At 73.7% G+C, this 57,407-nt stretch carries 47 protein-coding genes and 2 tRNA genes (2 of these 49 running past the window's edge); 24 read left to right on the top strand and 25 right to left on the bottom strand.

Annotation, left to right across the window (positions count from 1 at the left end; genetic code table 11):
* Both AC2TEW_RS16225 and AC2TEW_RS16220 read right to left on the bottom strand, forming a co-directional pair.
* Positions 1-443, bottom strand: the 5' portion of a protein-coding gene (locus AC2TEW_RS16225) for a GNAT family N-acetyltransferase (RefSeq protein ID WP_484624045.1). The gene continues 838 nt to the left of window position 1, outside the view; the window shows 443 of its 1,281 coding nt (coding positions 1-443); the start codon lies at positions 441-443; the stop codon falls past the left edge of the window.
* Between the two features lie 100 nt (positions 444-543).
* The gene (locus AC2TEW_RS16220; RefSeq protein ID WP_484624044.1) at positions 544-945 is read right to left on the bottom strand and encodes a nuclear transport factor 2 family protein; all 402 of its coding nucleotides are present in this window, start codon (positions 943-945) and stop codon (positions 544-546) included.
* 113 nt (positions 946-1,058) lie between these two features.
* On the opposite strand from AC2TEW_RS16220, the gene AC2TEW_RS16215 reads away from it, so the two are divergent.
* From AC2TEW_RS16215 to AC2TEW_RS16205, 3 genes are all read left to right on the top strand, one after another.
* Complete coding sequence (locus tag AC2TEW_RS16215) at positions 1,059-1,631, top strand: TetR-like C-terminal domain-containing protein (RefSeq protein WP_484624043.1); 573 nt, start codon at positions 1,059-1,061, stop codon at positions 1,629-1,631.
* Between the two features lie 156 nt (positions 1,632-1,787).
* A tRNA-OTHER gene (locus AC2TEW_RS16210) sits at positions 1,788-1,884 on the top strand.
* 163 nt (positions 1,885-2,047) lie between these two features.
* Positions 2,048-2,695 carry a dihydrofolate reductase family protein gene (locus tag AC2TEW_RS16205; RefSeq protein ID WP_484624042.1) on the top strand — a complete coding sequence of 216 codons (648 nt, stop codon included), beginning with the start codon at positions 2,048-2,050 and terminating at the stop codon, positions 2,693-2,695.
* A gap of 140 nt (positions 2,696-2,835) precedes the next feature.
* Here the strand turns inward: AC2TEW_RS16205 and AC2TEW_RS16200 are convergent, their stop codons facing one another.
* Positions 2,836-7,110 (bottom strand): LamG-like jellyroll fold domain-containing protein, encoded by a 4,275-nt coding sequence (locus AC2TEW_RS16200; RefSeq protein ID WP_484624041.1) that lies wholly within the window; start codon positions 7,108-7,110, stop codon positions 2,836-2,838.
* Positions 7,111-7,479: 369 nt separating this feature from the next.
* Between AC2TEW_RS16200 and AC2TEW_RS16195 the strand changes: the two genes are divergently transcribed.
* From AC2TEW_RS16195 to AC2TEW_RS16175, 5 genes are all read left to right on the top strand, one after another.
* Positions 7,480-14,724 carry an RHS repeat domain-containing protein gene (locus AC2TEW_RS16195; RefSeq protein ID WP_484624040.1) on the top strand — a complete coding sequence of 2,415 codons (7,245 nt, stop codon included), beginning with the start codon at positions 7,480-7,482 and terminating at the stop codon, positions 14,722-14,724.
* 116 nt (positions 14,725-14,840) lie between these two features.
* On the top strand, positions 14,841-15,194 hold the full coding sequence (locus tag AC2TEW_RS16190; protein WP_484624039.1) for a hypothetical protein: 354 nt from the start codon (positions 14,841-14,843) through the stop codon (positions 15,192-15,194).
* Positions 15,195-15,267: 73 nt separating this feature from the next.
* Positions 15,268-15,909 (top strand): nucleotidyltransferase domain-containing protein, encoded by a 642-nt coding sequence (locus tag AC2TEW_RS16185; RefSeq protein ID WP_484624038.1) that lies wholly within the window; start codon positions 15,268-15,270, stop codon positions 15,907-15,909.
* Positions 15,910-16,037: 128 nt separating this feature from the next.
* A complete protein-coding gene (locus AC2TEW_RS16180; protein ID WP_484624037.1) occupies positions 16,038-16,895 on the top strand; it encodes an alpha/beta fold hydrolase in 858 nt (285 codons plus the stop codon).
* A gap of 330 nt (positions 16,896-17,225) precedes the next feature.
* A complete protein-coding gene (locus tag AC2TEW_RS16175; protein ID WP_484624116.1) occupies positions 17,226-18,014 on the top strand; it encodes a VOC family protein in 789 nt (262 codons plus the stop codon).
* Between the two features lie 97 nt (positions 18,015-18,111).
* Here the strand turns inward: AC2TEW_RS16175 and AC2TEW_RS16170 are convergent, their stop codons facing one another.
* Complete coding sequence (locus tag AC2TEW_RS16170; RefSeq protein WP_484624036.1) at positions 18,112-18,453, bottom strand: VOC family protein; 342 nt, start codon at positions 18,451-18,453, stop codon at positions 18,112-18,114.
* 223 nt (positions 18,454-18,676) lie between these two features.
* Positions 18,677-20,140 carry an alpha/beta fold hydrolase gene (locus AC2TEW_RS16165; RefSeq protein ID WP_484624035.1) on the bottom strand — a complete coding sequence of 488 codons (1,464 nt, stop codon included), beginning with the start codon at positions 20,138-20,140 and terminating at the stop codon, positions 18,677-18,679.
* A 372-nt stretch (positions 20,141-20,512) separates the two neighbouring features.
* On the opposite strand from AC2TEW_RS16165, the gene AC2TEW_RS16160 reads away from it, so the two are divergent.
* Together AC2TEW_RS16160 and AC2TEW_RS16155 are read left to right on the top strand one after the other, a co-directional pair.
* Positions 20,513-21,229, top strand: a complete 717-nt coding sequence (locus AC2TEW_RS16160; protein ID WP_484624034.1) for a hypothetical protein — start codon at positions 20,513-20,515, stop codon at positions 21,227-21,229.
* A 2-nt stretch (positions 21,230-21,231) separates the two neighbouring features.
* A complete protein-coding gene (locus AC2TEW_RS16155; RefSeq protein WP_484624033.1) occupies positions 21,232-23,562 on the top strand; it encodes a M48 family metalloprotease in 2,331 nt (776 codons plus the stop codon).
* Between the two features lie 101 nt (positions 23,563-23,663).
* On the opposite strand, the gene AC2TEW_RS16150 is transcribed toward AC2TEW_RS16155, so the two are convergent.
* Positions 23,664-23,897, bottom strand: a complete 234-nt coding sequence (locus AC2TEW_RS16150) for a hypothetical protein (protein ID WP_484624032.1) — start codon at positions 23,895-23,897, stop codon at positions 23,664-23,666.
* A complete protein-coding gene (locus AC2TEW_RS16145; RefSeq protein ID WP_484624031.1) occupies positions 23,894-24,046 on the bottom strand; it encodes a hypothetical protein in 153 nt (50 codons plus the stop codon). Before AC2TEW_RS16145 ends, AC2TEW_RS16150 begins: the two co-directional genes overlap by 4 nt.
* Before the next feature lie 365 nt (positions 24,047-24,411).
* On the opposite strand from AC2TEW_RS16145, the gene AC2TEW_RS16140 reads away from it, so the two are divergent.
* Entirely contained in the window at positions 24,412-25,053 is a 642-nt protein-coding gene (locus AC2TEW_RS16140; protein ID WP_484624030.1) for a hypothetical protein, read from the top strand.
* 72 nt (positions 25,054-25,125) lie between these two features.
* Here the strand turns inward: AC2TEW_RS16140 and AC2TEW_RS16135 are convergent, their stop codons facing one another.
* A complete protein-coding gene (locus AC2TEW_RS16135) occupies positions 25,126-26,352 on the bottom strand; it encodes a serine hydrolase domain-containing protein (RefSeq protein ID WP_484624029.1) in 1,227 nt (408 codons plus the stop codon).
* A gap of 254 nt (positions 26,353-26,606) precedes the next feature.
* On the opposite strand from AC2TEW_RS16135, the gene AC2TEW_RS16130 reads away from it, so the two are divergent.
* Positions 26,607-27,998 (top strand): DUF1254 domain-containing protein, encoded by a 1,392-nt coding sequence (locus tag AC2TEW_RS16130; protein WP_484624028.1) that lies wholly within the window; start codon positions 26,607-26,609, stop codon positions 27,996-27,998.
* A gap of 84 nt (positions 27,999-28,082) precedes the next feature.
* Here AC2TEW_RS16130 and AC2TEW_RS16125 read toward each other — a convergent pair whose 3' ends face one another.
* Positions 28,083-28,622, bottom strand: a complete 540-nt coding sequence (locus AC2TEW_RS16125) for a hypothetical protein (protein ID WP_484624027.1) — start codon at positions 28,620-28,622, stop codon at positions 28,083-28,085.
* A gap of 214 nt (positions 28,623-28,836) precedes the next feature.
* Between AC2TEW_RS16125 and AC2TEW_RS16120 the strand changes: the two genes are divergently transcribed.
* Positions 28,837-30,042: a hypothetical protein gene (locus tag AC2TEW_RS16120; RefSeq protein WP_484624026.1), complete on the top strand. Its 1,206-nt coding sequence runs from the start codon at positions 28,837-28,839 to the stop codon at positions 30,040-30,042.
* A gap of 352 nt (positions 30,043-30,394) precedes the next feature.
* Positions 30,395-32,485, top strand: coding sequence for a WD40 repeat domain-containing protein (locus tag AC2TEW_RS16115; RefSeq protein WP_484624025.1), 2,091 nt, complete (start codon positions 30,395-30,397; stop codon positions 32,483-32,485).
* 164 nt (positions 32,486-32,649) lie between these two features.
* On the opposite strand, the gene AC2TEW_RS16110 is transcribed toward AC2TEW_RS16115, so the two are convergent.
* Together AC2TEW_RS16110 and AC2TEW_RS16105 are read right to left on the bottom strand one after the other, a co-directional pair.
* Positions 32,650-33,042 carry a hypothetical protein gene (locus AC2TEW_RS16110; protein WP_484624024.1) on the bottom strand — a complete coding sequence of 131 codons (393 nt, stop codon included), beginning with the start codon at positions 33,040-33,042 and terminating at the stop codon, positions 32,650-32,652.
* Between the two features lie 279 nt (positions 33,043-33,321).
* On the bottom strand, positions 33,322-33,783 hold the full coding sequence (locus AC2TEW_RS16105) for a MarR family winged helix-turn-helix transcriptional regulator (protein ID WP_484624023.1): 462 nt from the start codon (positions 33,781-33,783) through the stop codon (positions 33,322-33,324).
* 179 nt (positions 33,784-33,962) lie between these two features.
* On the opposite strand from AC2TEW_RS16105, the gene AC2TEW_RS16100 reads away from it, so the two are divergent.
* From AC2TEW_RS16100 to AC2TEW_RS16090, 3 genes are all read left to right on the top strand, one after another.
* Entirely contained in the window at positions 33,963-34,931 is a 969-nt protein-coding gene (locus tag AC2TEW_RS16100) for an alpha/beta hydrolase (RefSeq protein WP_484624022.1), read from the top strand.
* Positions 34,932-35,033: 102 nt separating this feature from the next.
* Complete coding sequence (locus tag AC2TEW_RS16095) at positions 35,034-35,846, top strand: DUF4253 domain-containing protein (RefSeq protein WP_484624021.1); 813 nt, start codon at positions 35,034-35,036, stop codon at positions 35,844-35,846.
* Positions 35,847-35,958: 112 nt separating this feature from the next.
* Complete coding sequence (locus tag AC2TEW_RS16090) at positions 35,959-37,020, top strand: hypothetical protein (RefSeq protein WP_484624020.1); 1,062 nt, start codon at positions 35,959-35,961, stop codon at positions 37,018-37,020.
* 63 nt (positions 37,021-37,083) lie between these two features.
* Here the strand turns inward: AC2TEW_RS16090 and AC2TEW_RS16085 are convergent, their stop codons facing one another.
* Together AC2TEW_RS16085 and AC2TEW_RS16080 are read right to left on the bottom strand one after the other, a co-directional pair.
* Positions 37,084-39,300 carry a tetratricopeptide repeat protein gene (locus tag AC2TEW_RS16085; protein WP_484624019.1) on the bottom strand — a complete coding sequence of 739 codons (2,217 nt, stop codon included), beginning with the start codon at positions 39,298-39,300 and terminating at the stop codon, positions 37,084-37,086.
* Between the two features lie 159 nt (positions 39,301-39,459).
* On the bottom strand, positions 39,460-40,176 hold the full coding sequence (locus AC2TEW_RS16080; protein WP_484624018.1) for a DUF6193 family natural product biosynthesis protein: 717 nt from the start codon (positions 40,174-40,176) through the stop codon (positions 39,460-39,462).
* A gap of 195 nt (positions 40,177-40,371) precedes the next feature.
* On the opposite strand from AC2TEW_RS16080, the gene AC2TEW_RS16075 reads away from it, so the two are divergent.
* Positions 40,372-40,466 (top strand) — tRNA-Cys (locus tag AC2TEW_RS16075).
* A gap of 46 nt (positions 40,467-40,512) precedes the next feature.
* Here AC2TEW_RS16075 and AC2TEW_RS16070 read toward each other — a convergent pair.
* The gene (locus AC2TEW_RS16070) at positions 40,513-41,808 is read right to left on the bottom strand and encodes an NHL repeat-containing protein (RefSeq protein WP_484624017.1); all 1,296 of its coding nucleotides are present in this window, start codon (positions 41,806-41,808) and stop codon (positions 40,513-40,515) included.
* Between the two features lie 509 nt (positions 41,809-42,317).
* Here AC2TEW_RS16070 and AC2TEW_RS16065 point away from each other — a divergent pair.
* The 5 genes from AC2TEW_RS16065 (at position 42,318) to AC2TEW_RS16045 (ending at position 45,895) form a co-directional block, all read left to right on the top strand.
* On the top strand, positions 42,318-42,998 hold the full coding sequence (locus tag AC2TEW_RS16065) for an alpha/beta fold hydrolase (RefSeq protein WP_484624016.1): 681 nt from the start codon (positions 42,318-42,320) through the stop codon (positions 42,996-42,998).
* 404 nt (positions 42,999-43,402) lie between these two features.
* Entirely contained in the window at positions 43,403-43,936 is a 534-nt protein-coding gene (locus AC2TEW_RS16060; RefSeq protein ID WP_484624015.1) for a hypothetical protein, read from the top strand.
* 257 nt (positions 43,937-44,193) lie between these two features.
* Positions 44,194-44,739 carry an SMI1/KNR4 family protein gene (locus AC2TEW_RS16055; protein ID WP_484624014.1) on the top strand — a complete coding sequence of 182 codons (546 nt, stop codon included), beginning with the start codon at positions 44,194-44,196 and terminating at the stop codon, positions 44,737-44,739.
* 32 nt (positions 44,740-44,771) lie between these two features.
* Positions 44,772-45,233: a contact-dependent growth inhibition system immunity protein gene (locus tag AC2TEW_RS16050; RefSeq protein WP_484624013.1), complete on the top strand. Its 462-nt coding sequence runs from the start codon at positions 44,772-44,774 to the stop codon at positions 45,231-45,233.
* A complete protein-coding gene (locus tag AC2TEW_RS16045; RefSeq protein WP_484624012.1) occupies positions 45,221-45,895 on the top strand; it encodes a hypothetical protein in 675 nt (224 codons plus the stop codon). Before AC2TEW_RS16050 ends, AC2TEW_RS16045 begins: the two co-directional genes overlap by 13 nt.
* Positions 45,896-45,949: 54 nt before the next feature.
* Here AC2TEW_RS16045 and AC2TEW_RS16040 read toward each other — a convergent pair whose 3' ends face one another.
* From AC2TEW_RS16040 to AC2TEW_RS16020, 5 genes are all read right to left on the bottom strand, one after another.
* Positions 45,950-47,674 carry an FAD-dependent oxidoreductase gene (locus tag AC2TEW_RS16040; protein WP_484624011.1) on the bottom strand — a complete coding sequence of 575 codons (1,725 nt, stop codon included), beginning with the start codon at positions 47,672-47,674 and terminating at the stop codon, positions 45,950-45,952.
* Positions 47,675-47,843: 169 nt separating this feature from the next.
* Positions 47,844-48,281, bottom strand: coding sequence for an acyl-CoA thioesterase (locus AC2TEW_RS16035; protein WP_484624010.1), 438 nt, complete (start codon positions 48,279-48,281; stop codon positions 47,844-47,846).
* 189 nt (positions 48,282-48,470) lie between these two features.
* Complete coding sequence (locus tag AC2TEW_RS16030; RefSeq protein ID WP_484624009.1) at positions 48,471-48,893, bottom strand: hypothetical protein; 423 nt, start codon at positions 48,891-48,893, stop codon at positions 48,471-48,473.
* A gap of 292 nt (positions 48,894-49,185) precedes the next feature.
* Positions 49,186-49,548, bottom strand: a complete 363-nt coding sequence (locus AC2TEW_RS16025) for an Imm51 family immunity protein (RefSeq protein WP_484624008.1) — start codon at positions 49,546-49,548, stop codon at positions 49,186-49,188.
* A 294-nt stretch (positions 49,549-49,842) separates the two neighbouring features.
* On the bottom strand, positions 49,843-50,541 hold the full coding sequence (locus tag AC2TEW_RS16020; RefSeq protein WP_484624007.1) for a DUF4386 domain-containing protein: 699 nt from the start codon (positions 50,539-50,541) through the stop codon (positions 49,843-49,845).
* A gap of 158 nt (positions 50,542-50,699) precedes the next feature.
* Between AC2TEW_RS16020 and AC2TEW_RS16015 the strand changes: the two genes are divergently transcribed.
* The gene (locus tag AC2TEW_RS16015) at positions 50,700-51,365 is read left to right on the top strand and encodes a TetR/AcrR family transcriptional regulator C-terminal domain-containing protein (protein ID WP_484624006.1); all 666 of its coding nucleotides are present in this window, start codon (positions 50,700-50,702) and stop codon (positions 51,363-51,365) included.
* A gap of 61 nt (positions 51,366-51,426) precedes the next feature.
* On the opposite strand, the gene AC2TEW_RS16010 is transcribed toward AC2TEW_RS16015, so the two are convergent.
* The 6 genes from AC2TEW_RS16010 to AC2TEW_RS15985 form a co-directional block, all read right to left on the bottom strand.
* Positions 51,427-52,038, bottom strand: coding sequence for a DUF6058 family natural product biosynthesis protein (locus tag AC2TEW_RS16010; protein WP_484624005.1), 612 nt, complete (start codon positions 52,036-52,038; stop codon positions 51,427-51,429).
* 104 nt (positions 52,039-52,142) lie between these two features.
* Positions 52,143-53,195, bottom strand: a complete 1,053-nt coding sequence (locus AC2TEW_RS16005) for an SDR family oxidoreductase (RefSeq protein ID WP_484624004.1) — start codon at positions 53,193-53,195, stop codon at positions 52,143-52,145.
* Positions 53,196-53,200: 5 nt separating this feature from the next.
* Positions 53,201-54,505 (bottom strand): beta-ketoacyl-[acyl-carrier-protein] synthase family protein, encoded by a 1,305-nt coding sequence (locus tag AC2TEW_RS16000; RefSeq protein ID WP_484624003.1) that lies wholly within the window; start codon positions 54,503-54,505, stop codon positions 53,201-53,203.
* A complete protein-coding gene (locus AC2TEW_RS15995; protein WP_484624002.1) occupies positions 54,502-56,154 on the bottom strand; it encodes an aminotransferase class III-fold pyridoxal phosphate-dependent enzyme in 1,653 nt (550 codons plus the stop codon). Before AC2TEW_RS15995 ends, AC2TEW_RS16000 begins: the two co-directional genes overlap by 4 nt.
* Positions 56,151-56,684 (bottom strand): type II toxin-antitoxin system RatA family toxin, encoded by a 534-nt coding sequence (locus AC2TEW_RS15990; protein WP_484624001.1) that lies wholly within the window; start codon positions 56,682-56,684, stop codon positions 56,151-56,153. The genes AC2TEW_RS15995 and AC2TEW_RS15990 overlap by 4 nt, the downstream gene beginning before the upstream one ends.
* Positions 56,671-57,407 carry the 3' portion of a GNAT family N-acetyltransferase gene (locus AC2TEW_RS15985; RefSeq protein WP_484624000.1) on the bottom strand. 430 nt of this gene lie beyond the right edge of the window, so only the last 737 of its 1,167 coding nucleotides appear in the window; the start codon falls outside the window, past its right edge; it ends in the stop codon at positions 56,671-56,673. Before AC2TEW_RS15985 ends, AC2TEW_RS15990 begins: the two co-directional genes overlap by 14 nt.

Raw genomic sequence — 57,407 nt, 5'->3', positions numbered from 1 at the left:
CCCGCCATCCGCGTCGCCGGGCCGAAGCCGAAGCGGCCGTAGATCGGGTACTCGGCGGCGATGAGTACGGCGGCCACGCTGCCGCGCTCACGGGCGGCGGCCAGGTCGCCGTTGACCATCCGGTTGAGCAGTCCGCGCCGTCGGTGGGTGGTGGCCACGCTCACCCCGGTGATCCCGTGCACCGGTACGGCGGCCCCGCCCGGGACGGTCAGCTCCAGGTCGTAGCTGCGGTAGGTGCCGACGAAGGCCCCGCCCGCCGTATGGTCCACCGCCGCCAGCCAGCGGCCGGGGACGAACTGTCTGTGGCGCACCTCGGTGCCGTCGCCCTCGTGCGGGCTGAGGAAACCGCGCATCAGGGCGCGGTCCCAGGTGGTGATCTCGTGCTCGCCGATGGGGCGGATCTCGATGTCGGATGAAGTCGGAACTGGGGGCGTGTCGATCATCCGGTCACGGTACGACGGTGCGTCAGTTTCGGGCACCTGTTTTATTCGGCGTGATCGGCCGGACAGTTCCCGGCCCGGCCGTCGCGCAGTCGGGCCGGGTTCAGACGAAGAAGGCGTTCATGCCGGGGACGTCGGACAGATAGGTCTCGATCCCGGCGATCCGGCCGTCGCGCAGGCGGCAGACGGTGGACAGGTACTCGTCGAGGGCCGCGTCCGGGCGCCGGGCGGTGTTGTGCAGCGACAGGGCCATGTTCTCGCGGCTGACCAGGACGTGCAGCAGCTCGAAGCTGAGGCCGTAGGAGGCGATCTTCTGCGCTCGTTCGACCACGGCGTCCGGGCCGGTGACGGTGCCGCTGATGGTGTTGTCGCCGGGCAGGGTCCAGGTGACGTCGTCGTGGAGCAGGGCGCGGATGGCCGGCCAGTCGCCGCTGCTGAGTGCGGCGTGGAAGCGGCGGCCGAGGTCCTGGGCGGTGGCGGTGCTGTCGGCGCTGGTGGTGGTCATGGCGGTGCCTCCGGGAGGTGGGGCGACGGATGCTTAAAGCAATGAGAGTTGCTTTAGGTGACGCTAGTCCCGCCTCCCGCTAAAAGCAACCCGGTCTGCGTTAGTCTGAGGGGGTGAACTCCGAAGCCCCCGCCAAACGCCCCGGCGGCCGCAGCGCCCGCGTCCAGGCGGCGGTCCACCGGGCCGTCACCGAACTCGTCGGCGAGTGCGACCCCGCCCAGCTGACGATTCCCGCGGTGGCCGAGCGCGCGGGGGTCAACCCCACCACCGTCTACCGCCGTTGGGGCACGCTGCAGGCCCTGCTCGCCGACCTCGCCGCCCAGCACGAGCCTGCTGCCCCGCCCGCCTCCAGCGGCGACCTGCGCACCGACCTGGCGGACTACGCCGTCCGGACGCTGGCCGACCTGACCCGCCCCGGCGGCATCGCGTTCTTCCGGGCGGAGGTCTCCCCGGACGTCGACGAGCGCCGCGACGGACTGCGCGAGTGCCTGCGCCGCTGCACCGCCGGGCTCGACCTGGTCCTCGACGCCGCCCGCGAGCGGGGCGAGACGCCGCCCCCGCTGGAGCGGCTGCTCGACCGCATCGTCGCCCCGCTCTACTTCCGGGTGGTGTTCTCCGTGCCGGGCACCGACGAGGACTACGCCCGCGCGCTGGTGGCCGACCTGTACGGCGACGCGCCCCGCTGATCGCCCGCGCCGCCCGGCTCCGCATGTGCCGCACCTCCCACCCGGCGCCGGGGAACGGCCGAGGTCAGGTGGCCGTCAGCGCCCGGTCAGCACAGTCCGGCACAGTCGTCCTCGTGAACGGCACCCGGAGAGCGAGGCCGGGGCCGGGCGCAGCTGGGAGAGGTGCCCGGAGTGGTTGATCGGGGACCAGGGCCTTCGGGCCCGGATCGGGTGCCTGCGGGCGCCCACGCAGGTTCGAATCCTGCCCTCTCCGCCCGATGCGAGGACAGTCTCCACAGCGGGGCCTCCGAGCGGCCGGACACGCGCTCGCGGCCGCCGCCGTGACAACCGTCCCTGACCCGACGTCACCCCTATGATGGCCGGGCCGGGCCGGTGCGCAGGCCGCCGGCGGCCGTTGAGCAGCAGGAGGTCGCGTCGTGTCGCGTGTCCGGGTCCACAACTTCTCCGTCTCCCTCGACGGCTACGGCACCGGTGAGGGGCAGAGCCTGGACACGCCGTTCGGGCACGCCGGCGGACGGCTGACCGAGTGGTTCTTCGGGACCCGGACCTTCCGCGCGATGCAGGGCAAGGACGGCGGCGCGACCGGCGCCGACGACGCCCTGGCCCGGACCTGGGGCGACGGGATCGGCGCGGAGATCATGGGCCGGAACAAGTTCGGCCCGCAGCGCGGCCCGTGGGACGACCACGAGTGGACCGGCTGGTGGGGCCCGAACCCGCCGTTCCACACCCCGGTGTTCGTGCTGACCCACCACCCGCGGCCCTCGGTCGAGATGGAGGGCGGCACGACCTTCCACTTCCTCGATGCCACGCCCCAGGAGGCGCTGCGCCAGGCACGCGAGGCGGCGGGCGGCCTGGACGTGCGGATCGGCGGCGGACCGTCGACGGTCCGCCAGTTCCTCGCTGCGGACCTGATCGACCACCTGCACCTGGTCGTCGTGCCGATCGTGCTGGGCCGCGGCGAACGGCTCTGGGACGACGGCCTCGAAGGACTCGAGGACCGCTTCGAGGTGGAGTCCGTGACCACGCCCAGCGGGGTCACCCACCTCACCTTCACCAGGCCGTAGCGCCCGCGGCCGACGGCCGCGCGCGGCCCGCCCCCGTCCGGCCCGCGCCCGCGGCAGGCGGTGTGCACGCAGACGCGGACGGCCCGCCCCCTCCCGGCCGGGAGGGAACGGGCCTGCCGCGTCAGGCCGGGCCGGGCCGCTCAGGTGAGCTGGGTCGGCACCGGGCGGTCCTTGTCGATCGAGCTCACCCCGCCCGGGGTGAGCGCCTCGGCGAAGAGCTGCACGTCGGCCACCTTGCCGGCGGTGTACTCGCCGTAGGCACCCTGGTAGAGACGCCGGCCGAGCTGCACCGGGCCGGTGGCGTTCCACACCGTGCCGGTGTAGTCGGCGGTGGCGGCCGTGTTGTCGTCGACGTACAGCCGCAGCTCCTGGGCGTCCGCGTCGAAGACGCCCACCAGGTGGTACCAGGTGTTGGTCTTCGGGGCGAGCGGACCGGTGGTGGGGCCGTAGGCGCTGGAGAACTTCCCGGCGGTGTCGTCCGCGTGGGCGTGCCCGAACGCGAAGGCGTGCGCCCCGCTGGAGTAGTACAGCTGCAGGCCGTTGGCGCTGGTGCCGGACTGCGAGACGAAGGTGGAGTTGCTGGTCAGACTGGTCAGGTTGACCCAGGCCGAGACGGTGTAGTTGCGGCTGGTGTCCAGCGCCGGGCCGGCGGTGGCGGCGTAGCCGGTGGAGCCGTTGAGGGTGAGCGCGCCGCCCCGCTGGGCGTCGGCCGCGACGGTGGCGCCGCCGTTGAGGGTCAGGGCGCCGGTCGGGCGGACGCTGTCGTCGGGGGAGTCCAGCTTCCACCAGGCGGTCGGCCGGTGGACGTGGCCGATCGCGACGGGGGCGGCGAACTGGGCGAGGCCGCCGGCCGCCGCCGCGCCCGGGTACTCGACCAGCCGGCCGGAGCCGCTGCCCGCGTACAGCGCCGGGAAGCCGGTGCCCTGGACGTCGCCGGGCGAGGCCACGGTCGGGTAGTCCCTGCCGCCGATGCCGACCGGCAGGACCGCCTGGGCGGCGGCCAGCACGTTGCCGCTGGTGGCGGCCCACTTCTGGTCGGCGATGTTCAGGCAGTCGTAGATGATGACCTGGGTCCTCGGGTTGCGGTTGCTCGCCGGGTCGGCCAGGCACCGGCCGGACTGCGGGTTCTTCAGGGTGCCCGGGTAGGGGCCGGGGACCCACTGCTGGGCCGCGGAGTTGTTGCACTGGTACAGCTGCACCAGGGAGTTGTTCTCGGTGGCGCCCTTCGCCACGTCCAGGCACTTGCCGAGCACGTGCACGGTGTTGTCCGTGCCGCGGGTGAAGGTCTGGGCGTCGGTGCCGTTGCAGGTGTACATCTGCGCCGCGGTGCCGTTGACGGTCCGGCCGCCGGCGATGTCCAGGCAGAGGTTCTTGTTGGCGGTGTCCAGGACGCCGGAGACCAGCGGCGCGTCGGTGGGGGCCGTGATCCGGGTGGTGGGGACGCCGCCGGCGAAGGTCAGCGGGAAGCTGCTGATGGCGCCGGTGGCGTCGTTGCGGGCCCACAGGGTCGGCACGCCGTTGACGGTGCCGGGGGCGAGCAGGGTGATGCCGGACCAGTCGCCGGTGCCGATCCGCACCCCGGCGCCGAGGTTGCAGCCGGCCTGGAACGTGCCGGGGAAGTACCAGAGTTCGCCCTTGTCGACGGTGACCAGGTCGGGGGCGCCGTCGGCGGAACCCGCGAGCTTTCCGGGGGCGAGGATCTGGGTGACGTTGTTCCAGGTGCCGTCCGAGCCCTTGGCCGGGCAGGCGGCGGAGTCGCGGATCGGCACCACGTTCTGGGTGAGCGTGAAGTGCCCGGTGGCGCCGCCGGGGGTGATGGCGTCGTTCGGGTAGAGGTACAGCTCGTGGCTGGCCTTGTTGTACGCGAACAGGTCGTCGACGTTGGTGCCGGTGGCCGTGCCGCGGTGCGCGACCAGGTAGTTGTTCCAGCCGGTGCCGTCCGGGCTCTGCGCCTTGGCGGACACCGTGGCGGGCGGGGCGGCCGGGTCGGCGTTGCCGCGTACCAGCACCAGGTCGCCGCCGGTGGTCGGGGCGATCAGGTCGGGGACCGCGTCGCCGTCCAGGTCGCCGGCGGTCACCTTGGCGTTCGGGTTCCACGGCGCGAAGAAGCTGTACTGGCCGACCGTGCCCTGGGTGTTGCCGGCGTTGTCGACGGCCCGGACGAACAGCGTGTGGGCGCCCCACTGGGCGGCACTGAGCACGACCGGGATGTCGGCGGTGGCGTTGCCGCCGGTGCCGGCCACGGCGTCGACCTTGAGGGCGCCGCTCGCGGGGATGTTGGCGTCGAGGGAGTACTCGAAGCGGTCGATGCCGCTGCTGACGCAGGCGCCGCGGGTGCAGCCGGTCGGCGTCGGGTCGTTGGCGCTGACGGCGATACTGACCCCGGTGTCACCGGCGTGGCCGGTGGGCGCCCGGTCGCCGCCGAGTGGCGGGAAGACCGGCGAGTCGGTGAAGGCCGGCAGGCTCGGCGCGCTGAGGTCGATCTTGAAGTAGCAGTTCGGGGACCAGCCGCTGAGCAGGGTGTTGTCGTCGGCCCGGACGTGCCAGCCGTACTGGTGGCCGTCCGCGACCTTGAAACCGATGTTGACGCGGGCGGTGCCGCCGTCGCTGACCCAGCCGCTGACGGGCGCGCCCTTGGAGGTGGAGTCGCCGTCGGCGTTGGCGGTCTTGGTGTCCCAGATCTCGTACTTGGCGCGCAGGTTGACGCCGGACATGTCGGTGGCGAGGTGGGCGTTGAGGCTGATGTCGGAGGCGTCGCCGGCCAGTCCGGATTCGCCGATCCAGCCGGGCTCCGCACCGTCGCACCCGTTGCTCGCCGGGGCGCGGGTCGCCGGAGTGGTACCCAGCTTGTCCGGCACCTCGGGCGCGATGTCGAACACCGTGGTCAGGTACGGGTTGTTGGCGAAGCGGATGAAGTCGTTGTTACCGGAGGACTTGCTCTCGTTGCCGAACAGGCCGAAGGTCCAGCTGTCGTCCTTGCCGGCCAACTTCTTGATCTGCCCGGTGACGTCCCAGTTGGCGTCGTGGTTGCCGCAGTGCTGGGACGGGTTGGAGCTCTTGACCTGCTGCGTTCCGCCGATGTAGCCGTCGCCGGTCACCGAGGGCTGGTGGTTCCAGCTGGTGGAGCCGCTGATCGCGCCGACGGTCGCCAGCTTGACGCCGGTCTCGTTGTCGCAGTCGAAGGAGGCGCCGTAGGTCGAGGTGAGGTGCACCACCGACTTGGAGATCACCATGGACTTGGTGAGGTTGCCGATGTCGAGCGCGAAGTAGGCCCGGTTCAGGCCCAGGCACTCCTGCCAGCGCTGGTAGCCGACGCCCTCGCCGTTGTCCTGGGCGTCGTCGTACGGGCTCTGGCTCGCGCAGCCCTCCTTGACGGTGACGAAGTGGCTCTTCTTGCTGGTGATCGGGCTGGTGTACGGGTCGATGTACAGCGGCCAGACGGTGCCCGGGCCGGTCAGCAGCCCGGCGTCCGGGACCAGCGTCAGGGCGTCCGGGCCGCCGGTCACCGTGAGCGGCTTGACCTGGGCGCCGGTGCCGGGCTGCTCGGCGGTGGAGGCGGTGACGGGCTGCCCGGCGCCGTCGGCGGGGGCAGCCGCGGCGGCCCGTGGCGCCGCCTTGGCCGCCGCCTTGGCGGGAGCCGCGGCGGCGGGGGCGGCACCCGAGGAGTCCCACATCAGCGGGGTGGGGGAGCGGAACACGGCGGTGCCGTCGGCGGTGGTGGCGGCCACCCGGCCGTCCGGGTCCACGCCGAGCGTCAGGCCGTCGCTGGTCGAGGTGGCCAGCCGCAGCGAGGCGAGCGCCGGGTTGGCGGCGGCCTGCGCGTCACGGACGATCAGCACCTCGTGGAACCCGCCCTGGTCGGTGCTGGTGACCTTCAGGTCGACCCCCGGCAGCACCCCGTCGTAGCGGGCCGTGCTGCCGCTGACCTGCGGTGCGGGCAGCGCGAACGGCAGGGTGTAGGAGAGCCGGTGGCCCTCGGCGTCGGTCAGGATGGCCAGCGGGCCGCTGCCGCCGCCGGACAGGGCCAGGCCGGAGGGCGCGGCCTTCGGCGAGAGGGTGCCGTCCGGGTTGCGGCCCAGCGTCGCGTCCACCGGGGACCAGGCGCCGTCCCGGCGGACCCGGGCGGGCAGCAGGCTGCTGGTCACGGTGAAGGTGCCGTCGGCGTTGGCGACCGTCAGGTCGGTCCCGGTGGTCAGCGCGTCGACGGTGACCGGTTGCCCGGAGCGGACCGCCTCGGCCTTGGCGGCCGCCAGCGGCGGGACGGCGGCGGCCGGGTCCGCGCCGGGCGCCGGCCCGTCGTCGGCCAGGGCCGGGCCGGCGCCGCTCAGCAGCAGTGCGGCGACGGCCGCCGACACCGCCAGCCGGCGGGCCGGTGAGTGCGCCGGATGACTCCGGGCACGGGTGTGCTCCCCCATGGAGTTCGTCCTTTCAAGGACAGGATGCGGCGGCCCGGGTCACGCCTGTGTTTCTGATCACAGACGGTTCGTCCACCCGCCCGCCGGATGTCGGAATTGCGGCACTTCTGTCCGGCTCCGTCCGGTTGGTGGACGTAGCACCGGTACTGCTGTGACGGATGGGGCCAGAGTGACCGCTGGGGAAGGGTATTGCTGGGACCCCACCCTGGCAATACGGTTCCGTCCGGGTTCCGATGCCGTGTCAGCTGACGAACCCTCAGTACGTCACCAATTTCCGTATCATGGGGGAATTTGCGCATGCGCGCAGAATCACGCGGATTCCGCATACGCGCCAGGGCCCGGCAACGGGCCTGGCTGAACAGAGGAGCGGTGACGGTCGCGACCGTCACCGCCCTCGCCCTGTCGGCACCCTTCGCGGTCGCCGAGTCGGTGGTCGGCGGCTACCGCTACACCGACAAGACCTGGGCGGCCGACCCGCTGCCCGCACCGCCCAAGGTGCCCGGCCACCCGACGGACAGCCCCGCGGGCAACGCCCCGCAGTCCGTCCCGCCCGCCGGGGCCCGCGAGCTGACGCCGCACGAGGTGCGCGGCGCCCGGTGGCCGGCGGGGGCCGGCGCCACCGTCGACCTGGCCGCCGCCACCCCGGTGCGCAGCCTCGCCGCGCCCGCCGGCCAGGTGAAGGCCGGCGCCCTGCCGGTCTCGGTCTCCCCGGCCGCCTCCTCCGCCGTCGGCGCCCGCGCCCGCGCGCTGGTCAGCCCGCTCGCCCCGCTGTCCCCGGTCTCCTCCGTCCAGGTCAGCCTGGCCGGCCGCGAGCAGGCCAAGGGCGCCGGCGTCGACGGCCTGCTGGTCGGCCTGGCCCGCGCCGACCACGGCACCGGCACCGGCGACGTCTCGGTCTCCCTCGACTACGCCGCCATCGACCAGGCGTACGGCGGCGGTTGGGCCTCCAGGCTGCACCTGGTGGCGATGCCGTCCTGCGCGCTCACCACCCCGCAGCTCGCCGCCTGCCGCACCCGGACCCCGCTCGAGTCGGTCAACGACCCGGTCGGCCGCAGGCTCAGCGCCGCCGTCACCCTGCCCGCCCCGGCGGGCACCAGGGCGGCCAACCCGTTCGCCGCCCCCGCCGCCCGCGCCGCGGCGGCCTCCGCCGGGATGGCGGTCGCCGCGGTGGCCGGCAGCAGCGGCTCGCAGGGCGACTTCGGCGCCACCTCGCTGTCCGCCTCGGGCGCCTGGTCCGCCTCGGCCTCGGGCGCCTTCACCTACCAGTACCCGATCACCCTGCCGCCCTCGCTCGGCGGCGCCGCCCCGACCGTCAGCCTCGCCTACGACTCCCAGTCGGTGGACGGCGAGACCTCGGCCCGCAACTCGCAGTCCTCCTGGATCGGTGACGGCTGGTCGTACAACCCCGGCTTCATCGAGCGCTCCTACAAGAGCTGCAAGGACCAGGGGATCAAGGACTCCGGCGACGAGTGCTGGGCCGGCTGGAACGCCACCCTCCAACTCGGCACCCACAACGGCGTCCTGCTGCGCGACGACAACGGCGCCTACCACCTGCAGAGCGACGACGGCACCAGGATCGAGCGGCTGACCGGCGCTTCGAACGGGTTGTGGGAGGGCGAGTACTTCAAGGTCACCACGACCGACGGCACCGCCTACTACCTCGGCCTCAACCACGCGCCCGGCACCACCGCCGACGACGCCACCGACAGCGCCTGGGGCGTGCCGCTCTACCACCCCAAGTCGGGCGACCCGTGCCACAGTTCGGACAAGGGCGACGACTCGCAGTGCGACAAGCCGGTCGGCTACCGGTTCAACCTGGACTTCGTCGTCGACGCGCACGGCAACGTGCAGCGCTACGACTGGGCGACCGAGTCCAACTACTACAACATGGGCTACGGCCAGGTCGCCGAGGACGACAAGGGCGGCACCCTCACCAAGTACACCCGCGGCGGCCGGCTGACCCGGATCTCCTACGGCTACCAGCTCGCCGACGCGCGGGCCGGCCGTGAACCCGCCGCGAAGGTCGAGTTCCGCACCGCCCAGCGCTGCACCACCTCGGACAGCGTCTGCAAGGACGGCAACCTCTCCTCGGACACCGCCGCCAGCTGGCCCGACACCCCGTACGACCTGCACTGCGAGTCGGACTGGAAGAACAAGGTCGGCGACGACGACAAGACCGACGGCGTCTGTCTGATCAGCGGCCCCACCTTCTGGTCCACCTACCGGCTCAAGGGCATCGACAGCAAGGTCCGCACCGCCTCCGGCTGGCAGGACGTCGACAGCTACGACCTGACCCAGGTCTTCTCGGACGCCGGCGGCACCTACGACCCGGTCACCGGCAAGACCCAGGACCCGAAGAGCACCGGCTCGCTGCAGTCCGTGATGTGGCTCTCCAAGCTCACCCACACCGGCAAGGACACCTCGGCCGGCGGCAGCGGGCCGATCACCCTCGACCCGGTCACCTTCGCCGGGATCGAGATGGACAACCGGGTCGACGGGCTCACCCCGGCCGCCCCGCCGCTGTACCACCCGCGGATCTCCAGCGTGCAGACCGAGACCGGTGAATCCGTCGCGGTCACCTACCGCGCACCGGAGTGCTCCCGCGAGAAGAAGAAGATGCCCGCCTCGGCGGACAGCAACACGATGGCCTGCTACCCGGTCTTCTGGAACACCCCGGGCGGCGTCGAGCCGATCGAGGACTGGTTCCACAAGACCCTGGTCTCCCAGGTCACCGACAGCGACCGCACCAAGGCCGGCTCGCCCGCCAAGGTCACCAACTACACCTACGCCGACGGCGCCGCCTGGCACCGCGACGACTCCGACCTCACCGACGACAAGCACCGCACCTGGAACGACTTCCGGGGCTTCCGCACCGTCACCACCACCACCGGCGCCGCACCCGACCCGGTCACCCAGAGCACCGTCTCCTACCTCCAGGGCATGGACGGCGACCGCAAGGCCGACGGGACCACCCGCAGCGTCACGGTCCGCACCGTACTGAACGAGGAGATCACCGACAGCCCCTGGCTGGCCGGCACCCCGTACCAGACGCTCGGGTACACCCAGGCCGGCGGCAGCGTCGTCAGCCGCACCCTCACCGACCCGCCGGCCTCCACGGTCACCGCGAGCGCCGGCCGCAAGGCCTGGACCTCCGAGGACCCGAAGCCGGACAAGCTGTCCGAACTGCCGGACCTGACCTCGCGCCGGATCACCTCGACCTCCTCGCGCACCCAGGGCCTGCTCGCCGACGGCACCTGGCGCACCGGCCGCTCCGGCACCACCTTCGACTCCACCGGCCGGATCTGGAAGCAGGACGAGCAACCCGACCTGGCCGACCCCAAGCAGCAGACCTGCACCACCACCACCTACGCCGACGCCCCGGCGGACAACCCGATGATGCTGGTCTCCCCGAAGGAGACGATCAGCGTCGCGGGCCCGTGCACCACCGCGCCCGGCAAGGACACCACCCTCTCCCACAAGCGGATCTTCTACGACGGCGACGGCTCGGTCGACCACCCCGGCAGCTACGGCGTGCTCGGCCAGAACGGCAGCTCGCTCGGCCTGGTCACCGCCACCCAGGCGGCCACCGGCTACGACGCCCAGGGCCGGCCGCAGTTCCAGACCCTCGGCGGGATGTCCTACGACCGGTACGGGCGGGTCACCGCCAGCACCGACGCCGCCGGACAGACCACCACCACCGGGTACCAGCCCGAGACCGGCCTGCTGCCCACCACGCTGTCCACCACCAACCCGCTCCAGTGGAAGGCCACCAGCACCGTCTCGCCCGGCCGGGCGTCCGTGCTGCACTCGGTGGACGCCAACAACCAGGTGACCGACGCGGCGTACGACGCGCTCGGCCGCCGGGAGAAGGTCTGGTCCCCGGGCCGCGACAAGGCCACCCAGACCCCCGACCGCACCTACTCCTACGACGTGCACGGCGCCGGCGACAACCCGACACCGTCCTCCGTCACCACCCGGAGCCTGCGCGAGGACGGCTCCTACAGCACCTCCGTCACCCTCTACGACGGCACCCTGCAACCCCGCCAGACCCAGTCCACCCCCGCCGACAACTCGGCCGGCCGGCTGGTCTCCTCCACCTTCTACGACTCGCACGGCTGGACCGTCTCCAGCATCGCCACCTACGCCGACACCGAGCACGCGCCCGGCACCACCATGTGGGCCGAGACCAACCGGACCGGCCCGTCGGTGACCCGCACCGCCTACGACGGCCAGGGCCGCCCGGTCACCACCAGCCTGGCCTCGTTCGCCAGCACGCTGTGGCAGAGCGCCGTCGCCTACCAGGGCGTCGACCGGGTCGACACCACCCCGGCGCAGGGCGGCAAGGCCACCACCACCTACACCGACGCCCAGGGCCGCACCACCGCCAGCGTCGTCCGCGACACCACCCCCGACCGCCAGCTCGGCGCAGGCACCCGGCTGGCCGCCGGCACCTCGGTGGTCTCCGCGGGCGTCCGGCTCAGCATGCAGCCCGACGGCAACCTGGTGCTGACCGCGCTCGTCGGCGACAAGGCCCTGTGGTCCGCCGGCACCGGCGGCCACCCCGGCGCCTACGCCACCGTCCAGACCGACGGCAACCTCGCCGTCCTCGACCCGACCGGGAAGACCACCCTGTGGTCCACCGGCACCGGCAGCCACCCCGGCGGCTACCTCAAGGTCCAGGCCGACGACGACCTCGCGCTCTACGACGCCGCCAACACCCGCCTGTGGTCCGCCGGCACCACGAACACCGCGCCCGCCGCGGACATCACCACCCGCTTCGGCTACACCGCCCGCGGACAGATCTCCACCGTCAAGGACAACGCCGGCAACACCTGGTCCTACGGCTACGACCTGCAAGGCCGGATGACCTCGCAGACCGACCCCGCGGCCGGCGCCTCCAGCGCCGGGTACGACCCGCTCGGCCGGCTCACCAGCACCACCGACGCCCGCAAGCAGACCCTGTCGTTCAGCTACGACGCGCTGGGCCGGCGCATCGCCGAGTACGCGGGCACCGACACCGGCGACCAGACCAAGCTGCTGGCCGAGTGGAGCTACGACAAGCTCGGCAAGGGCCTGCCGGTCGCCTCCACCCGCTACGTCGGCGGCAAGAGCGGCGCCGCCTACGTCCAGCGCGTCGACGGCTACAACGCCGTCGGCCAGGCGACCTCCGTCACCACCGTGATCCCCGCCGCCGAAGGCGCCCTGGCCGGCACCTACACCGCCAAGGCCGCCTACACCGAGAACGTCGGCCTGCTGGCCTCGACCTCGTACGGCACCGACGGCGGACTGCCCGCCGAGACGGTCGGCTACGGCTACAACCTCGAAGGCGGCCTGGTCAGCATGGGCTCGCCCAGCCGGCCCTACGTCGCCACCGTCAACTACAGCCCGCTCGGCGAGGTCCTGCAGACCACCCTCGGCACACCGAGCAAGCAGCTGCGCACCGCGCAGACCTACGACCAGGCGACCGGCCGACCGGCCACCAACCGCGTCACCCTGCAGACCAACACCGCCAACCCGATCTCCGCCACCACCTTCGGCTACGACCAGGCCGGCAACGTCACCGCCGTCACCGACGTCCAGTCCAGCGGCGGCACCGACCGCACCACCGACACCCAGTGCTACGGCTACGACGCGCAGCGCCGGCTGACCACCGCCTGGACCGACACCAAGGGCATCACCACCGCCACCGCTGGCCAGCTGGCCCGCTGCACCACGGCCCGGCCCACGCCGGCCACCGTCGGCGGCCCGGCCCCGTACTGGCTGGACTGGCAGTTCGACCAGCTCGGCGACCGCACCCGCCAGGTCGGCCACGACGTGACCGGCAACGCGGCCAAGGACGTCGCGCAGTCCCTCGCCTACCCGGGCTCCGGGACCACCCCGGCCAAGCGGCCCAACGCGGTCTCGACGGTCACCACCACCGGCCCGGCCGGCACCACGGTGCTCACCCCCGGCTACGACGAGGCCGGCAACACCCGGACCCGGACCACCACCGGCGCCCGCACCGGCAGCCAGGCCATCGACTACGACGAGGAGGGCCGCACCGGCGCCGTCACCACCGACGGCAAGAAGACCGGCTACCTGTACGACGCCGACGGCGGACTGCTGATCCAGCGCGCCCCCGGCGGCAACACGCTCTACCTGTTCTCCGGCAACGAGCAGCTCAGCCTCGACGCCACCGGAAAGACCGTCACCGCGCTGCGCTACTACCGCGCACCCGACGGCACGGTCACCGTCCGCTCCAGCGGCGGCGCCATCAGCTACCAGCCGACCACCCCGCAGGGCACCGCCCAGCTCCAGGTCGACGGCGCCACGCTCGGCATCACCCGGCGCTCCTTCGACCCGTACGGCAACCCGCGGGGCACCGCACCGGGCGCCTGGGCCGACAACCACGGCTTCCTGGGCAAGCCCGCCGACACCGTCACCGGGTTCACCCTGCTCGGGGCGCGGCACTACGACCCGGTCACCGGCCGGTTCCTGTCGGTCGACCCGGTCCTGGAGAGCGGCGACCCCAACCAGCTCGGCGGGTACGGCTACGCGGCCGGCAACCCGGCCTCGGGCAGCGACCCGACCGGACTGTGGTGGGGCTCCGGCTGGGGCGGCGCCATCGGCGGCTTCTTCACCGGCGTCGGCGACTCCATCGTCGGCGACCCGTACCAGTGGGGCGTCAACTTCCTGTCCGACGGCTGGAACTCCTTCGCCGACATCGTCAACGGCGACAACGCGGCGTTCAACAGCATGACGGGGTACGAGAACGAGACCCCGTTCCGGCTGGGCCACACCGGGTACGTCGACGACCACCCGCTCGCCGAGCTGTTCGGCGTCGACTCCAGCTCGACCTCGTACGTCGCCGGGCAGTGGACCGGCATCGTCGGCTCGTTCGCGATCGACGGCTACGGCGCGGTCAAGGCGATCAGCAGCGGCGTCAAGGCCGTCAAGGCGGTCAAGGCGGCCGTCGAGGGCGGCGAGGACGCGGTCAGCGCCGTCAAGCGGCTGCTCTCCGGCGACCTGCCCACCACCACGCCCGCCGACCCGGCGCCGACCACCCCCAAGGGCGACACCCCGTCCACGCCCAAGTCCGGCACCGGAAAGGGCGGCAAGGAACCGGGCGGCAGCGGCAACAAGAGCGGCAGCGGCAAGACCGCCGAGGAGCCCAAGCCGGCCCCCGACGCCGCCGACTCCGGCACCAGCGGCAACGCCTACCGGCGCGGCCCCAAGGGCAAGCCGAACGAGTACGAGTCCGGGCCCGCGGTCAGCCTCGGCCGGCTCAAGCAGACCCTGGCCAGGGCCGGGCACGGCGACACCTGGGACCGGTACGACGTGGTCCACCAGGAACGGATCATCGACGGGGACACCGGCGAGTTCAACTACGGCAACAGCCCGCACTACATCCGGGCGAACTCGACCATGACCGACGTGCCGCACCGCGGCCGCAACGGCCTGCCGATCATCGAGCTCTCCAACAAGGGCCTGCGCAACATCAAGGAGGCCGTGGTCACCTTCTTCCACGAGGTGCACCACCAGGAGGGCATGCGGATCCACGGCGACAAGGGCAGCGAGGAGGACGCGGAGGACTTCGGCCAGATGATGTGGCGGAGGATCTCCGGCGAGAATTGACGCACGCCGGGCCGGCCGCGGCGGGGGAGACCTCCGCCGCGGCCGGCCCGGCCGCTTCCCGCCCGCACCGGCTCTCCTGCACCCTGCACCCCTGCACCCCGAAAGGCCGTCAGCCCATGGCACGCCGATACGACGACAACGACCGCGAAGCCCTGCGCGCCCAGCTGGACCGTCCGGTGACGGAGCGCACCTGCCCGCTCTGCGGCCACCTCGGCCTGCGCTCCTACCACCGCGAGAAGCTCGGCCGCACCACCCCATCGATGATCAACTACCTCTGGTGCAGCGCCTGCCACGGCTACTCCTCCTCCTTCACCGCCGCCGAACGCCGCACCGTCGACCGCGACCCGCTCCAGGACGCGTACGGCGACCGGGTGCCCGAGCTGATGCGCGACCCGGAAGGCCTGCTCGTCATCCTCGACGGCTACTGGGAGGACGGCCGCCTGCCCCAGGCCATGGTCCGCCGCCGCTGAGCCGGGCGACCGGTACGGGCCCGGGCGACCCGAACCGCCCCGGCGCACCCGACCCGGCCGGTAGGCTCGGCCGGTGACCGAACAACTCCCGCCGGGCGGCGTCGAGATCACCGAGGCCGAGGCCGTGGCCCGATGGACGCAGGCCTGGACACCCGTCCGACTCGCCGACCGGCTCACGGGCGTGACGGCCCCCTGGTGCATCGCCGGGGGCTGGGCGCTCGACCTGTTCAAGGGCGAGCAGACCCGCGAGCACAGCGACCTCGAGATGGCGGTCCCGGCCGCCCGGTTCCCCGAGATCCGGGCCCGCTTCCCCGAACTCGCCTTCGACGTCGTCGACTCCGGGCACATCTGGCAGGACCCGGCGCCGGAGGCCCTCGCCCGCACCCACCAGACCTGGCTGCGCGACCCCGCGACCGGGAACTTCCTGGTGGACGTGTTCCGCGAACCGCACGACGGCACCACCTGGATCTGCCGCCGCGACCCGACAGTGCGCCTGCCCTACAGCTCCGTGGTCCGCCGCACGGCCGCGGGGATCCCCTACCTCGCACCGGAACTGACCCTGCTGTTCAAGGCCAAGGCACTGCGCCCCAAGGACCGCCGGGACTTCACCACCACCCTCCCGCTGCTCGACCCCACCCAGCGGCGGACCCTGGCCGACCTCCTCACCCGGGTGCACCCCGGGCACGCCTGGCTGGCGGACCTGCCCCGGCCGTGACCGGGCCCCGCCGACCCGGCCGCCCCCGCCGACCGGATCTGACCCGACCTGACCGGACCTGACCCGCCCGGCAGCACGTCGAGCCGGGCGCGGCGGGGCAGGATGGGACCGGAGAGGAGACCGCCGCCATGGCCGAACACACCGTCGAGGTCGACGGCATCGCGCTGTGCACCGAGTCCTTCGGGGACCTCGGGGACCCGCCCGTCCTGCTGATCATGGGCCTCGGCGCCTCGATGCTCTGGTGGGACGAGGGCTTCTGCCGGCTGCTCGCCGACGGCGGGCGGCGGGTGATCCGCTACGACCACCGCGACACCGGCCGGTCGGCCACCCACCGACCGGGCCGCACCGGCTACACCGGCTACACCGGCGCCGACCTGGCCGAGGACGCCGTCCGGGTGCTCGACGGGCTGCGGATCCCGACCGCCCACCTGGTCGGCGTCTCGGCCGGCGGGGCCCTCGCCCAGCGGCTCGCGCTCGGCGACGCCGCCGGCCGCGTCCGCTCCCTCGTCCTGATCAGCACCTCCGCCGCCGTCCCCGGGAAACCCGACCTGCCCGCACCGACCGAGGAGTTCCTGCGCTTCGCCGCGACCGCGCCCGCCGACCCGGCGGACGCCGACGCGGTGACCGACCACCAGGTCGCGTACGCGCGGATGCTCGCGGGCGGCCGGCGCCCGTTCGACGAAGCGGCCGCCCGCAGGCTGGTCCGGCGCGACCTCGAGCGCGCGATCGACTTCACCGCGGCCCGCCACCACGACGCACTGGCGGACGGCCCACCCCCGCCGGCGCCGCTGTCCGCCATCACCGCACCCACCCTGGTGATCCACGGCTCGGCGGACCCGATGTTCCCGCCCGCCCACGGCGAGGCGCTCGCGGAACAGATCCCCGGCGCCCGCCTGCTGCTCCTGGCGGACGCCGGCCACGGGGTCGAGCGGGCCGACTGGGCGGTGACCGTCCCCGCGATCCTCCGGCACACCGCACCCGCCTGAACCGCCCGCCTGAACCGTCCCGCGTGAACAGTCCGCCTGAGCAGCGAGGACGACGGACCAGGGCCCGCCGCCCCGGCGACAGGAAGATCTTCGGCGCCCGTCGCTGAACGGGTGCCACTTCCCGGGCCCGACACCGCAAGGTCTCCTGCGGCGCCCGGCCGGACCCGGGTTCGCCCGCACCGTGGAACGGCCGGCCGTGACGTCCCGCCAGACTGCTCCGTCCGGTGTCGTTCACCCGTTCGGCCCGGTTCGGGACGGTCAGGGCGGGTATGCCCGGCGAGTCCCCGCCACCCCGCGGAACGAGCGCACCCGGAGGAACCCGTGCCCGACATGAACGGCCCCTACAAGCCCGGCACCCCCTGCTGGATCGACCTGATGGTCCCCGACCAGCAGGCCGCCCTCGACTTCTACGGCGACCTCTTCGGCTGGCAGGGCGAGATCGGCCCGCCGGAGACCGGCGGATACTCCGTCTGCCTCCTCAAGGGCAAGCCGGTGGCCGGGATCATGCGCGCGTCCAACCCCGACGGCTCCACCCCCGACCCGATGCCGCCGACCGTGTGGACCACGTACCTGACCACCGACAGCATCGACGCCACCCTCAAGACCGCCACCGACGCGGGCGGCAGCGTGATGGTCGGCCCGATGGACGTCATGGATCTCGGGCGGATGGCCGTGATCACCGACCCGACCGGCGCCGTCGTCGGCCTCTGGCAGCCCGGCACCTTCGACGGCGCCGGCATCGTCAACGAGCACGGCGCCCTGAGCTGGAACGAACTGAGCACCGGCGACACCGGTGCCGCCGCCGCGTTCTACTCGGCCGTGCTGCCGATCAGCACGGCCCCGTCCGAGATGCCCGGCGCCGAGGGCTACACCCAGTTCCAGGTGGCCGGCCGCGCGGTCGCCGGGATGATGGACCTCTCCGCGCTGCCGCCCGGGGTTCCGCCGCACTGGCTGCCGTACTTCAGCGTCGACGACGTCGACAGCGTCCAGGACGCCGCGGTCCGGGCCGGCGGCAGCGTCATGGCCCCGGCGTTCGACATGCCGGCCGGCCGGATGGCCGTCCTCGCCGACCCGCAGGGCGGCACCTTCGCGGTGATCACCGCCACCGCCCCGGAGTAACCGCCGGGCCCGGGCCGGGAGCCGGGCCGGGGGCGGCGGGCACCCGGCCCGACCGCCCCCGCGACCCGCCCGCTAGATCCGCCCTCCACGGCTGGGGTCACGGCTGCTGGCGGAGCCCGATGACGTTGCCGTCGGCGTCCTTGACGGAGGCGACCAGCAGGCCGCCGCCGACATCGTGCGGCTCCTCGTGCACCTCGGCACCGGCGGCCAGCAGCGCCCGGTGGGCCGCCGCGATGTCGGGCACGTCGCGGAAGCAGACCGGCCCCGAGCCGTTGGTGCGGCCGTCGGGGACGAGACCGATCTGCTGGCCCTCGAGCTCGTAGCCGACGTAGTACGGCGTGTCCGTCGTCGGCCCGACGCCGAGGAAGGCGCCGAACAGCTCCTTGGACCGGGCCAGGTCCTCGACGTGGTAGATGATCACGGTGATGCCGCTGCTCATGACGTGGGTCCTCCTGCGTCTCGGGGTGGTGCCGCGGCGCCCGCGCGGGCCCCGCCGGTGATCCCACCGTAGGCGCGGGCCCCGGCGGCCGCTCCTCCCGGAGCGCCCGGCCGCCGGAGACACACCGGGCCCGCCCTGCCGGAGGGACAGGGCGGGCCCGGTGCTGGGCGGCCGCGGCCGGGGGGAGTCCGCGGCGGGCCCGGGAGGATGGCTCAGGGGGCGGTCAGTCGGTGCAGACGGTGCCGGCGGCGGGCAGCGCGAGGGTGGTCAGATACCGGTTGGTGGCGGCCCGGACGCACGGGGACAGCAGGAACATGCTGTAGTCGTCACCCTCCCGGCCGAGCACCACGCTGCCGGGCAGCTGCGCGGCCATCGCCGCACCCGCCCCGAACGGCGCCAGCGCCTGGTGGGTGGACTGCACGACCAGCGCGGGCGGCGCGCCCTTGACCGGAGCACCCGCCGCCACCGGCGCGGCCGCGACCGGCCAGGCGAGACAGCCGGCCACGGCCCGGTAGAGCCGCACGGCGCCACCCAGGTGCGGCGACACCTCGGCGAGGTCCCGCTGGAGCGCGGCGAGCTCGGCGAAGCTGTGCACCGGGCGCGGGGTGTCCAGGCAGGCGGGTACCTGCAGCTGGACCTGGGCCGGGTCCAGGGTGTCGTCCGGGTCGTGGGTGAAGGCGCCCGCGTTGCCGCCCTGGGCGGCAACGATCGCCTTCGCCAGCTCGGGCCAGGCGAGGCCCGACAGGGTCAGGAAGTCCTGGGTGGCCGCACGGATGTCCTCACCGGTCAGCGGCTGGTGGGCCGCGCTCCCGGTCGGGATCGGCGCACGGTCGGCCCGGGCGACCAGTGCGTCGTACTCGGCCGCGGCGTCCTTGCCGTGCAGCGCGCAGTCGTTCGACGCGCCGCACCACGCGGCGAAGCGGTCGAAGGCCGTCTCGGCGGCGGACGCCTCCTCGGTGATCCGCCGCAGCGGCGAGCCGGTGTCGTCCAGCGCGGTGTCGAGGACCATGCTGCGCAGCCGCCCCGGGTACAGCTCGGCGTAGGTGCGGCCGAGCAGCGTGCTGTAGTCGATCCCGTACCAGTTCAGCTGCTGCTCGCCCAGACCGATCCGCACCGCCTCGAAGTCCCGTGCGGTGCTGACCAGATCGACGTGCGCGGGGAGCTTGCCGTTGCGCCGCAGACAGTCGTCCGCGACGGCCCGGTTGTTGGCCACCAGCGCGTCGAACGCGGCCTGGTCCTTGGGGAAGTGGCTGATACCGGCGGGCTTGAGCGGGCCGTCGCACAGGATCGGGGTACTGTGCCCGACGCCGCGCGGGTCCACCGCGACCAGGTCGAACTTCTGCGTCATGTCCCCGGCGAACTTCGGCAGTCCGATGTGCATCGCCAGCCGCAGCTGCTCGATCGACGAGCCGCCGGCGCCGTCGTTCAGCAGCAGGGTGCCCGCGCGGTGCGCCCGGTCGTCGGCGGGGCGGCGGACCAGCGCGAGGGTGAGGGTGTCACCGCCCGGGTGCGCCCGGTCCACCGGCACGCGGATCGAGCCGCACTGCATCTGCCGGAAGTCGGCGTCGGCGCAGGCGTGCCAGTCGATGGCGGCGGGGGGCCGGTGGCCGGCGTCGGCGCCGTTGGCGAGCGCCGGTACGACGGCGGTGAGCGCCGCGAGGGCGACGGCGGTCAGGCTGTGCTTCATGTCGGGGCGTCCTTGGTCGTGTGCCCGGCCGGTAGGGAACCGGGTGGTGCTCAGGTGCGGCGGCCGGTGCTGCGGCTGCGAGGCCGGTGCACCGTTCATGCCGTACACGGTGCCGGTGGCGGGTGTCCGTTCTCCAGGCCTTCGGCTGCTCGCGACTGTCCACTGCTGTCCGCACCCGTTCACCTCCACCCGGGTCCGCCGGGTGCCTCGCTGTGGTCCGGGGCCGCCGGGCTCTGCATTCATCGGTGATTGTTCGTCAAATCACGGACAGGTAAAGCTATTTCATCCATCATTGGCGGTGTGTCATGGGCCGTCCGGGGCCGCTGTCCGCCGGGCCGGCCAGGGTGGGGCGACGGCAGGGGGATGATGAGGGTGACGGATCCGCTGATGGCCGCCGAGGCCGACCGGGTGGTCCCGGTGTTGCTGTACGGGCGGCGACGGCAGCTCGCTCGGGACCTGGCGCGCAGCGTCGTGCAGGAGGTCGCCGACAAGGAGTTGCCGCTGTTCGAGTCGCGGGCCCGGGATTACCTCCCCCGGCGCCTGTGGCGGCGCAAGCCGGTGGCGATGGACCCGATCGGTTTCGGCACGGATGCCGTCACCCCGGCCGCGCTGTCGGCGGCCGCCGCCGTGGTCGGGGCGATGTCGGCCGAACTGGTCACCCGCCTCTCGGCCCGCGCCGTCGACCAGGTCTTCGGTGGCCGCCGGCGGCGCCGGACGCGCGCCCTGGAGAGCGGGCCGCCCGCCGATCCGCCGGCCGATCCGCCGGCCGCCCCGCCCGCCGTGCCGCCCCGACCGACCGCCGCCCACCCGACCTCTCCCCGCCCGATCTCGGCCGCCGAGCTCCAGCGGTACCGGGACGCCGCGCTCGCGGGGGCCCGCCGACACGTCCCCGAGGAGCTGGCGCAGCGGATCGCCGACTCCGCGCTCACGAGTGTCGTCGGCCTGCTGGCCGGGAGCGAGAGCACCACCCTGCCCGACGCCGCCCGCCCCGCCACCGCTGCCGGTCCCGCCACCGCCGCCGCGACGCCGCCCGCCGCCGCGCAGCCGCCGGGCACGGCCGCCGACGGGGGCCCGGCAGCGGGGGAGTAGCCGTGTTCGCCCGGGCGGCCCTGTTCTGCATCGCACTGATGGCGGCGGCCGTCAGCATCGCGTTCGTGACCACGCCGCGCGCACAGGCCGACGCCCAACTGGCGTACACGGTCTGCGTAGGCCAGGCGGAGATGGACTACCGCCTCTCGCTGCCGCCCACACCCGAGGAGGAACTGCTGCTCGCCGCCGGGTCACCGGTCTGGCAGTGGCGGGAACTGACGACCGAGGAGCGGACGGTGCTCACCCGCCTCACCCGCGAGCAGTGCGGAGCACACCCCGCCCGCGACCGGCCCGAGGTACGCGCCGCACTGAACCTGGCGGTGCTGGTCGGCGGCGGCCTGCTGCTCTACGCGACCGCGCCGTACCGGCAGATCCTGCTCCGGCGCCTGATGCGGCTGCGCCCCACCCCCGCCACCGGCCCGGACGCCGGCTACCGGCCGGACCTGGCCGCCGCCGTGTACCGGCAGGCCGCCGACGCCGGGGTCACCCTCTCCGGGGTCTGGCTCGACGCGAACGACTACACCCAGAACGCGCTCGCCTTCGGCCACTGGCGGCGCCGCCACATCGAGCTCGCCAGCGGGATGCCCGACCTCTTCGACGAGGACCCGGACACCTTCGCGGTCATCGTGCGCCACGAACTCGGCCACATCCGGAACCGGGACGTCGACGTCACCTTCGCGGTCACCGCGCTGTGGGGCGCGTTCGTGGTCCTGGTGCTGGCAGTGCTCGGCTACTCGCTGTCGGGCCGGGCCGCCTGGGAGAGCGGACTGCGCGACCTCGGGTACCGGCTGCTGGTGCTCGGCTGCCTCGTCCTCGCGGCGCGCAACACCTACCTGCACGCACGGGAGTTCCACGCCGACGCGTACGCCGCCGCCGGGCCCGGCGGCACCGGGGGCCGGACGGCCAGGGCGAGCCTGGACCGCTTCCTGCGCCGGCTGGCACACCAGCGGTCCGCCCGGGCCGCCCGCCGTCACCACCCCCGGTCCGGCGCCGGCGGCGAACCCGCACCGTCACCCCGCACGCCGCCCGAGGAGCTGCCCGAGAAGTCGCCCGAGAAGCCGCCCCAGGATCCGCCCGACCCCGAGGACGAGGGACCGGTGTGGCCGTTCGCCACCCACCCCCCGCTCGCCCGCAGACGCGCCGTCCTGGCGGCCCCCGCCCGGGCCGACGAACTGACCGGCTGGGAGGCGGCACTGATCGGGTGCGTCGCCATGTTCACCCTCACCCTCCTGATGTCGCACTCCTTCGACGTGATGCTGTACCGGCTGCGCACGGGCGACCTCCAACTGGGCCAACTCACCACCCTCCAGCCGGTGTACGCCTGGCTCGCGCTGCCCCTGCTGCTGCCCGCCGGGACCGTGCTGGGCCGCGGCGTGTGGGCCTGCGTCGCCGCCGCGGCCGGGCGCGGGCCCGGGTTTCTGACGGCGCGTCTGGCGGGTCTGGCCGGCGGCCTGTGGGCCGGTCTCGCGCTGGGCGCGCTGCTCGTGCCGCCGGACAGCGACCGCGCCGGATGGCCCGGGGTGCTGACGGCCATGTGGTGGCGGGGGAGTCCCGGCTCGGCCGGTCTCGGCCTCGCGGCGACGGCCGCCCTCACGGTCGCGCTCACCGGGCTGCTCGCGGTCGCCTGCCGCACGCTCGGCCGGCGCCGCTGGACGGCCGCGCTGATGGGCGGCTACGGGACGCTGGTCACGGCGGCCTGGTTCCCGTCCGCGCTGCCGGCCTGGGCCGGCCCGTCCCTGTACACCCTCGTCCTCGCCGTACCCCTCGGCAGCGGGGCCCTCGCCCTCGTCACACGCGACCGGCGGCAGGCACCCGTCACCGCTCCGGTACCCGTCAGTGCCTCGGCGCCCGTTGCCGCCCCGCCGCCGGACGCGGCCCTGCCCGCCCCGACGGACACGCGGCGCGAGTACGCCGCGCCCGCCGGGTCCCGACGCCACATCGCCCTCGCCCACACCGTCACCCTCGCCACCGCGCTGGCCGCACTCGCCGCCGCGGGCCGCCTGCTGACCGGCGCGCCGACGGACGGCCTGCTCGTGCTGACCGAGACCCTGGGGCTGCTGCTCTACGTCCTGAGCCTGGTGGGAGCCGTCCTCGCCCGCCACCGCGCCGAACTCGGGCACCGACTGCACACCGGCGCCGCCTGCCTGATGGCCGCCGCCCTCCTGCTGACCCTGGACAGCCTCGTCAGCGGCGCCGTCACGCCGTTGGCCGTCCTGCTGATCCCGGGCCTCGCGGGCGGCGTCATCATCGCCGGCCGCACCACGGCCGACCAGTTGCACGGACACCGCATCCGCAACCGGGCCCCTGCCCGGGCCCGCGGCCGAAGACACTGAGGCGGCACGGGCGAATGCCCCGCCGCGGGAGGTGGTTCTGTCGTACGACGCCCCTGGCGGGGGGAGCCCCCGCCGCTCCGCGCTCGCCGCAAGGCGGGCGCTCATGCCCGGGCGGGGTCGCGTCCGAAGAAGGCCGCCAGGTGGTCGTACAGCGGGGGGTTCGGGCCGCTCTGCACCTCGCTGCCGAAGGCCTTGCCGGGTGCCTCGCCGCCCCGGAACTCCGGTCGCAGCCACACGGGATCGGCGCGGCCGGCCGTGACGCTCCCCGGACCGGAAAAGCAGAACGGGCCGGCACCGTGGTCACGGTGGCGGCCCGTTCGGAGCGGGGTGCTCATGCGGTCAGGCTGTCGAGGGCCTGGCGGGCCCGCTTCTGGACTCGCTCGGCGCGGTGCTTGAGCCGCAGCGCGCGGACGATGCGGTCCTGCTCGGCGGTCCGGAGCCGCTCGTCGATCGTCGCCTGAATCGCCTCGTAGTGGTAACTCATGATGTTTCTCCCCCTGGAGTCGGGTGCCGCCGGCGTCGTCGTGACGCCCGTTCAGCGGCTGCCCTTGTGCTTCTGATTCTACACCACGACGGCGCCTGATGCCTTTCATTAATGCCTCGATAGCGCAGATGTCCTGCTGATCGAAGGCTTTCGCGAGCGTTTGGGGTCTGTTTGCCCAGTTGTGACCGAGTGATCGGCGGGTGGGTGCGAGGTGGCCGGCGGGTGGGTGACCCGGGGGGTGGTGGAGCGATTGACCGTGACGCCTACGACCCGCTAGTTTGAACGTGTTCAATTCACTGGCGGGGGCGCACATGACGGGATTTCAGCAGGTCGGGGCAGTGCCGGCCGGGAGCCGCGGCCGCCGGATGTCCGGTACGCCCTGCCAGGTCGGCCACTCCTTCGCCGTCACGGCGCTCGTGGCGGTACCCGCCGCCTACCTCGCGATCTGCGGACTGACCGGGGAACACCCCGGCGACGGCCGCGGCTTCCTCCTCCTGTGCGTGGCACCGCTGCTCCTGCTGCCGTTCGCACTCGGCGCCCGTGCGTGGGCGACCCGCGGCCGGACCTCACTCGGCTGGTTCGGCCGGGCTGCCGCGTACTATCTCGCCTACTACCTGGCGCCGGTCGCGCTGCTCCAGCCGCTGCTCCCGCTCGCCCTGATGGCCCTGTACTTCGACGGGACCGACGCCCTCCCGGTCGCGTACTACCTGCGGCTGGTGGTCATGTTCGCCGTGGGGTTCGGCGGGCCGGTGGTGGTGGCCCTGCTGATGGTCGCCCCCTGGACGGCGCGGGGCCCGCGTGCCCGGGCCGTCGTCCGACTGGTCCTCGGGCTGGTCGCCTGCGCGCTGCCCGCCTTCGAATTCCTGCTCGTCGGCCTGCTCGTGGTGCCCGTCCTGGTCGCCCACATCGTCTTCGTCTGCCGGGTCATCCCCTTCCTACCCGACCCGGGCCGCGCGGACGGGGACCTCGCCGACCGCGAGCCCGCCGGAGCCCCCACCAGCGGCTGACGGGCGGCGGCTGACCGGCGGCGGGGACTGGGACGGGCGGGCGCGTCCGGGGCAGGGAGAGTGGCGCCCGGCTCAGCCGAAGTCGGGGATGGGGTGGTCCGGGGCGAGCGCGGCGGCGATCCGCTGGGCGATGGCGTGCGCACTGTGGCCGCCGTCGGCGCCCGGCCCCTGGGTGGTCGAGACGGCGATGGACAGGTGCTCGCACGGCAGGTAGTCCTGGGAGGCCGAGTACCCGAAGAACAACGGGTGCTGGGCGACCCAGTCGCCCAGCACCAGCACACCCATGCCGTAGTGGGTCGCCTCCGAGTTGGCCAGGCACACCGTGGCCGGACACGTGGCGGTCGGCGTGCCGAGCCCCACCGTCCCCGGGTTGAGCAGCTCCTGCCGGGCCGACGCGGACAGCAGTTCACCCGAGCCGATACCGCCCGCCGAGCGGGCCAGGTCGCAGATGTCGGTGGTCTCCACCGCGCCGGGGGCGGTGGTCCACGAGGGGTTCCAGAAGGTCGACTCCTCGTACGTCCCGCGGTCGGAGGTGAAGGCGTGCAGGACGGGCGCCGGGATGTCGGGCGTGAAGCCGTTGCGCGTCTCGCGCAGCCCGAGCGGGTCCAGCACCAGGCGCTGGAGCAGCACGTCCAGCCGGGTCCCGGTGATCTTCTCCAGGGCGGCGCCGAGCAGGACGAAGTTGGCGTGCGAGTAGTTCCAGTTGGTGCCCGGGTCGTACAGCCGGTCCGCGCCGGTCGAGATCCCCACCAGTTCCTCGGGGGTCCACTGGCGGAACGGGTCCGCGTACACCGACTCGGCGAAGCCGGGGGCCTTGACGTAGTCGACCAGGCCGGTGGTGGAGGCGCCGAGCATGCGCAGCGTGATCCGGTCGCCGCCCGCCAGGCCGGGCAGCCATTGCGCCACCGGGTCGTCGAGGCCGACCCGGCCCTCGTCCACCAGCCGCAGCAGCGCGGTGCCCAGGTAGCTGATCGCGATGTTGCCGTTGCGGAAGTGCATGGCCGGGTCGGCGGGGACACCCGTCATCGACTCGCCGAGTGCGGAGGTGATCACCTCCCGGCCGTCGACGGTGACCCGCAGGACCACCGACTTGAGGTCCATCTCCGCCTTGGCCTGCTCCGCGATCCGCAGGACGTCCAGCGCCGGCCCGCCGTCCGGGCGCGGCGAACCGACACAGTGCCGCCGCTGACCGCCGCCGTCGGCCACCGCCCCGCCGGCGGTGGTGACCGGGACGCTGAGGGTGACGAGCGCGGTGACCGCCGCGAGGCGCAGCAGCGCGGTCCTGCCAAGGGGTCTCATGCCCGCAGTATCGGCCGCACACCCCCGGTCCCCGGGCCGACGGGCCACCGACCCGCACCAACATCACCCATCGGGCCCGCACCCCGGGGCTGCCGCCACCGTGGCTCCCCGGGCGCGGCGCTGACGGCGAGTCCCGTGCCGCTCCCGTGCCGCGCGGACCTTCCCCGGGCCCCTCGCCGGGGAACCGGCGCGGGCCGTCGCCCGGAAGGCCCAGTCCCGGTGCGGCGCGGGCCCGGGGTCCTTACCCTCGGCGCATGTCGACCTCCCCTGCCGAACCCCTCGCGCCCCCGGTTCCCGGAGGGCGGATGACCGCCGACTACCTGCGGACGACCGGCCGGTCGGCCTATCTGTGGGGCTGGCCGCTGGTGAACATGCACAACCGGCTCACCGTCATGGAGCAGGTACCCGCCCCGGGGCTGCTAGGCGGCATCGTGCCGGCCGCCCCGCCGGGGTCGCTGGGAATGCTGCACGACTACATCGCGCCGCAGGAACGCCTCGTGGCCTGCCCGAACCAGGACGTCGTCTACGGCCTCGGGATCCTGGACGCGCGCCGGGGCCCGTCGGTGGTCCAGGTCCCGGACTTCGGCGGCCGGTTCTGGGTGTACCAGCTCGTCGACCAGCGCACCGAGTCGTTCGCCCGCCTCGGCGCCATGTACGCCACCGCGCCCGGCTGCTACCTGCTCGCCCCCGCGAGCTGGGACGGCCAGGTCCCGGACGGCATCGCGGGGGTCCTCCGGTACGACACCGGGATCGCCGCGTGCATCCCCCGGGTCTTCATGAACGACAACGACGCCGACCGGGCCGCGATCCGGCCACTGCTGAACCAGATCATGGCGTACCCGCTGGCCGAGTTCACCGGGCAGCCGCGCACCACCGACTGGTCCGAGGCACCCGTCCTCCCCGCCGGGGACGCCACCCGCGGCGAGCACGAGACCCGGTGGGTCGACCCGGCGGCCTTCTTCGATCTCCTGCCCGCCGTCCTGGACGAGGTCCCGGCCCGTCCCGGCGAGGAGGCCCTGTACGCCGTGCTGCGCTCCCTGCTCGACGAAGCGGCCCGCAACCCGCAGGCCGCGGACGTCCTGCGGGACACCGCGACCGATGCCGAGGCCACCCTGGTGCGGGACCTGTTCGAGTTCCGCAACATCGGCATCCCGCTGGACCACCACTGGAGCACCCAGCGCAACGGCGCGGCGTTCGGCGCCGACCACCTCAGCCGCACCGCCATGGCCCGGGCCAACATCTTCGTCAACCTGCCGACCGAGACCGCGTACTTCTACCAGGACCTCGACCGGGACGGCGAGCGGCTCACGGGCGACCACCGCTACACCCTCACCTTCCCGGCGGACGCGCTGCCGCCGGTGCGGGGCTTCTGGTCGGTCACCCTCTACAACGAGCACCACTTCTTCCACCCCAACGACCTGGACCGCTACTCGCTGGGCACCAAGAACAGCACGCTGCGCCCGAACGCCGACGGCTCCCTGACCCTGCACGCCGGCGCCCGCCCGCCCACCGACGACCGGGACAGGCCCAACTGGCTCCCCGCCCCGCACGGCCCGTTCTCCCTCTACCTGCGCGCCTACTGGCCCCACCCCGCCGCACTCGACGGCACCTGGCAGCCCCCGGCGGTCACCAAGGCGGTCGGCTGACCCGGTGAGGGACGAAGACGATCCCGGCGAGCACGCCCTCCGACAGAGCGTCCGTACGGGCTGCGGTCCGCGGGCATCGGGGGCCTATCGGGGCATGGACTCGTCGGTGATACGGGCCAGTTGGGCGGCGGACTCCGGGGTGAGGCGGTAGAAGCCCTGGAGGCTGACCGAGCGTTCCAGGCGGCCGTCCGCCACGAACTTGAGGCCGCGGGTGTGGCCCCGGCGGTTGCGCCAGGTCAGCTCGGACAGGAGATCGCCGGGGATCGGGACGTCGAAGCGTACGGGGGTGGCGTCCACGTGCACGGGCGCGGCTCCGCAGCCGCCCGCACCCAGCATCGACCAGGCGCCGTGCCCGGGGAACGCCGGCTCGTCCCAGCCGGCCGGGGCGGGGCCGCAGCACTCGCCGCGGTCGCGGTCGACCACCCGCAGCCGGCTCACCACGTGCACGACGCCCCGGTTGACGTGCACCGCGTACACCTCGTCCCCGGCCCCGGCGCCGGACCACGCGGGCAGGGAGGAGTGGACGCCGCTGAACGCGACCGGCGGCCGCTCGCCGGTCCGGCCCGCCCGGCGCAGGGCACGGCACACGTCATGGGTCCACAGGACCGTGAAAGCATCGGACATGCCGGTGAGCATAGGAACGATCACTGACATCGATCACCGACCCTCCCCACCCGTGGACCGCGCCATGCGGAACAATGGCCGGGTGGACGGGGTGGATGAGGCCTTGCAGCGGGCCGCAGCGGAAGATCGCGTGGCCGAGCACTGGCTGAGCGGGTTGGCCTGCAATCCGGCCCTGCCGGCACCGGTGCTGCAACGTCTCCTGGCACTAGGGGAGTTGCCGACGTCCCCGCTGCGTTGGCGCGAGCTGGACGCCGGGTCGACCGCTGTCGCCGTGGCCTCGGCCCGGATGGAACACCGGCTGGACGCCGTGGAGAACGGGACCGCCGACGTCGACGAGCTGGCGCGGCTCGCGTACGACGTCGAGCCCCGCGTGCGGCTCGTGTACGCGGCTCTGCTCACCGACTTCGGACGCCGGGTCCCGGCGGGGGTGGTGGAAGTGCTGGCGGCGGACCCCGAGCCGAAGGTCAGACGGATGATCAGCGGCTACCGGGACCTTCCCCCCGCCCTCCAGGACCGGTTCCTGGCGGACGAGGACCCTGGTGTCCGGGCCGCCGTGCTGCACCCGCAGCTGTGGGAGCGCCTGCCCCCGCCCGTACGGGAGCGGCTCCTCGGCGACCCCGCTGCGCAGGTTCGCGAGGAGATCGCCGCACTGCTCCGCGCCGAAGACCCGCCGCCGGCGCTCACGGTCGAGGAACGGCTGACCCACCCGAACGGGTACGTCCGGAGCGAGGCGGCCGGCGATCCGGAGATACCGCGAACGCTGGCGCTGCGGCTCAGCGAGGACCCGGAGAACCAGGTCAGACTGGCCCTGTCGATGCGGGAGGACCTGACCGAGGAGCAGCGGGCCGCGATCGCGTACACCGTGGAGGGGCACGGCCCGTGGCCCTCCTGGATCGAGGAACGGGCGAAGGACCCCGCAGCGGCCCGGCGGATCGCCGCCTCGCCGCACGTGGGGCTGCGCAGAGCGCTTGCCTTCTGGCCGCACCTTCCCGCGGACGTGGTGGCGCAACTGGCCGCGGACGAGGACCCCTGGGTACGGCGCTACCTCTGCGAGCACAGTCCGCACGCGCCGCACGAACTGCTCCTCGAGCTGTACGCCACCGCGCAGGACCGGAACTGGTCGGTGCTGCGCCGCCACCCCAACTTCCCCCGGCCGGGGCTGGCCCGCTTCGCGGACGACCCCGACCCCCGGCTGCGCCGCGCCGCGCTGGACGACCCGGCGCCCGGACCGGAGCTGCCGCTGCGCCTCGCCGACGACCCGGAGGTGGGAGTGTGGGCGGTCCGGGATCCGCGCCTTCCCGCCGGAGAACTGCTGCGCAGACTCACCCTGCCGGGCAGTGCGTTCGCGGCTGCGGCCAACCCGGCCCTGCCGCCGGAGCGGATGCACCAACTGGTCGAGCTCGCTGCCGAAAGCCGGTGAACCCTGCGAAGGCCGCGCAGGGCGGCACCCGAACGGAGGTGTCGCGGGTCTACGGTTCCCTTGACCCGGTTCGTCCCGGTCCCGGTCGTCACCGACCGGAGCCGGGCCGGTGCCACCGGGCGAGTCGGGGCAGGACGGGAGTGTTGGGTGGGGACGATCCTCAAGGGTGTCAGCCGTGTTCGCTGGCACGAGTTGACGTCGCGGAGCCGGCCGTGGAGGAGCAGGCTCATCGCGCCGTGACGAGTGCCAGGGGACTGGCGGCGAGGCTCGGTGGGGACGACGACCCGCTCGTGCGCGCGGCAGCCCGCGACTTGCTGGCGTCGATCGACGGCCACCTGTGCGGGACCTGCCCATGAGGCTGCCGGACGCCGAACCCCTGATTGTCGGTCCAGATTGCGAGACTTGTTCCATGATTCCGAAGCTGCCTTTGGACAGCCCTCGTTGGCGTGACCTGGACGGTGTGAAGGCCGAGGAGGTGAAAGCACTCCTGGAGCAGTTGGCCTCCGCGACCGACACCGAGGACGGTGATGCGTGGAGAGAGACCTGGACCTACCTGGCCGGTGGTCTGCTGGACGACGGGTCCGTCTCCGACGGCGCCTACGCGGCCCTGCCTCATCTCGTCGAGGCGGTAGGGGCCCTGCCTCCGGGGCGGTCCGTGGACTTCTGGGTGGACCTGGGAAGCATCGTGACCGCGGAGGACAGGCCCCCCGTCCCGGCCGACCTCGAGGCGGGGTTCAGCGCCGCACTGCGGGCGGCCGAGTGGGCGGCCACCCGGAGCCTCCTCTCCGCCGGCGCTCCCGCACAGGTCTGCGCCCACCTCGTGCTCTCCTGCCTGGCCTTCGCCGGCCATCACATGGGCGAAGCGTTGTGGCGGCTTCACGATCCCCGGGAGAGCAGCCTTCAGGTGGTCTGTCCCGGGTGCGGGAGCGACACCGAGATCCCCGATTTCTTTGTGGACCCGGTTCACCCGCCGTTCGAGGCTCCGGAGTTGCCCGATCCCCTTCACGTCCGTGCGGGAGGGCATCCCTGGGGCGAGGCCGCCGCAGCGTTGCAGGACGAGGCGCTGGGGGAGGGGTGGGAGCCCTTCCTGCGGGTGGGACGCGAGGTCGCGGCGGCCGGGGTACCCCGCGAAACGCCCGGGCAGGCTGCCCTGTGCCTGGTCGCCGCTATGGTCGCGGTCAAGGGCAGCCCGCAGCGGGCCGGGAGGGAATGGGCCCGCCAACTGATGGCGCTCACCGGGCACTTCCGCTGCTGGGACTGCGAGCTGACCTGGACGATCGCCGACGGCCTGGTGGCGAACCCCGACGGCGCGTACCTCCGGCAGCGTCCGACGGAGGCTTCGACGGACGCCGACGGGCCGGCCGACCCGGTGGAGTCGGTGACGGCCGGTCGAGCCGGTGGAGCGGCGACCCGGTTCCGGCAGAACGGGAACGCGGTGCTCGCGGCCGACGGCACTCCCTGGGGCCGGATCGCCGTGTTCTCCGATTCCGCGCCCGGTTCGTTCGGGGGTGCCGATGCACTGGCAGTGGTGTCCCGCCCCGGCCGGCCGACGCTCGTGGCCGGCGCCGGGGACAGCGGCGTGGTGTGCCTGTGGGACGCGGCCGACGGCCGGCTCGTCCACGACCCGCTGGCAGGACATCCCGACCGTATCCGCTCGATGACGGCCCTGCCCCTGCCCGACGGCCGCGTCCTGCTGGCGAGCGGGGGCGACACCGGGACGATCGCCGTGTGGAACCCTGTCACCGGGAGGGCGGTTCGCGAACCGGCCGGCGACTGGCCCGGCGGGGTGACCGGAATGTGCGCCGCGACCGTCCCCGACGGCCGCACCCTGCTCGTCACCGCCACCCCCCGAGGCGCGGTCCGGCTGTGGGATCCGGACACCGGTGAATGCGTCGGGCGCCTCAACCCCTATGGCAGTCCGATCCGGTCGATCGCCGCCGTCCCGCTCGCGGCCGGCCGTACGCTGATCGCGGCCGCGGACACCGCTGGCCGCGCCCACGTGTGGGATCCGGCCGTCGAGGACCCCTGGGAGCCGGGCGCGGCAGTGCAACTGAGCGCACGTGCGCTCGCCGATGCCGACCACCGTGTGGCGGTGGTGGCGGCTGTGCCCGCATCCGACCGGACCGTGCTGGCCACGGGAGACAACCGCGGCGCGGTCATGCTGTGGAACCCGGCCACCGGTGCCCCGATCGGCGACGGGCTGCCCGCCTCCACCGGCACCGCCGGCCTGCCGGTCATCACCGCCGCCACCCTGCCGGGCGGGCGCACGGTCCTGGTCACCGGCACCCTTCACGGTCACCGTCTGCGGATATGGGAACCGGCGACCGGCAAGGTGCAGCACATCGCCCTGGATGCGTCGCTCACCTGTCTGGCCGTCGCGGGTCCGGACCTGATCGTCGGACACGACCGCGGAGTCCTCAGCCTCCCGCTCACCATCCGGTGAACGCGTTCGGCCGCAACCCGATCTCGTCGGGGGAGCCAGGCCGTTCGTGGCAGTGGTGTGCTCGACCGGGGCGGGTGTTCTTCGGTGGGTCCGGGGGCCGCTTCGGCGGGATCGGGGGCCACTGATCGGGTGGCCTGGCTGGTCCGGGCTGTCCTTCGGGTGCCCTACCAGTACGTGGCCGGTCCCGTGATGACCCAGCCGGCGTCGGTGGGCCTGACCCAGAAACCCAATGCCACCTCGAGGATCTGCGCGCGGTAGCAGATCCCGACGGAGACATGGCTGCCGGTGTGGCCCCAGCGGAAGTCCGCGAGACTCAGTTCGCCGAGCCAGGACAGATCCTGCTCCCACCCGTCGGCACCAGGGCTTCTGCTCGCCTCGTCCCCATCGGCGCCTGCCTCGACGGACCCGGCCCACAGCGCCATGAGCACATGACGGACCGGGTGGTGATCGATGAGCTGTTCGCCCTCGGGGATCCTCCCGGCCCGGAGCAGGCCGAAGTAGCGGCGAACGACCGCTTCGACGTCCGTCTTGGCCGGGTGCTCCGTCCAGATCCTCACCGCGAGATCATACGAGTTCGGTGACGGCCTCATTCGGTGACGGCCTCAGTCTGGGCCGCGTTCCCCGGACATCACGCTCTCGTCGTTCCGCTCAGGTCGGCGGAGCCTCCCGGGCATGCCGGTGCCGCGAGCCGAGCGCTCCGATGTGGTCGCGGAGCCGAGGCCCGCGTTGTGGGGCCGGCGCAGGTCGTGGCCGTCGGTGGACGTGCCATCGGTGCCCTTGCCCCGGTTGGGACGGGCCGACCGACTCGGTTTCCCCCTCGCGGGGCGGGGAGCCGCCTACGCGGGGTCGGCGACGTTGACGGCCAGCTGGCGGAGCAGGGTGCGGGCCTGGTTGAACTGGGCGGGTGTCAGGCCCATGGCCTCGCCCATCGCCGCCGGGATGCCCCGGGCCCGGGTGTGCAGGTCACGGCCCTGGTCGGTGAGGCTGACCAGGACGGTGCGCTCGTCGTCGGGGCGGCGTTCGCGGCGGACCAGGCCGGCGCTCTCCAGGCGCTTGATCAGCGGGGTGAGCGTCCCGTAGTCCAGCTGCAGGGCGGAGCCGATGTCCTTGATCGGGACGGTGTCGTCCTGCCACAGCACCAGCAGCACCAGGTACTGCGGGTAGGTCAGTCCGAGCGGCTCGAGGAGCGGCCGGTAGCGGGCGGTGACCGCCCGGGAGGCCGCGTAGAGGGCGAAGCAGAGCTGGTCGTCGACGAGGGGGGAGAACTGCGGCTCGGGGGTGCTCTCCTGGCCGTTCATCGGGTCCTCCTCCTCGCGTCGCGGGCGCCGCGGCGCGTTCGCGCCGGTGCACGCCCCCGAGGGTAGACCACCGGTGGCGCGATTTCAACGCACGCAAGTACCTTGCGCACAATGTAATCGCGTCATAGTCTTCTGGTCGTGGGCAAGCAGCCCGCACCGCCCGGAGGATGGAGACCGTCATGTCCGACCACACCCCCGCCACCCCGGTCCTGGAGACCGCCGCAGCCGAGTTCGCCGCAGCCACCGCCAACCCGCCCTACCTGTTCCAGATCCCGCCGGCCGAGGGCCGCAAGGCCGTCGACGAGGTCCAGTCCGGCGAGGCCGACAAGCCCGCCGTCGACGAGGAGTGGATCACCGTCCCCGGCGGCCCGACCGGCAGCGTCCGCGCCCGCATCGTCAGGCCGGCCGGCGCCACCGGAACCCTGCCCGTGATCATCTACATCCACGGCGCCGGCTGGGTCTTCGGCAACGCCCACACCCACGACCGCCTGGTCCGCGAACTCGCCACCGGCGCCCGCGCGGCCGTCGTCTTCCCCGAGTACGACCTGTCGCCCGAGGCCCGCTACCCGGTCGCCATCGAGCAGAACTACGCCGTCGCCCGATGGATCGTCACCGACGGCGCCGCCAACGGCCTGGACGCCGGCCGCATCGCCGTCGCCGGGGACAGCGTCGGCGGCAACATGACCGCCGCCCTCACCCTGATGGCCAAGGAACGCGGCGACGTCCCGCTCGTCCAGCAGGTGCTGTTCTACCCGGTCACCGACGCCGCCTTCGACACGCCGTCCTACCACCAGTTCGCCGAGGGCTACTTCCTGCGCCGCGACGCCATGCAGTGGTTCTGGGACCAGTACACCACCGACCCCGCCCAGCGCGCCGACATCACCGCCAGCCCGCTGCGCGCCACCACCGACCAGCTCACCGGCCTGCCGCCGGCGCTGGTCATCACCGCCGAGGCCGACGTGCTGCGCGACGAGGGCGAGGCCTACGCCGCCAACCTCCGCGCCGCCGGCGTCCCGGTCATCGCCACCCGCTACCAGGGCATCATCCACGACTTCGTGATGCTCAACGCCCTGCGCGGCACCCAGGCCGCCGACGCCGCCATCACCCAGGCCGTCACCGTCCTGCGCGGCGCACTCGGCACCGCCTGAGCCCCGACCGCTCCCCGCGGGCGCCTTCGAGCGCCGGGCACCCGCGGGGAGCGGCCGCTCCGGCCGTGCGCCGCTGTCGTACCCCGCCCCTACGGTGCCCACATGACCCAGCACCTGGACCTCGCCCGCGCCCTCGCGGTCCTGCCCGTCCCCCTGCCGCCCGGACGGCTGGCCGGCGGCGCGGACCCGGACCGGCCGGAACCGCTGCTGTGGATCAGCGACGCCCCCGCCACCCCCGGCCTGTGGGCACGACTGCACGCCGCGTACCCCGGGACCGGACTGTGGCCGCTGCTGCTCGAGCCGCTGGCGGCCGGTCCGGAGTTCCGCCCCTGGCTGTCCGGCGAGCTGGTCCCGGGCTACGCCTCCGAACCCGACCTCTACGACCCGGCCGCCCTGCTGCGTACCTGGTGGGAGGGGGACGGGGAGGACGACGAGTACCCCTGGGACGAGACCGAGCACGCCGACGCCCTGGCCCCCTACGGCCGGACCCCGCCCGGTGCCGCCCCTGCCGTGGCCGTGCCCGCCGGCGCGGCGGACGCCGAGGCGCGCGGCCTGGCCGACGTCCTGCAGTCCGTCAAGGAGGTCCGGCTCGGCCTGGTCCCGGCCCGGAGCGGCGCGCACGCGCTGGCCGTGTGCGGATGGGGCGGCCCGATGAACCACGAGGACGACACCGGGAAGATCGCCGCCGTGCTCGCCGACTGGGAGCGCCGGTTCGGCGCCCAGGTGGTCGGAGTCGGCTTCGACACCCTGGAGTTGAGCGTTCCCGTGCCGCCCGCCACGCTCGCCGACGCGCTCCCGGTCGCGGCCGAGCACACCGCCTTCTGCCCGGACCTGGCCCTCCAGGGCACCGGCACCCTGACCGCCTACGCCGAAGAACTGGTGGGCTCCCACCAGTGGTCGTTCTGGTGGGACTGACCGAGGCTCAAGAACCCGGTCGGGCAGGAGAGGAGGTTGAATCACCCACCGTTGGTTCGCATCCGACTACCATGCGTGGCATCGACGGTGCAGGGCAACGGGGGTACGCAGCGTGAGCGGCTACGGCGGGAGCGGGTACGGCGGGTACGGCGGGTACGGCGATCCGGGAGCGGGAGCGGGCGGCGACCGGCCACCCGCGGGGTGGCCCGCCCCCGGCGCCGCGGCCCCGCCGCCGGGGCCCGGGTACGGGCCGCAGTCCGGGCTTCCGTACGCGCCGCCGTACGCGCCGCCGTATGCGCCGCCCGGGTACGGGCCGCCGCAGGGCCATCCGTACGGACCGCCGGTCCCGCCGCAGGGGTACCCGTACGCGCAGCCCTACCCGCCGGGCCCGCCGGGCCTACCGGTCCCGCCACCGCCCGTCGAGCCGTCACGGGCGCGGAAGATCCTGCGCGGCATCCGCAACCCGTTCTACGCCGCCCGGCGGACCTTCCGCCCTTCGCGTCCCGGTGTCGTGGACGACCCGTCGGTCCGCAGGCTCCAACTGTGGCGGACCGTGCTCGGGGTCGCCGCCTGGGTCGGCCTGATGATCACCTACCACGCCCTCGTCAGCGCGGACGACGTCAAGGCCGCGGCGGACGACCGCCTCGACCAGAGCTGGACCAGCGTCCTGGTACTGGTCTGCACCTTCCCCGTGGTGGTCGGCGCCTTCGTGGCGGCCGCGCGGGGCGGACTGCGGCGGGTCTACCTGCGACGCGTCCTGCGTCCGATCGGCGCGGTGGCGGCCATCATGGGCTCGATGGGCACCTCCGCCCTCGCGATGGCGCCGGAACTGGCCGGGCTGCGGGACGCCGTCGGACTACCGGGGAAGATCGCCATCGGGGTCCTGTTCGCGTGGTCGGTCTGCTTCGCGCTCTACGGCATCGGCCTCTCGCTCGTCCACGTCTTCCGCACCGCCGACATCCACGAGGTGGTGCCGCCGGTCCTCGCCGGGATCCTGGTGTGGGAGATGGCGCTGCTGGACCTGACCACGGGGGCCTACCCCCAGGTCCCGGCGGGAGCCCGCATGGCGTTCATCCTCGGGGCCCCCGTCACCGTCACGGCCCTCTCGTGGTGGGAACTGCGCCGGCTGCGCGACCACCACGGACTGACGGTCCGCCGAGCACTCGGCCGCTGACGGCCGACCCGCCCGCCCCGCAGCACCCGGGCGTTCCGCTGAGCGGCACCCCGGGCGCTCCGCTCAGCGGCGGCGGGACGTCCGCCCGAAGCGGCGCCACCACCCGCCGCCCTCGGCAGGGGCGGGCCCCGGGGCCCCGGACGGCTGTGGGAGGGCGGGCGCGGGGTGCGCCGGAGCCAGCCGGGCCGCCTCCTCCGTCAGGCCGAGAGCCGTGTACGCGTCGGCCAGGTTGCCGACCACATCGGCCCGCAGACCGGCATCGCCCGCCTCCTCCGCGAGGCCGACCGCCTCGCGCAGCAGCTCGACCGCCCGGTCCCGGTGGCCGAGCTGCCACAGCGCGCACCCGTAACCGTTCAGCGTGGCGGCCAGCCCCACCAGGATCTCGTGCGGACGGAACAGCTCACCCGCCCGCTGGAACGCCACCGTGCTCATCAGCGGATCGCCGAGGGCGAGCAGCGCGGCGCCCTCGCCCAGCCGCGCCTCAGCCTCCGAGATCTCGTCGCCGATCGGCTCCCAGAAGCAGTTCGCGGCCTCCGCGCAGAACGCGGCGGCCTCCTCGTACCGCCCCAACTGCAGCAGCACCTCGCCGAGGTCCTTCAGGGCGTGCGCCCGGCTGGGCATCCTCCCGCCCTCCCCGGCCAGGCGGTCCACGGCCGGCCGGAGGATCTCGACGGCTTCCTCGTAGCGGCCCTGCCGGGCGAGCGCCCTGCCGAGATGCCCCAGCGCGACGTTCTCCCGGAACCCCTCACGCGCCTTCCGGAAGCACTTCGCCGCCCGACGCGCCGCGGCCTCCGCCTCGGCCAGGCGGCCCTCCTCCTGGAGCGCGAGACCGAGGAGGTCGAGGACCACGCCGGTGAGCTCCGCATCGCCGAGCGCCTCACTGTCCGTCACCGACCGCTGCAGCACCGCGGTCCACTGCGGCAGCATCCGCCGCAGCCGCAGGTAGCCGCCCACCACGGTGGGCAGCACGGCCGACAACCCCTGGTGCCCGGCGGCCTGAGCCCGCACGGTGGTGGCCAGCAGGTTGGCGTACTCCTCGTCCAGCCAGGCGATCCCGCCGTCCAGGCTGCCCACGTACCGGGAGAGCGGGCCGTCGTTGCTCAGCGCGACCAGGTCGTTGAGGTTGAGCGCGGCAGCCGCCGCCGTCTCCACGTAGTACGCGTCGAGCCGCTGCTCCGCCTCGGCGAGATCCTCGCCCGCATCGGCCGCCGCCAGCTCCTCGGCGTAGATCCGCACCAGGTCGTGGAAGCGCCAGCGCCCCCACCGCGGGGCCTCGAGCAGGTGCGCCCGGGCCAGCGACTCCAGCCACCGGTCCGCCACCGCGTCCGCGAGCCGGCCGGCCGCCTCGGTGGACACGTCCGGCCCCGCGTTGAGCGCCAACAGCCGGAACAGCCTCGCCTGTTCGGGCCGGAGCCGCCCGTACGAGAGGTCGAAGGCGGCACGGACGGTACGGTCCTCCCGGGCCAGCGTGTCGAGCCGGCGGTGCGCCTCGGCCAGCTGCGCGGCGAACGCGGCCAGCGGCATCACCGGGAGGTCGGCCAGCAGGGCCGCCGAGATCCACAGCGCGAGCGGCAGCTGCCCGCACAGATCGGCGATCCGCTCGGCCGAGACGCGGTCCCCGGCGACCCGCCCGTCGGCCTCGCCCAGCACCCGCCGCACCAGCTCGACCGCCGCGTCCACCGCCAGCGGACGCAGCACCGTCCGCGCCTCGCCGAGCACCAGGCTGTGCCGGGAGGTCACCAGCGCGGCGTGGTACCCGCCGGTCGGCAGCAGCGGCCTGGCCTGCTCCTCGCCCGAGGTGTTGTCCACCACGACGAGCAGCCGGCGCTCCTGCTCGGCGTACGCGGCCAGCACCGAGCGGTAGAGCCTGGTCAGCCCCTGCGCGTCCGTCGGCAGGTGCTCGTCGTCCGGCACGCCGAGCGCGCCCAGCAGCTGGGCGAGCGCCCGCTCGACCGGCAGCCGCAGCCGGTCGTTGTAGCCCTGAAGATCGATGATCAGCACGCCGCCGGGGAAGCGGCCCTCGTCCTTCCACGCCCGCCAGGCGGCCTGGACCGCCAGCTCGGTCTTGCCGACCCCGGGCATACCGACGATCGTCACCACCGGGTGCTCGTCCAACTCCCCGACGATCCGCGCAAGTTCGTCCTCGCGCCCGGAGAACGACGGGGTCCGCTCGGGCAGCCCGCTCAGCGCGGGCGTGATCTCCCGCGGCAGCGTGAGCTGGATCCGCTGCCCCTGGATCACCGTTCCGAAGAACACCCCGCCACTGATGTGGTTGCCCATCTCCACCCCTCCGCCCCCCGACGTCCCGCCCGAGCACTCGAGTACCCGAGGACCCGAGCACCCCACGCTAGGCCGGGGCACCGACACTCCGCCCCCGTTTCGCCGCACTCCGGCACCCGGCTCGACGCCCTCGCCGTCCCGCGCCGCGGGGCAGGCGGGTCAGCGGGCCGGGCCGGTGCCCTCCGGGAGCGAGGCCACCGCGAGCGCGACCGCCTCCTCGGGACTGCTGGTGTGGGCGACTTCCTCACCCCGGTCCCGGACGAGGTAGCGCCCGTCGCGGAGCGGATCGATCGAGTAGCCGACCCGGGCGTACGGGAGCTCCGGGCTGGAGGAGAACCAGAGCAGGTAATGGCTGGTGACCGGCCTGAGCCGGCGGAGTTCCGGCCGGGCGTGCGCCGCCTCCAGGAGCGCGAGCCGGCTGCGGGCATGCGGGCCGCGGCCCCACGTGAACGGGGACCGGCGGACCGCGTCGATCAGGTGCCACCAGGCCAGCTCGACCCGGTCGAACGGCTCGCGCTCGTGGGCGAGGGCCCAGTCCTCGAACCCGATGAACGAGGCAGCGGCCCGGGTCGCCTCGAGGCCGATCCCGCTCGACCAGGCGGCTGCGCACCTGACGACGGCGTCGAGGTCCGTGGTGGATCCGGAGGCGAGCCAGGCGTTCCGCAGGCAGCACTGCACCCAGTAGCCACGCACGTCCCGGAAGTCACGCACGATCACGCGGCGACCGTCGGCGGTCCCGTAATCCGCCCTGCGCTCCCACTGCTCCTCCGGCGCGGGCAGGTCGAGGCCCAGTCGGGCGGCCGCGCGGCACAGCGCGTCCGCGAGACTGCCGGCGGTCTCCGGCGGGGTGGCACGGGGCAGTGAGGAGGAGGTCATCCGCCCAGTGTGCCGTGCAGCAGGGCATCCGTTCGGGCGAGGGGCGGATCCGTCGGGGATCGGCGGGCCTCAGCGGGCCTCAGTGGGAATCAGTGGGAATCAGTGGGGCGTCAGTGGGGCGTCAGCATCCGGTCAGGCGGGTGGGGCATGCTGATGGCACGTCAGGGGGTCCCGGAGAACGGGCTCCCGGGACTGGGAGAGGTGCCCGGAGCGGTTCATCGGGTGCCTGGCCGGCAACGGCCGAGCAGGGTCCGCGAGGGCCCGCGCAGGTTCGAATCCTGCCCTCTCCGCCCATCCGGCCGGGCCGGGCGAACGCGACCGCTGCCGGACGTGGTGTCAGCCGAGCAGATAGCGGGCCACGCAGACGTCGCGGCCGGAGGCGCCGCGGTCGCATTCCCCTGCGGCGATCAGCCCGCCGTGACCGGCCAACGCGATGTCGTAGACCTCGTTGTCGCCACCGGCGGTGCCGGCCGGGGTGACCGTGAATCCGCCGGTCCCGAAACCCGGGTCGGGAGTTCCGTCCTCCAGGTATCGGCCGACCAGGAAGTTGCTGTCCACGAGGAACTCGGAAGCGGCGACGCTGCCGCCGACCACGATCCGGCCGTCCGGCTGGACGACCAGGCCCTCCAGGTCGTCGTCGGTGTCGCCCGGGCCGACGTTGGTCAGCACCGTGCCCCCGGTGCCGAAGGACGGGTCGAGCGCACCGTCCGGCGTGTAGCGGACCAGTGCCAGATCGAACGGGCCGCCGGTGTCGGCGGATCCGCCGGCCACCAGTCGGCCGTGCCGGTCCAGTGCCACGGCCTCTGCGAGGTCGAGCGCGTCGCCGGCGGCGACCGGGGTGACCACCACGCCCGGCAGGACGGCGCCCGCGCCGAACGACGCGTCGAGGCTTCCGTCCGGCAGGTAGCGGCCGACCGCGAAGCTGGTGCCGCCCGCGTCGCCGCCGAGGGTGGCCGAGCCCGCCACCACGATCCGGCCGTGGCGATCGAGCGTCATGCCCTTGAGCTGGTCGCGCTGTCCGCCGACATCGGTCACCACGATGCCGGGCCGGCCGCCGGAGCATCCGAAGGACGGGTCGAGGGTGCCGTCGGGCAGATACCGGGCGAGCGCCCAGTCGCGCGTCGCGGTGTCCGGGCCCGTCGCGGTGTAGCCGGCGACCGTGATCCGTCCGTCCGGCAGTACCACGAGGTTCCCGGGCTCGTCGTCCCCGGGGCCGAGCGAGGTGTAGACCCGGCCGCCGTTCCCGAAGGACGGGTCGAGGGTCCCGTCGGGCAGGTAGCGCGCGAGGGCCCAGTCCTCGTCGCCGGCCGCCGTCACGGCATGCCCGGTGGCGACGATCCTTCCGTCGGGCTGGACGGCGAGCCGCCAGATGTTCTCGTCACCGTCACCGCCCGCGGCCGACATCGGGGTGAGGACGGTACCGCCGGTGCCGAAGCTCGGGTCCGGCGCGCCGTCGGGCAGGTAGCGGGAGATCCGCCACTGTGTCCCGCCTCCGGCCTCGCCGAGGTCGGAGGAGCCGGAGACCAGGATCCGGCCCTGCTGGTCTACGGCCAGCCCGTTCTGGAAGTCGCTGCCCGCGCCGGGCGCCGTCGCGGTGGCAACGATCCCACCGGTGCCGAACCGCGGATCCAAGGTTCCCGCCCGCCCGGACGGATGCCCCTCCGGACCCGGTGTCGCGTGTGCCGCCCCGCTCGGAAGAACCGCGGCAACCCCCGTGCAGAGCACCGCAGCCGTGGCGACCAACCACTGACGGGGCGTGGGGCGGCGGAGGTCCGCACTCGTACAGGTCATGGGGGTTCTCCCAGCTCTCTCGGACCGGACCGATGCCCCCTCAGGCCGGATCCTGACACGGCCCGGTCAGGCCGCCAAGGACCCCGGCGGCGCGTCATCCGCGAACCCGGCCGCGAAGAACGGCCGCTTGCGGGGCCCGCGCCGGGCACCGGTGTACCGGGCACCCGAAGCGGACCGTCCCGGAGCGGACCTCGAGGTCGCCGAACGGGTGCGGGTATCTCGCGGCCCTGGGGCGCGCCGTCCGTCCGAAGCGCACGGACTGGGGGACGATCGGCCTCGGGCCGATCCCGGCCGCCCAGGGGGGATCCGACGCTGCGCGACGTGCAGGTCTTCACGGAGGAGGAACCATCATGGCGGGCAAGCCAAGCATCGTCTTCGCCCACGGGCTCTGGGCCGACGGGTCGTGCTTCAGCAAGCTCATCCCGACGCTCCAGGCCGAGGGGCACGAGGTCTTCGCCTCGCAGCACGGCCTCAACTCCCTGGAGAGCGACGTCGCGTGCGTGAACTTCACGCTCAACCACGTCCCCGGGCCGATCGTGCTCGTCGGCCACTCGTACGGCGGCACGCTGATCACCAAGGCGGGCACCCACGACCGGGTCGGCGCGCTGGTGTACATCGCCGCGCTCGGCCCGGACGAGGACGAGACCTCGCAGCAGCACCAGGCGCAGTTCGCCACCACGCCGGTCTTCCAGCACATCGAGGTCGCCGACGGCCGCCTGTGGCTCAAGGCCTCGGGCGTTCCGGACTTCTGCGGGGACCTCCCGGAGGCCGAGCAGAAGCTGGTGCTGGCGACGGGTGCGGTGCCGGTCGCCGACCTGTTCGACCAGCAGGTGCCGGGTACCGCCTGGCGCACCAAGCCCAGCTGGTACATCGTCGCCAACAACGACCGCACCGTGAACCCCGACCTGGAGCGCTTCGCGGCCGAGCGGATGGGCGCGAAGACCTACGACGTCGACAGCAGCCACGTCCCGATGCTGTCCCACCCGGACTTCGTCCTCGACGTGATCCGCGACGCGGCGAAGGCCCTGTAGCCCGCCGCCCCGGCCGCCCCGGTAAGCCGCAGCCGACGCCCCGCCCGGCCTCCAGAGGCCCGGAGCGGGGCGCCGTCGTGCGTACGGGGCCGTGCGGCCGGAAAGGCGCGACGGTATGGCCGCGGGGAGACCGGGCGGCGCGGCGGACAACCGCGGCCGGCCCTGGTGCGGCGCTCGATGCCGTTCCCACCGCGGCTCGGCCCGGTCGGCGGCCGATGGGGGCAGGTGCAGATCCTCGGCGAGCGCCGTCGGGTCCACGGCGCTGCCGCGACCGGATCGCAGCCGCAGGACGCGAGGCGGGCCACGCCCGGTAGCTCCCGTGCCTCCCGTAGCCTCCGGCCGCCGGTCCGGTTCCGGGCGGGGGTGGCAGGCCGGTGCGGGAGTGCGCCGCGTACTGTCGGCGGATGGGCGAACGGTGGGAGCACGGAGACGGCGGCGGCGGTCCGGAACGCGGGCAGGCCGACGGGCCGGTGGTATTCGCCTGTGCCACCTGCGGCGCCGCACTGACGCGGCCGCTCACGCGGATGCCGGCGGTCCCCGAGGCGCCGTACCACGCATGGTGGGAGACCGACGAGCGGGGCCCCTCGCCCGCGACCGTGCCGTCCGGCCACTACGCGATCGAGCCGGAGCCGTACGGCGCGCCCTTCGTGGTCGCCGAGGTACCCGGGCCGGTGATGCCACGCCACGGCGGCCGCTGGAACGCCGACGGCAAACCGCTGGTGTCGCAGGGTCCGCGGGGCAACATCGTCATCAACCCGGACGACGCCCGCGGCCTGGAACTGCGGCATGCCTCCGCCGCCTGCTGCGGCGCGACCCCGGACGGCGGCATGAACCAGCTGTGCGCCTGCGGAACCTTCGTTGCGACCCTCTGCTCCGACTGCTGCCTCCCGTACGAGCTCCACCTCTCCGCCGCCCACGTCCACGCCGCCCGCCCCTGAGCCCGGCCCCGGGCCGCCGCTCGTCTCCTGGGGGGCCGCACGGAGGCGGGGAGCGCGCGCGGATATGGTCCTGGCATGACAGACGAGTTCGATCTTGCCGGGGCTCTCGCCGCGGGCATTGAGAGCCGCAGCGGTGCGTGGAGCTTCATCACGGACTTCGCCGCCCACTGGGTGGCCCCGTTGGAGACGGCGACGGGTGAGCGGAGGACGATCTGGTCGCCGCGGAGGAGCGGCTCGGCCTCCGTCTCCCGGTGGCGATGCGTGAGGCGTATCTGGTCCTCGGGCGCCGCCGGGACCTCACCAGCAACCACGACGTGCTCCTGAGTCCTGCGCAGCTCTATGTCGACAGTGCCCAGGAGGCGTTGGTCTTCCGGCACGAGAACCAAGGAGCCTCCTCGTGGGGAGTTCTCCTCGACGACCTCCGGGACGACGATCCGGCGGTGTTCATCCGGGCGGACCTCGCCGACAAGTCCGCCGAACGGTGGGAGAGCTGGTTGGAACGCCTCTCGCTCTGCTTCGTCGAGATCGTTCTGTCCGAGGCCGTGCAGGCCGGTGGTGGGTCGTGCGACTTCCTGGAGGCCGATGACAACACTGCCGAGGAGCTGGAGGAGTTCTGCGTCCAGCTGTCGTTCCCGGCCTACCCTGTCGGCGAGGACGAGCCCGCGAGCCTCTGGTTCCTCGGCCGGGACGTCCTCCTGCGTGTCGACGACGGCATGGCCGTCCTGGCCCGCGGCCGCACCGAAGCAGACCTGGACCGCCTGCGCGACCGGATTCCGGGCGACTGGCTCTACGACCACCGTTGAACGACTGCGCTCTGCCGGAGGAGGACCGGTCGATGACTCGACCTGTGAACCGTGACCGCTCTCTTGACGAGCTCGAGCGTCACCGCCGGCCGGTCCGGTCGGTGGACGAGACCCGGCTGATGGCGGCCGTGCGCGAGCTCCGGGGCAAGCCGATCGGCGAGCTGACCGTCGAAGACCTGCGTCTGCTGATCGGGCAGGACGTCGGCCTCGTCCCTCTTCTGCCATTGGCGGTGGAGATCCTCGGCCCGGACCCGATGGCGGAAGGCGACATGTACGAGGGCGATCTACTGACCGCCGTCCTCACCAGGAAGGCGGGGATCTGGGACGAGCTCCCCGAACTCCGCAGGGAGGTCTGCCTGATCGTCTCGAAGTTGGCCGAGGCCGATGTGCCGCCTGCGCTGAGAAGCGAGATCGTGAGGTTCCTTGCAGGCTGCAGAGGAGCGGAACACCAGCGTTCGGAGAGGTCGAAGCGTCGGTTCGGATGTCGAGTTTGATCTGTTCCGACCGTATTCCGGGAGCGGGGCCGGTGGTTCGGGCTGCGCAGTACGATCAAACAACTCTGAGCAACCAGCAACCCGGAGATGGCCGTCTGCCCATGGTCTTCACGCTCGCGGAACACCCGGATCAACTCTTCGTCGACGGTCGAACCTGCCGTGGTGAGACAAGCACGGGCTCGGTGACGTGCTGGGATCTGGAGATACCCGGTCGACCCTCGCTCGTCGTTCGCGACACCGCCTGGACCAACGGCGAGCGCGATGTCGTCCTGCACCGCACCGAGACGCTGCCCGAGATGCCGGCCCGTCTCACCCAGCTGTTCAATCGCGAGCGCGCCGGCATCCATCCGGTGAACGCCGACCGCCGCCGAATCCTGGCCTACCTCGCCGTCCCGGACGACAGCAGGGATCGGCCACGCCGTCGGCGGTCCGTCACCGTTCAGGAGCTCGTCACCGCCTGCAACGCGGCCTGGTTCGCACAGCTTCTCGGTGCCTCGGGAGTCAGCCTGGCTTCCCCGGTGGATCCCCGATCGGGGGAGCCCGGCCGGGGTGAGCACGAGATTCACTTCGATGCCGACGACACCTACACCCCCGTTCTCGCCTACGTCCTCACCCGGCTGGTGCCGACGCTGCGCAGGGTCGGCTGGCTCGCCGGGTACTGAGCGACGGGCGAGCGCCGGACCGGGCCGCTGACGCCGTGCAACGCGGGGGAGCGGCTACGGGCAGAGGAGGCCCGTCCCGTCGGCCCGACGCCGATCGAAGACCAGCCGGACCGCCGCGGAGCCCTCACCGACCGCCGTCGCGACGCGTTTGACGCTTCCGCTCCGCACGTCGCCGACGCAGAACACCCCGGGGACGCTCGTCTCGAACGGCAGCGGCGCGCGACGGCCCGTCAGGCCGGTGTCCGGACCGGTGTCCAGGTCGTGCCCGGTGAGGACGAAACCCTTTGCGTCCGTGGCCAGTCGGCCGTCCAGCCAGTCCGTGCAGGGGGTCGCGCCGATGAACACGAAGACCGCGGCGACCGCCAGCGCGGAGCGCCGGCCCGTGGCACGGTCGACGACCTCCAGGCCGGTGACCGAGGAGTCCGCCGTGAGGCCGACGGCCTCCGTGCGGAGCCGCACCCGGATCCGCGGGTTCGAGGCGATGGCGTCGATCAGGTACCGCGACATGGAGTGGTCGAGGTCCTCGCCACGGACCAGCAGGTGCACCGGATCCGAGGTCCGGGCCAGGAACACGGCCGCCTGGCCCGCCGAGTTCGCGCCGCCGATCACCGCGACCGGCCGCCCGGCCGCGTTCGCGGCCTCGGCGACCGTGGCCGCGTAGTGGACGCCGTTGCCCTCCCAGGCCTCGACGCCGGGGACGGCCAGCCGCCGGTAGCGGGCCCCGGTGGCGACGATGACGTCACGTGCGCTGAACGACCGTCCGTCCTCGCAGGTGACGGTGTGCAGGCCCCGGTCGCTCGCGAACGCGGTGGCGCGGGCGTTGCGGTGCAGACCGACCCCGAACTTCGTCGCCTGGATCACCCCGCGGGCGGCCAGTTCGGCGCCGGAGAGCCCGGCCGGGAAGCCGAGGTAGTTCTCGATCCTCGACGACGTGCCGGCCTGCCCGCCGAACGCGGCCGCATCGAGGAGCACGGTCCGCAGCCCCTCCGACGCCCCGTACACCGCCGCCGCCAGGCCGCCCGGGCCGCCGCCGACCACCAGCAGGTCGCAGGAGTCCCGGCCGCCGTCGCCACCCGGGCCGGCCGGCGGCTCCCCGAACTCGGCGGCGACATCGGCGGGCAGCGGATTGCGCAGCAGCGGACGGCCGGGCACCAGGACGATCGGCAGGTCCGCCACGGGCACCCGCAGCTCCCGCAACAGCGCCTCGGCGTCGGGCTGCTCCTCCAGATCGATCCAGGTCACGCCCATCCGGTTGGCCGAGAATGCCTGCATGAGCGCCCGGCACCGCTCGTCGTACCGCGAGCCGATCAGCGTCAGCCCGGCGCCCTTGCGCACCAGGTTGGCCCGGCGCGCGAGGAACGTCCGCAGGATGTGCTCACTGAGGTCCGCGTCCTGGGACACCAGCGTGCGGATCCGCTCCAGCGGGACCCGGAGCACCCGGCCGGGGCCGCTGGTCACACCGGTGAACCGGGCCCGCTCGCCCGTCAGCATGTCGAGCTCGCCCAGGAACTCCGCCGGCCCGTACGACGCGATAAGGCGCTCGTCCGGCTCGCCGAACCGCTCCACGACGTCCGCCGCCCCTTCGAGGACGACGAAGAAGTCGTAGGCCGCGTCGCCCGCCGCGAAGAGCACCTGGTCCGCGGCGGCGCGGTGTTCCGATCCGTGCGCCCCGAGCCGCCTCAACTGCTCGGCGGAGAGCGGCGACGCCGGGGTCCAGGCCGGATTCCCGCTCCGGGCGGCCTCGGTCCGACCGGCTTCGGTCCGGTGGAACCGGTGCATGCGGTGCCTTCTTTCACCTGGCGGCGGCGAGAGGGCGTGCGCCCCCTGGTCCCGAATCCTCCGCCGGATCGGCCACCGATTCACTCACCAAGGGGCTGAGCAGCAATCCGGATCCCCCGAACGGGCGAGTAGCGGGTCCACAATGTCCCCTCAGCGGCCGGCCCCGCGGTCAGATGCCCGGGTCGTAGTCGGTCAGCGCCTTGCGCGCGCGGGCCACCTGCTCCTCGGGCAGATCACAGGAACGCCGGGTCTCCCGATCGAGATGCACCCCGGTCAGCACCGTGACGGCAGCGACCTCACCGGTCTCCGCGTTCTCCATCCGGTGGACGAAACGGATCACCTTGCTGCGCACCTCCAGGACCGCCGACCGGACCACGACGAGGTCGCCCGCCCGCACCTCCTGCCGGTACGAGATCCGCTGGTCCACCGCGACCATGCCGCGGTTGTGGTCGCGCAGGTAGCTGGGCGTGATGCCGAGGCCCGCGAGGAGGTGCCAGGTCGCCTCGTCGAACTTGCCCACGTACCACATGACGTTCATGTGTCCCATGTGGTCGCAGTGCCACGGGTACACGGTCCCCTGGTAGGTGACCTCGAGCTCGGCGGCCATGGCTTCCTCGTCTTCGCTACCTCGGCGCACGGCGCTCCGGGCGGGGCGCAAGCTCATGTTAGCAACCGTTAACGTCGTCTCCGTTGGTCCATTCGGTGGGCTTCTCGGTGTACGTCAGGTCGCGCCGCGGCGTGGCGGGAGGCGGCGGACGGGGGCGCGACGGACGGGGCGTGACGACGGACGGGGGAGCTACGCCTCCCAGTGGACCCGGTGCCGGTGCCGGGTCGGCGGCACCACGGTGTCGTCACTGCCGTCACTGCCATTGCTGCCGTCGCTGTCGGCGTGCGGACCGGCGACCGCCGCGTCGAGGGCGCGGCGCAGGGCGGCGCGCTCGGCGGCCCGGGCGCGCCGTTCGTGGATCCGCCGGTCAGTGGCGGTCGAATCGTGCGTGTTCGCGTGGACGAGCTCGCGGACGACCACCTGCCGGCGTACCTGGGCGGGGACCCGGCGGCTCCCGGCCGTCCCGGCGGCGACGGCGGCCTCGGCGGGGTAGCGCAGGTCCCACGCGCTGACCACGCGCCACCAGGAGGTGGCCGGCCCGGCGGGGAGACGCCTCTTCGGGAGCCGCTTCGTGGCGGCCGAGTAGGTGACGTGGTGCACGGTACGGGACACGGCGACGCACTCTACCCAGCGGCTGCCGCCCGGGACAGGCGTTTTCCTGCGGGCGGTGGACGGCGCCGCCCGCAGGACCGGTGAGGCATCGACGGACACCGGCCGCGTCGAGGGCGGTGACGTGGAACCCGCCACCGTCCAGGAGCCGTTGGGCGCGGACGGATATCGCCGGGTGCTTCTTGTGGTTCCCACCGTCGTGGGCCATCAGGACTCACGGAGCCCTTTCGGTAGGGGCGGAGGCCGACACAGGCCACGGGACGGCCGTCCTGCGGGTTCCACCGGCCCGCCGCGTTCACGGCTGCGGTCGGTCGAGGAGGCGCGGGTCGGCGGCCCGGATGTAGTGGCTGAGGAGTTCACGGTCGTGGAAGGCGGAGTGCAGAAGGACAGCCAGCTCGGTGAGGGCTTCCAGGTCGGGTCCCGTGACGACGAAGGTGTCACCCTCCGAGCCGAAGTGGAGCTTGTCGACGTGCTTGGGCAGGTGGGAGCGGACCAGGGACTCGGCCAGGCTCTCCCAACCATGACCGTTGCCTTCGGCGCCGTGCTCCTCGAACACGTCGGCGACCTGGTCCATCTCGATGAAGTAGAGGCAGTGAGAGGGATCGGGCCCGCTGTCCACGTCCAGGCGGAACGGGGCCAGAGTCGATACATCGGTCATGCGCTGATGGTAGAGACGGCTGCATTCCTTGCCGGGCGTGGGTGGCCGGTGAGGCCGGGCTGTTGCGCGTCCGCCCTTGGCGCTCGCCTTGGTGGCGGCAGGACGGCCGGTGACGGCGGCGGTGCCGTTCGCGCAACTGTCCCATGCCGGGGGTCGGTTCTTGGTGGGTGCTCCGGTGGCGGTCGTCGATCTGGTCGAGACGCCGGAGTGGCACGGGCCCCTCCTGGCCGCGCGGTCGTGCTGCGCCGGGCCAGGGCCGGGGTTCGGTCGCCCCGGGCGCCAGTGTGAGCGCGGTCAGGGGAGCACCGGGGAGGCGTCCGGGTGTCGCGGCCGGGTTGTCGGGGCGGTCGTGCGGGTGCGGAAGCCGCGGATGATGAGCCAGAGGGCGAGGGACACCTCCCAGGCGAAGACCGGCAGGGCCGCGGCCGTGCCCGGGCCGGAGAGCTGCGCGTAGCGGCCGAAGAGCACGGCCACCGCCGAGGCGCAGATCAGCGGCCCGCCGACCAGTCCGAGGACGGTGATCGCCCGGGGTGCCACCCGGGCGCGGTGGAGAAGGGCCGCCAGCAGCAGGGTGTTGACGCCGAGGACCAGGTTGGGGCCGAGCAGGAAGGTCCAGTCGTGGACCGCGACGAGGGCCCGGGCGGCCGCGGCCAAGGGCGGGGCGTCGGTGCCGTGCGCCGCCGCGTCCCGGCGCAGCGTCACCACCGCGAGCAGGCTGACCAGTCCGAGGACGATCACGACCGCCTCCAGCAGTCGGACGCAGACGTAGCCGAGGGCGACCCCCTCGTGCTGCCGCCGCAGGACCGGGAAGAGCATCACCCCGGTGCCCACCACCGCCAGCGCCAGCACCACTTCGCACAGCGCGCCGAGCAGCACCCGGCCGTCGGCACCCGCGCCGAGCACGTAGTCCGAGCCGCCGAGCAGGGGCCGGTACAGCGCCAGTCCGGCCATCGCGGTCACTTCGGTGACCAGGAACAGCACCCCCGCGGCCACGCCGTTCCGCCGGTCCGTCCACCTGTCCGTCCCCCTTTCCGTCCGTCTGGCTGTCCGTCCGTCCGTCTGCCGGTCCGTGTCCATGCGGCCTCCCCATCCCCTGGGGTGTACGGCGTACACCTTGGCACACCATAGGTGTACGCCGTACACTCGTCAAGGTGAACCAGTCAACGGACGGGGAGCGCCGGGCCCCACTGAGCCGGCAGCGGGTCCTGGAGGCGGCGGTGTCGTTCGCCGACGCCGCCGGAACGGACGTGCTGAGCATGCGCAAGCTCGCACAGGAGCTGGGCGTGGTGCCGATGGCGCTCTACAAGCACGTCGCCAACAAGGACGAACTCCTCGACGGCATGGTGGATCTCGTCGTCGCCGAGATCGGCCCGCCCGGGGCGGGCGCATGGAAGAGCGCGATGCGGGCGCGCATCCTCGGGGCGCGCCGGGCGCTGCGCAGGCATCCCTGGGCGGCCCGCGTGATCGAGTCGCGCACCGCGCCGCCGCCGGCGCTGCTCGGCTACCTCGACTCGATGGCCGGCATGTTCAGGGCAGGAGGCTTCTCCGTCGCCCTCACGCACCACGCGATGCACGCGATGGGCAGCAGGCTGCTCGGCTTCAGTCAGGAGCTGTTCGACGACACCGGCGCCGCCCCCGATCCCGCGCTCGTCCGGCAGTTGGCGCGCACCTACCCGCACATCGCGGAAATCGCCGGGGCGGCGGCCGGACATGACGCGGCCTCGACCGTGGGCGCCTGCGACGACCAGGCCGAGTTCGAATTCGCGCTGGACCTGCTGCTGGACGGCCTCGAACGGCTGAAGGCCGCCGAGGCGTGAGCGCCGGTGGTCCCGCCGCCCGGCCCCGGCGGCGGGACCACTGGTGGGACCAGCGGCGGGACTAGCGGCGCTCGGCGGGGCGCGGGAAGCGTGCCCGCATCCCGTCGATGCAGACGTCGCGGGAGGTCGGGCCGCCGAAGCGCAGGCGGTCGTAGGCGGTGAACGCCGGCTCCAGCCCGTCCAGTTCGTCGATCAGCGCGTGCAGCCGCGACGACCACGGTGCGGACCCGGCGTCGGACTCGTCCGGCGCCGCACCGATCGCGGCCGTCAGTGCGCCCTTGCGCCGGATGGTCGCGGGGGTCACCGAGTGCAGGCACACGTACTGCCCGCTCAGGTAGGCCGCCCACTCCGAGCGGCCGTCCGCCGGATCCGCCCAGTGGGCGACGAACCAGGCCTCCAGCCGGTCCGTCCCGCCCGCCTCCTCGGCCAGCGCGAACAGGTCCGACGGCACCATCTCCGCGCCGTCCGAACGCAGGTACCCCGGCAGCGGCAGCAGACCCGCCAGCATCAGCCGACGGGTCGCGTCGGCGGAGTGCCCCAGGGCCGCGCACAGCTCCTCCAGGGCGACGAACTGCCCGCTGACGTAGGCGTCGTCGGCCTCCGTCATCGGATGGACGCCGTTGACCTCGACGAAACGAGCGGCGAGCTGCTGCTTCAGGTCACTGTCCGGCATGCGTGGGCCCCCTTGCTGTCGTGCGCACGGCTGCCTTCCGCCGAGCTGCGCACAGCGTATCGCACGCATGTTCGATAAGAGGGGCCCTGGCCTCCGGCCCGCCGTCACGCACCGACCGGTTGGGCGCGGTCGTCGATCAGCGTCCACGGCTGGGGTGCGGCCAGGGCCAGGCGGGGACGGGCGGCGGCCCAGTGGCGGACGGCGGCCGCCATCACGGCGGCGGGGTCGGTGACCGTCCGGGTGGGGGTGAAGGGCCGGCCCATGCTGGTGTAGCTCTGGAACATGGCGAGCAGTTTGACCGCCTGGCTCTGCACCGGGGAGAGGTACCGGTCCGCGAGCGGCAGGAAGAAGCGGTCCCAGCTGTCGCCCGGGACGATCCGCGGCCGCTCGATCGGCGGCACACCTGCAGCCTGCCGGACCTCGTTGAGGGTGCGGCAGATGGTGTCGAGGAGGGTGTCCAGCGTCAGGCTGCCGGGGCCGGCGGCGATCACCTCGGTGCGCGGGGTGCCGGGCGGTTCGGCGAGGGCGGCCGCGGCGACGGCCTCGGCGACCTCGTCGACGGGACTGATCTCGGCGTAGCCGCCCGGGTCGCCGACCACCACGGCCGCCAACCCGGACACCAGGGCCTGGAGCATGGTGTACGGGCCGGAGAAACGGGAGATCTCGCCGGAGCCGCGGCGTCCGACGATCAGCGGCGGGCGCACCACCGTCAGCGGCCCGGGATGCTCGGTACGCACGACCTCCTCGCACCTGGCCTTGGACCACTCGTAGCCGTTGCGGTAGCCCTCGAACTCCGCTCCCCGCAGGTCCTCGGGATTGCGGACCCCGCCGACGTACGCGGTGGACAGGTGGACCAGGTGGGTGCCGCGGTCGGCGAGGGCCAGCACCGCCCGCAGCGGGTCGATGTTGGCCCGTACCGCCTCCTCGCGGCCGAGGGTCCACCGGGTGGTGGCGGCCGAGTGCACGATGACGTCCCAGTGCCCGGCGAGCTCGGCCGGCGGCGGCTCGGCGCCGATCCGCCAGCGGACCAGGGTGTCGTCCGCGGCCCGGCGGGCGACCCGGGTGAGGGTGTGGCCGGGGGGCGCCCAGTCCGGGCCGAGCCGGTGCACGACCTCGGCGCCGACCACTCCGGTGGCTCCGGTGAGAAGGATTCGCATGGGTGTCATCTCTGCTGGGGCGTACGGGGAGGCAGCGCGGAGCCGGGGAAGGGGAGGATGCCCGGGTCGGCCGGCACGAGGACCAGGCAGGCGTTCTGGCCGCCGAAGCCGAAGGAGTTGGACAGGACGGCGGCGGGCGCGATGCTGCGGGGCGACCCGACCACCAGGTCCACCAGGTCGGCCTCCGGGCTGGCCCGCAGGTTGGCGATCGGCGGGACGGTGCCGCGGGCGGCGCACAGCAGGGCGAGCGCGGCCTCCAGTGCGCCGGAGCCGCCGATCAGATGGCCGGTGACGCCCTTGACGGCGGTCACCGGCGGCGACTGGCCGTGAAAGCACCGTTCGATCGCCCGGGCCTCGGCCCGGTCGTTCAGCACGGTGGAGGTGCCGTGGGCGTTGATGTGGCCGATGTCGGCGGTGGACAGGCCCGCGTCGGCGAGGGCCTGCCGCATGCAGCGGCCCGCGGTCGCGCCGTCCTCGGTCGGGGCGACGATGTGGGAGGCGTCGCAGTTGTCGGCGAACCCGGCCACCTCGCCGTAGATCCGGGCGCCGCGCGCGTGCGCCAGGTCCCACCGCTCGAGGACCAGGACGGCCGCGCCCTCGGCCATCACGAAGCCGTCCCGGTCGCTGTCGAAGGGACGGCTGGCCAGCTCCGGGTCGGCGTTGCGTACGGACATCGCCCGCATCCGGGCGAAGGCGCCCATCACCACGGTGGTGACCGCCGAGTCGGTGCCGCCGGCGAGCGCCGCGTCGAGGTCGCCGTACCGGATCTTGCGGGCGGCCTCGCCGACGGCGGTGGTACCGCTGGCGCAGGCGCTGGCGTACGTGGTGCAGGCCCCCTGGAACCCGTAGCGCATGGCCAGCCGGGTGGCCGGCGAGTTGGCCATGGTCCTGGGCACGGTGTGGACCGGCATGTCCCTGGGGCGGGCGGCGTGGCTGAGGGTGACCTCCTCCATGCTGGGCAGGCCGCCGATCCCGGTGCCGATCTGGACCCCGACCCGCTCCGGCGCGAGGCCGACCGGGAGCCCCGCGTCCTCGACGGCATCGGTGGCGGCGCACAGCAGGAGCCGGGTGGTCCGGTCGATCTGGCGCGACTCGCGGCGGGTGAGGTAGGCGTCGAGATCGAACTCCGGTACCAGGCAGGCGAAGTGGACCGGCAGGTCGGCCTCGATCAGACGGGGCACGGTCACCGCGGTGGACCCGCCCTTCAGCACCGCGGTGTAGGCCGCCTCCGGGTCGTTGCCGGCCGGCGACTTCAGGCCGATGCCGGTCACGGCCACCCGGTGGCCGCCGGAGCGGTGCCGGCGGGTCATGAGCGGCCCGCCGTACGCGCCTGGAGCAGGTCGATGGCCTGGCCGACGGTCTGCGCGGCGGTCAGGTCCTCGACCTCGATCCGCAGCCGGAGGGAACGCTCCAACCGGGCGCCGACCTCCATCAGTTCCAGGCTGTCGATGCCGAAGTCGACCTCGAGGCTGGTCTGTTCGCGGACCTCCTCGGCCTCGGTGCCGAGGACGTCCGAGATGACCGTCCTGACCAGCAGTGACAGTTCTTCGCGAGTGGGCATGTCCGTCGTTCCTTCCGTGCCGGTGGCGGTGGCGGTGCCGGTGGCGGGCTCAGGGGAGGCCCCCGGCCAGCGGTCGGCCGCCGCCAACGCCGCGTCGAGGATCCGGGCCGCCTCCGCGAGGTCGCCCGCCGTGCTGACCAGCGGCGGCAGCAGCCGGATGGTGGTGGGCCGGCTCAGACAGGGCGAGACCAGCAGGCCGGCGCCGGCGAGTTCGGCCAGCACCGTGCCCGCGGCCTGCGCGGAGGCCAGGTCGATCCCGCGCAGCAGACCCGCGCCGCGGACGGCCCGCACCACCCGCGGATGGTCGGCGCGCAGCCGGTCCAGGGCGGTGTCCAGCAGCAGCGACAGCCGCTGACCGTGCGGGGCCAGTTCCTCGATCGCCTCGAGGGCGGCGGGCAGCGCCGCGCAGCTGAGCGGGTGCCCGCCGAAGGTGGCGGAGTGCAGGAACGGATCGGCCGCCAGCGGCGCGTACAGCCGCTCGGAGCAGACCAGCGCGGACAGCGGGACGACGCCGCCGCCCAGCGGCTTGCCCAGCAGTACGGCGTCCACCGGCAGCCCGGCGGCGAGCGCGACCGAGCGCTCGCCGCAGCGGCGCAGCCCGCACTGGATCTCGTCCGCGATCACGAAGGCGCCGGCCCGTCGGGCATCCGCGCACCAGCGCCGCAGCACCTCGGCCGGCAGCGGGACGGCGCCGTTCTCGCCCTGCACCGGTTCCAGGACGACGGCGGCCACCTCCGCGGCGCGCACCTCCCGGAGCACGGCGCCGGGATCGGCCGGGTCCACGTGCACCACGTCCGCCGCGCAGCCCAGCAGCCCGCGCCGGTACAGCGGGTGGTGGGTCAGCGCCAGCGCGCCGGCCGACTTGCCATGGAACCCGCCCTCGACCGCCACCACCCTGCTGCGCCCGGTGGCGAGCCTGGCCAGCTTGACCGCGACCTCGACCACGTCGGCGCCGTTCAGCCCGAAGTACACCTTGGGCAGCGCGCCGCCCAGGTACTCGGCCAGGCAGGCGGCCGCCTCGGCCGCGACCGGGTTGGCCAGGCTCCGGGTCGAGGTGGGCATGGTCTCCAGCTGACGGCGGACGGCGGCCGCCACGGCCGGGTGGCGGTGCCCGAGCAGGGTGACGGCGTACGAGCCGAAGTCGAGCGCGGACCGGCCGTCGGAGAGGGTGACCCGGCAGCCCTCGGCGCCCGCCTCGACGGCACCGCGACCGGTGAAACCGCCGGTCAGCGCGAGCTTCGGCGACAGGTGCCGGCGCAGCCGGTCGAAGGTCAGGGAGGCGGCGGGGCCGGGGGCCGGTCCCATGGCCGATCCGGTGGTCGATCCGGGGGTGGCCAGCGTGTCGGCGCTCACCGGGTCGGCGGCCACGGTGTCGGTGCTCGCGGTGTCGGCGGTCACGGTGCGGCCTCCAGGAGGGCCGGCGACTGCGGCCCGGGGGTCCGCGCATCGGCGCTCGGCGCGTCCGCCCGCGTCCGCTCGGGGGCGGCCTGCGCCAGCAGGCGCCGTTCCAGGGCGGCGAGCATCTGTGCGGCGTTCTCCGTGAGGGCCCGCGAGGCGACCGGGTTGAGCATGTCGGCGAGCAGCGGGATGCCGATGTCGAAGTCGACGTGCAGCGAGACGGTGCTGCCGCCGCCGGGCGCGGCCTCCACCGCCCAGTGGCCCACGAACTCGCCCAGGTCGCCGGTCAGTTGGTGGAAGTCGAAGCGGCGGGCGCCCGGGTCGAGCCGGTCGGCCTCGGTCCACCGCAGGATGGAGTCCTCCAGCCGGACGGCCCAGGTGGTGGTGCGGTGGTGGTCGTCGGGCTGCTCGGTGACGACGACCGACTCGACGCTCTCCATGCAGTGCGGGTAGCTCTCCACGTCCACCACCGCCGCCCAGGCGGCGTCGGGCGGGACGGCGATCTGCAGTTCGACGTCAACTCGTGGCACGGGGAGGCCTTTCTTCGTCGGGCCCGAGCGGGTCGGCGCCCGCGGGCGGGAGGTGGGGGCCGAGCGCGGCGGCGCGTGCGGCGGCCAGGGCCGGGGGCAGCAGCCGCCGCAGGACGGCGCGGGGGAGCCGGCGGGTGTGCGTCATCGCGTACCACTGCTCGACCAGGTCGCAGCCGAGTTCGACCTTCGGCCGGTACGCGGTCTGGGCGAAGCGGATCCGGTCGCAGCCGGACTCGATGGCCAGCCGGATCGCCGCGTAGTGCACGTTGTGGTAGAGCCGCGCCTGGTGGGCGATCCGGTAGTCCAGGCCGATCCGGGCGCCGGCCGCCCCGGTCCCCGCGAACAGGCAGAGCAGGAAGGCGACCAGGCGCTCGCCCTCGAAGCAGGCCACCAGCCGTCGCCGCGGCCCGGGAGCCGCGTGCACGGCGGCGAGGAAGGAGGAGTCCAGCACCTCCAGGGTCTGGTCGGCCCGGTCCATCACCTGCCGGTAGAGGCCGAGGATCTCCGGCAGCAGGTCGGCGAAGTCCTCGCGGACCTCCGTCCGCAGCCCCGGGTGGGCCCGGAACTTGCGGATCTTGCTGCGGGCGTTGCGCCGCGGCCTGGCCGGCAGAGCGCCCAGGTACTCCTCGAACGAGTCGTGCCCCAACCGGAGTTCGGTGTCGGGCAGACTCGGCAGGAGGAAGAACCCGGCGTCGTCCAGCGCGGCGCGCAGGGGCGCCAGCC

This window comes from Kitasatospora sp. NEAU-CNBT7 (assembly GCF_057220535.1).
This window is presented reverse-complemented; position numbering and strand designations above follow the sequence as displayed.

Coding starts and splice junctions, on each gene's coding strand:
- AC2TEW_RS16060 (WP_484624015.1), top strand. CDS start 43,403: ATGGGCGAACGGTGGGAGCACGGAGACGGCGGCGGCGGTCCGGAACGC.
- AC2TEW_RS16095 (WP_484624021.1), top strand. CDS start 35,034: ATGACCCAGCACCTGGACCTCGCCCGCGCCCTCGCGGTCCTGCCCGTC.
- AC2TEW_RS16045 (WP_484624012.1), top strand. CDS start 45,221: ATGTCGAGTTTGATCTGTTCCGACCGTATTCCGGGAGCGGGGCCGGTG.
- AC2TEW_RS16135 (WP_484624029.1), bottom strand. CDS start 26,352: ATGAGACCCCTTGGCAGGACCGCGCTGCTGCGCCTCGCGGCGGTCACC.
- AC2TEW_RS16080 (WP_484624018.1), bottom strand. CDS start 40,176: ATGACCTCCTCCTCACTGCCCCGTGCCACCCCGCCGGAGACCGCCGGC.
- AC2TEW_RS16125 (WP_484624027.1), bottom strand. CDS start 28,622: ATGTCCGATGCTTTCACGGTCCTGTGGACCCATGACGTGTGCCGTGCC.
- AC2TEW_RS16170 (WP_484624036.1), bottom strand. CDS start 18,453: ATGAGCAGCGGCATCACCGTGATCATCTACCACGTCGAGGACCTGGCC.
- AC2TEW_RS16165 (WP_484624035.1), bottom strand. CDS start 20,140: ATGAAGCACAGCCTGACCGCCGTCGCCCTCGCGGCGCTCACCGCCGTC.
- AC2TEW_RS16115 (WP_484624025.1), top strand. CDS start 30,395: ATGAGGCTGCCGGACGCCGAACCCCTGATTGTCGGTCCAGATTGCGAG.
- AC2TEW_RS16035 (WP_484624010.1), bottom strand. CDS start 48,281: ATGGCCGCCGAGCTCGAGGTCACCTACCAGGGGACCGTGTACCCGTGG.
- AC2TEW_RS16200 (WP_484624041.1), bottom strand. CDS start 7,110: ATGGGGGAGCACACCCGTGCCCGGAGTCATCCGGCGCACTCACCGGCC.
- AC2TEW_RS16085 (WP_484624019.1), bottom strand. CDS start 39,300: ATGGGCAACCACATCAGTGGCGGGGTGTTCTTCGGAACGGTGATCCAG.
- AC2TEW_RS16190 (WP_484624039.1), top strand. CDS start 14,841: ATGGCACGCCGATACGACGACAACGACCGCGAAGCCCTGCGCGCCCAG.
- AC2TEW_RS16220 (WP_484624044.1), bottom strand. CDS start 945: ATGACCACCACCAGCGCCGACAGCACCGCCACCGCCCAGGACCTCGGC.
- AC2TEW_RS16140 (WP_484624030.1), top strand. CDS start 24,412: ATGTCCGGTACGCCCTGCCAGGTCGGCCACTCCTTCGCCGTCACGGCG.
- AC2TEW_RS16105 (WP_484624023.1), bottom strand. CDS start 33,783: ATGAACGGCCAGGAGAGCACCCCCGAGCCGCAGTTCTCCCCCCTCGTC.
- AC2TEW_RS16065 (WP_484624016.1), top strand. CDS start 42,318: ATGGCGGGCAAGCCAAGCATCGTCTTCGCCCACGGGCTCTGGGCCGAC.
- AC2TEW_RS16180 (WP_484624037.1), top strand. CDS start 16,038: ATGGCCGAACACACCGTCGAGGTCGACGGCATCGCGCTGTGCACCGAG.
- AC2TEW_RS16100 (WP_484624022.1), top strand. CDS start 33,963: ATGTCCGACCACACCCCCGCCACCCCGGTCCTGGAGACCGCCGCAGCC.
- AC2TEW_RS16010 (WP_484624005.1), bottom strand. CDS start 52,038: ATGCCGGACAGTGACCTGAAGCAGCAGCTCGCCGCTCGTTTCGTCGAG.
- AC2TEW_RS16150 (WP_484624032.1), bottom strand. CDS start 23,897: ATGAGCACCCCGCTCCGAACGGGCCGCCACCGTGACCACGGTGCCGGC.
- AC2TEW_RS16050 (WP_484624013.1), top strand. CDS start 44,772: ATGACTCGACCTGTGAACCGTGACCGCTCTCTTGACGAGCTCGAGCGT.
- AC2TEW_RS16175 (WP_484624116.1), top strand. CDS start 17,226: ATGAACGGCCCCTACAAGCCCGGCACCCCCTGCTGGATCGACCTGATG.
- AC2TEW_RS16040 (WP_484624011.1), bottom strand. CDS start 47,674: ATGCACCGGTTCCACCGGACCGAAGCCGGTCGGACCGAGGCCGCCCGG.
- AC2TEW_RS16025 (WP_484624008.1), bottom strand. CDS start 49,548: ATGACCGATGTATCGACTCTGGCCCCGTTCCGCCTGGACGTGGACAGC.
- AC2TEW_RS16145 (WP_484624031.1), bottom strand. CDS start 24,046: ATGAGTTACCACTACGAGGCGATTCAGGCGACGATCGACGAGCGGCTC.
- AC2TEW_RS16000 (WP_484624003.1), bottom strand. CDS start 54,505: ATGACCCGCCGGCACCGCTCCGGCGGCCACCGGGTGGCCGTGACCGGC.
- AC2TEW_RS16005 (WP_484624004.1), bottom strand. CDS start 53,195: ATGCGAATCCTTCTCACCGGAGCCACCGGAGTGGTCGGCGCCGAGGTC.
- AC2TEW_RS16130 (WP_484624028.1), top strand. CDS start 26,607: ATGTCGACCTCCCCTGCCGAACCCCTCGCGCCCCCGGTTCCCGGAGGG.
- AC2TEW_RS16055 (WP_484624014.1), top strand. CDS start 44,194: ATGCGTGAGGCGTATCTGGTCCTCGGGCGCCGCCGGGACCTCACCAGC.